This is a genomic window from Streptomyces sp. NPDC058051 (assembly GCF_042885475.1).
GTDB lineage: Bacteria > Actinomycetota > Actinomycetes > Streptomycetales > Streptomycetaceae > Streptomyces.
Genome location: NZ_JBHVRW010000009.1, coordinates 168,175 through 224,913 on the forward strand (window position 1 = coordinate 168,175; position 56,739 = coordinate 224,913).

A 56,739-nucleotide genomic window follows, 5' to 3' on the forward strand; every position below is an offset into this window, starting at 1 on the left:
CCCGGAGGCTGCGGCACGGACAGACCACCCATGCTCGGATCCGCAAACATCGTCGCCGCATGATGCACCCCACCACCCGGCGGCGGAGTCGAACCGGGCGGAACCGGCGGACCCGGAGGACCAGGAGGCTGCGGCGCACCCGGAACCCCCGGCGGACCCGGAGGCTGCGGCACGGACAGACCACCCATGCTCGGATCCGCAAACATCGTCGCCGCATGATGCACCCCACCACCCGGCGGCGGAGTCGAACCAGGCGGAACCGGCGGCCCCGGAGGACCAGGAGGCTGCGGCGCACCCGGAACCCCCGGCGGACCCTGCTGGGAAACAAGCTGCGTCGGCAGATACCCGCCCGCCGGGGCGCCGGGCGCACCCGGTCCCGACGGCGGCGGCACGGGCGGGCCCGGCCGGGCACCCGGGGTGCCGGGGGCGCCGGGCGGCGGCGGAGTCGTCGCACCGCCCCCGCGCGCACCCCTCGGGGACACCGCGGCCTTGCTGGTGGCGGCATCCGCGATGTCACCGGCACTGGGAGCACCGGGGGCGCCCGGTCCCCCCGGGGGGACCGGTGTTCCGGGCGCGGGCGCGCCGCCGCCCCTTCCCCGCTGGTCCAGCCCCGGAACCATCGCCGTCGCGGGCAGCCCGCTGCCCCCGGACATCAGGGCCGTAGGCGCATCGGCCGGTACGACCGGCGGCGGAGTTCCGTCGTCGTCGGAGCCCGACAACGGCGGCGCGAACACCGTGGCCGGCAGGGCCACCGCGCCGTCGTCGGAACCCCCGTTCGTGTCCGTCCCGGCCCAGGGCGTGGAACCGACGGGCACGTGCGGCGGGCCTGCCGGAACGCCGTCGTTGGCAGTCGGCTCGTACGCGACCGGTCCACCCCGCTCACCCACGGGAGCGGCAGGCCCGGCCGGCGCGACGGGAAGCGGAGCGGCCGACGGGGCCGCAGCCCCGTCCCGGTCCGCCCGGCGGTCCGGGATACCCAGCTTGTCCGCCGCCTCCTGGAGCCACTCCGGAGGGCTCAACAGGAACGACGTCTGATTCAGATCGATACGCTGCGGCGGCTCCGGAGCAGCCGACGCCGCATCCTGCGCTCCGTACTCCTCCTCGTACCGCCGGATCACCTCACCCACCGGCAGCCCGGGCCACAAGGTGGCCTCACCACTGTCCCTGGCGATCACCAGCCGCTGCCGGCCCCCGTCCGACACCGGACCCTCGGCACGGTCCTCGCCCCACACGACGAAACCCAGCTCGAACTCCCGCACCCGCACCTCACGGTGCTGGTACGCGGACACATCACCGTTGATCCACTCGTCCGCACGCTCCTGCGCCTGCGCAAACGTCACCATCGCGCTCACCCCTCCACCGGGACGACCCGCGCGAAGCCGCCGTCCACCATCAGGTTCGCCACGGTCTCCAGCTCCGGCGGATTGCCCGCCAGACGCTGCAGGAAGGCGTCGAAGTCGTTGCCGCACGGCAGCAGCAGCCGGCCCACCCGCTCCTGCACGCTCCAGCCGTCCCGGTCCCTGGCGTCGTCGTACGGGCAGAACCACACCGAGCCCACGGCATCGCCCCTCACCTTCACCGCGAGAAGACCGCCCTGGACGAAGCCGACACCCAGATAGTCCTTGGTGAGATGGTCCCGCAGGCACTTGTTGACGTACACCAGATCGTTCACGGCGGCCTCCTCGCGCACCGTGAAGAACGGCTGGTCGACCAGGAGCCCGAGCTCCGCATCGAGCGCCGCCCCCACCGGGGCCGAACCACCCGCCGCCTTCAGGAAGGAACGGTAGGCACCGGGCAGCCGGTAGCCGAGATCCTCCTCGACCCCCAGCACCTGCTGCTCGCTCACCGCCACAGCCCCCTTGGGCAGCCGGAAATGCGCGGGCCGGGTCTCCTGGAGCGGGCGCGTGCCACGCTTGTTCTGGTCGACCGGGGCGACCGCGAGGCCACCGTGGTGCCTCAGCAGCGCCTTCACCTCGACCGGGACCAGCTCCATGCGCCGACCGCCGGGGACGTGGTGCCAGGTCCAGCCGTGCGGGGTGGCGACCGCGGGAATCGTGTCCCACAGCTCATGACCGCTCGCCGCCAGCGCCGCGTTCGCCGAAACGTAGTCGGTGAGCCGCAGCTCATCGATACCGAAACCCTGCGGCGGCTCGGCGATCTCAGCGGCGGCGCGCGCATACGGCGCGAAGTCCGGGCTCCCGTTCCCGTCCATGCGCACGCCTCTCGGGTGGCGGGACGCCCGGACCGGGTCCGGGAAATGCACGAGCTGCCCGGCATAGGCCGCGTTCGGTGGCGCGGCTTGCTGCCCGAGCCGACCTGTCGTCATGGCGGTTGCCCCCTGCTGCGTCTGGCTGGTGAGGACCGACCTGCCCAAGGGGGCGGTCCGGGCACAGCCTATGCGGTGGCGCAAGAGCGGGTCTCGCCCCTGTACCACCCCTCTCCCCATCCGTCACGAAACGTCACAGCGACGTGACGCACAAGCGACCGGCATGCCCCCACCGAGCGACACAAAAGCGTGTTTCCCCGCCCCAGCTTCCACACCAGCCGGGACATTTGGCAGGCTGTCACCGCAACTCGGGGGCGTGCACATCACGCGGCTACCGCCGCGGGCACGGGAGGGAAAGCACCAATGCACAACGCACAGACAGCCACATCCGGGGATCCGCGCCTCAGCTGGAGCAGCACCGCAACCAGCGGCACACCCCGTCTCCAGCACCGCCGCGACGGCATCCTGCCCGCGGTGGCCGCAGCCCTGTCCGTACGCGGAGAAACACTCACCTGCACGGCCGGCAAGGGCGACCGGCCCCCCGTACTCCACCCCCTCGTCCAGGACTTCCTCGACACCCTCACCAGCGGCCAACGCGAACGCTTCACCGGCCGCTGCCCCGAAGCGATACTCCTCTCCCGGCAACTCACCGCAGCCGAAGCCGGCCGCTCCAAACGGGCCCAGCGCAAGCCGCTGACCAACGGCGAGGCCCGCCGCGCCCTGAAGCACGCGCGCCTCACCACACGGCGCATCCGTGAGGACGGCGACCCGATGCACGGCAGCTACGCACCCCCGTGCCGCTCCTGCGCCGCGCTGCTCGCCCACTTCGGCGTACGCCCCGTCGACCTCACGGCCACCGGGGCGACGACCACCGCCGAGAAGGGCTGACCACGCTGTGAAGCACGACCGAACCGACCTGCCCGGACAGGCGGGCCCCCCGGACAGCGACCACCGCACCCCGCCCCGCTTCCCCGCCGCCGTCGACGCCACCCTGCGCACCGCGGGCTGGCAGCCCGGCCGCTGGGACATCCGCCAGGCCGAGGAGTGGGCCGACGCACTGCGCTCGCACGCGTCGCCCGCCGGACATCAGCACGCGGTCTTCCCCGCGGCCGTGGAAGCCTGGGCGGAATTCGGCGGACTGCACATCACCGCGTCCACGCCCGGCCGGCAGATCGCACCGGCCCCCGTACGCATCGACCCGCTGCGCGGGCTGCACCTCGCCCGCACCCTCGGCGACCTCGGCCGGGCCCTGGACACCGAAGTCAGCCCGCTCGGCGAGGAGGGCGACGGACAGGCGGTCCTCGCGATCGACATACAGGGGCGCGTGTACAGCATCGACCACACCGGGGACTGGTACCTCGGCCCGGACATCGACCAGGCCCTGGCGACCCTGATCGGCGGCATCCAGCCGGAACGCCTCACCCCGGAAGGCTGAGCGGCCGGACACCGGGCCCGCCCGGCGGCCCACCCGCCCTCGCCGGACGGGCCGGCCCCCAGCCCGACGACCGGCCCCAAACGCCAAAACCGCCCGACCCGCCCCGTCAGGCCGCGCCCTGGTCCGGCAGCACCGCCGACACGCGCCCGACCCGCCCCGTCAGGCCGCGCCCTCGTCCGGCAGCACCGCCGACACCCGGAAGCCACCCACGTCCGTCGGCCCCGAGACGAACACACCGCCGAGCCCCAGCACCCGCTCCCGCATGCCGACCAGCCCGTTGCCGCCGCTCGGCAGACCGGCATCCGCCGTGGCCGCGTCCGACGGCCCGTTCTCCACCTGCATCGCGACCTCGGAGCCCCGGTGCGCGAGCCGCACCCACGTCCTCGCCCCCGCCGCGTGCTTGTGCACGTTCGTCAGAGCCTCCTGCACCACCCGGTACGCGGTCTGCTCGACCTCGGGCGCGTACGAACGGGCCTCGCCGTCCACCGACAGCTCCACCGTCATACCGGCCGCCCTCGACTCCCCGACCAGGGTCTCCACCTCGTCCAGCCGGGGCCCGTCCTCCGCACCCGCACCCGCACCCGCGTCCGCCACCGCCCGGCCGACCGAGGCGAGCGGCACCTGCGCGGACCCCGGCGGCCGGGACTCCCCGTTCCGCAGCACACCCAGCATCTCGCGGAGCTCCGTCAGCGCCTGCCGGCCCATGTCGCCGACCAGTGCGGCGTTCCGCACGGCCTTCGCCGGATCCTTCGGGGCGACCGCCTGAAGCGCGGCCGCGTGCACCACCATCAGACTGACCCGGTGCGCGACCACGTCGTGCATCTCACGGGCGATCCGGTGCCGCTCCTCCGTACGCGCCCACTCCGCCCGCTCCTCGGCCCGGTCGGCGAGCAGCGACAACTCCCGCTCCAGCGACTGCGCCCGCTCCCGAAGGCTCTCCATCAGCCTCCGCCGGGCCCCTATGTAGAGACCGAACAGCACCGGCGGCGCGGTCAGCCCGAGCGACATGAGAAGGGAGACCAGAGGGACGTACCAGTCGCCCGGCCCGAAGTCGGCCTGCTCGGAAACGCTCTGCCGCAACCGTACGTACGTGACGATGAACGCCCCCACGAAGGACATCCCCGTCAGCACCGCGGTGATCCTCCGCGGCACCTCGGACGCGGCCAGCGTGTAGAGGCCGACCAGGCCCATCAGAAAGCCCATCTCGGCGGGCGTCGTCGCGATCGACACCAGCACCACGGCGATCGGCCAACGCCGCCGCACCACCAGCACAGCCCCCGCGAGCAGCCCGAAAACCACACCGACGGGCACCGGCAGCCCGGTGTCCCCGGCGAACTCCACCCCCTCCAGCGCACACTCCAGCGCCGACAGGAGCGCGAGCCCCACATCCAGGGCGACACCCCGCCGCCGCTCCCACCACCCATAGCCACGGGTGGTCGTACCCGCGGCTTCCCGGTATGCCCCCGTTGCGGTCATGCCGTCCACCCTACGGGTGGACGCACCTCATTTTCGGGCGACCTGGACAGCACACCGTGCGTTCGAACAGCGATGAAACGAGCGACAGTCGCCCGAAATGGCGAATCGGGCACACCCCCGCCCCGGACGTCCGCATTCCGGACGACACTCACCGTATGACGGAAACCACAGGCAGGTACGCCGACTTCGAGGGCCTCCGCAGGCAGGCCGTCGCGCTGCGACGAGAGGGCCTGAGCCGCCGCCGGATCCGCGACCGCCTCCACGTCCACAACAACGACATCCTCAACCGCCTCCTGGAGGGCGAGCCCGCCCCGGAGTGGACGAAGCGCCCGAACGCCAAGGACGACCTGCGGGAGAAGGCGCGAGAGCTGCGGCGCCAGGGCATGACGTACGACCGGATCCAGGTGGAGCTGGGGTGCTCCAAGAGTTCGATCTCGCTGTGGGTGCGGGACCTTCCGAAGCCGGTGCCCGATCACAGTGCTGTCGAGCAGGCTCGACTTGCCGGGCGGATGCGCTGGGACCACGAGCTGGCGACACGGGACGCCGAACGGCAGCGGACGAAGGTCGCCGCCGAGGGCGAGGTGGGAACGATGAGTGACCGGGAACTCTTCTTCGCAGGTGTGGCCCTCTACTGGGCGGAGGGGAGCAAGGACAAGTCGTACAGCCGACGGGAGACAGTCGCCTTCATCAACAGCGACCCGGACGTCGTGCAGGTCTTTCTCGCATGGCTCGACCTGCTGGGCATCGAGCGGGAACGCCTGCGGTACCGAGTGATGATCCATGAGTCCGCCGACGTGACGGCCGCCGAGCTCTACTGGGCCGGCCTTGTCCACGCAGACGTCTCGGCCTTCCAGAAGACGACGCTGAAGAAGCACAACCCCAAGACGGTACGGAAGAACGTGGGCGCCGAGTACAGGGGATGTCTCGTCATCCGGGTGTCCAAAGGCGCCGACTTGTATCGTCGTATTGAGGGGTGGTGGCGCGGAATCACTGGCCAAGCCCAACTCCGGCTCGGGTAAGGTCTGACGCAGTGATCCGCCGTAGTGTAATCGGCAGCACGGCATCCTTTGGAGATGTTCGGTCTAGGTTCGAGTCCTAGCGGCGGAGCCCATGAGTACGGGCCCCGACCCTCGCGGTCGGGGCCCGTACTCATGTCCGCCTCATACGCCTTCGGTATCCTTCAGACGTCCCACCACCCGAAGCCGAAGGGCATTTCCGTGAGCTCCGAACGCCCGGCAGCCGTCGTCGTCCTCGCAGCGGGTGAGGGCACCCGCATGAAGTCGAAGACCCCCAAGGTCCTGCACGAGATCTCCGGGCGCTCGCTCGTCGGACATGTCGTCGCCACCGCCCGCGAACTGGAACCGGAGCACCTCGTCGTGGTCGTCGGCCATGCGAGCGAGCAGGTCACCGCGCATCTCGCCGCCGTCGACGACCGGCTGCGGACCGCCTACCAGGCCCAGCAGAAGGGCACCGGGAACGCGGTGCGCGTCGGGCTCGACGAGCTGGGTGGGACCGTCGAGGGCACCGTGATCGTCGTCTGCGGCGACACCCCGCTGCTCTCCGGCGCGACGCTCACCGCACTGGCCGCCACCCACGCGGCCGACGCCAACGCCGTGACCGTGCTGACCGCCGAGGTCCCGGACGCGACCGGCTACGGGCGGATCGTCCGCGACCCGGCCGACGGCGCGGTCACCGAGATCGTCGAGCACAAGGACGCCACCGACGCCCAGCGTGCGATCCAGGAGATCAACTCCGGGGTCTTCGCCTTCGACGGCCGGCTGCTGACGGACGCGCTCGGCAAGGTCCGAGCCGACAACAGCCAGGGCGAGGAGTACCTCACCGATGTGCTCTCCATCCTGCGCGAGGCCGGACACCGGGTCGGTGCCTCCGTCGCCGACGACCACCGCGAGATCCTCGGCATCAACAACCGGGTCCAGCTGTCCGAGGCCCGCCACCTGCTGAATCAGCGCCTGCTGGAGCGGGCCATGCTCGCCGGTGTGACCGTCGTGGATCCGGCGTCCACGCTGATCGACGCCACCGTCACCTACGAGCGCGACGCGCTCGTGCATCCGGGCACCCAGCTGCTCGGCACCACGCACCTCGCCGAGGACGCCGAGGTCGGCCCCAACACCCGGCTCACGGACACCGTCGTGGGCGCGGGCGCCCGCGTGGACAACACCGTCGCGGACCGGGCCGAGGTCGGCGCGGGGGCGACGGTCGGTCCGTACGCCTATCTGCGTCCCGGCACCAAGCTCGGCCCGAAGGCCAAGGCCGGTACGTACGTGGAGATGAAGAACGCCACGATCGGCGAGGGCACCAAGGTCCCGCACCTGAGCTATGTCGGCGACGCGACGATCGGCGACCACACCAACATCGGTGCCGCCAGCGTGTTCGTGAACTATGACGGCGTCTCCAAGCACCACACGACGATCGGCTCCCACTGCCGTACGGGCTCGGACAATATGTTTGTGGCGCCTGTCACGGTCGGGGACGGTGTCTACACCGCGGCCGGCTCGGTCATCACCAAGGACGTACCGCCCGGTTCACTGGCTGTCGCCCGTGGCCAGCAAAGGAATATTGAAGGTTGGGTGGCGCGCAAGCGGCCGGGAAGTGCCGCCGCCCAGGCGGCCCAGGCCGCCACCTCGGAGCGCGAAGGCGAAAGCTGACCGGAAACAGGTGCGCCGAGCACGGCGTACCGTGATAGATGCTCACCCCATTTCGGCTGGCTCGTCGCCCATCGGGACACATGCGTGCGGCGCCAGGAACACGTCCGAGGAGACTGTGCTGTGACCGGGATCAAGACGACCGGCGAGAAGAAACTGATGCTCTTCTCCGGCCGCGCCCACCCCGAGCTGGCCGAGGAGGTTGCGCACCAACTGGGTGTCGGCCTCGTGCCGACGAGGGCCTTCGATTTCGCCAACGGTGAGATCTACGTCCGCTTCCAGGAGTCCGCTCGTGGCGCCGACTGCTTCCTGATCCAGAGCCACACCGCTCCGATCAACAAGTGGATCATGGAGCAGCTCATCATGCTGGACGCGCTGAAGCGCGCCTCGGCCCGTTCCATCACGGTGATCGTGCCGTTCTACGGCTATGCCCGCCAGGACAAGAAGCACCGCGGCCGTGAGCCGATCTCGGCCCGTCTGGTCGCCGACCTGATGAAGACGGCGGGTGCCGACCGCATCCTCACCGTCGACCTGCACACCGATCAGATCCAGGGCTTCTTCGACGGCCCGGTCGACCACCTCTTCGCGCTGCCGATCCTGGCCGATTACGTCGGTGCCAAGGTCGACCGTTCGAAGCTGACGATCGTCTCCCCGGACGCGGGCCGGGTGCGCGTCGCCGACCGCTGGTGCGACCGTCTGGACGCCCCGCTGGCGATCGTGCACAAGCGTCGTGACAAGGACGTCGCCAACCAGGTGACCGTCCACGAGGTCGTCGGCAACGTCAAGGGCCGGGTCTGTGTACTGGTCGACGACATGATCGACACGGGTGGCACGATCTGTGCCGCCGCTGACGCCCTGTTCGCGCACGGCGCCGAGGACGTCATAGTGACGGCCACGCACGGTGTCCTCTCCGGTCCGGCCGCGGACCGCCTGAAGAACTCCAAGGTCAGCGAGTTCGTGTTCACGGACACGCTGCCGACCCCGGGTGAGCTGGAGCTCGACAAGATCACGGTGCTCTCGATCGCCCCGACGATCGCGCGCGCGGTGCGCGAGGTCTTCGAGGACGGCTCGGTCACCAGCCTCTTCGAGGAGCAGTAGGCAGGACCGCTCGGAAGATCCACTTTGGGCGCGGCCTCCCTTGCCGGGTAGACTCATCGAGTTGCTCGGCGAGGGAGGCCGTACTCGTATGTACGGCGGTCCGTTATCGACGCGCTCTTCGTAGCAGGCCTGTCGTGGGCCGGGTGACCGTCCGATTTTCGTCACCTTACGAGGAGTGCAGTCATGGCTGAGGTCAAGCTCGCCGCCCAGGCCCGTACCGAGTTCGGCAAGGGCGCCGCCCGTCGCACCCGCCGCGCCAACCTGGTTCCCGCGGTCATCTACGGCCACGGTGCCGAGCCGGTTCACATCACCCTGCCGGGCCACGACCTGATGATGGCGCTCAAGACCGCCAACGTCCTGATCAGCCTGGAGGTCAACGGCAAGGACGCCCTGGTCATCCCCAAGGCTGTGCAGCGCAACGCGATCAAGGGCCACGTGGAGCACGTCGACCTGCTGACCGTCAAGCGCGGCGAGAAGGTCAACGTCGAGATCGCCGTGCACGCCGAGGGCGACCTGGCTCCGGGCGGCAACCTGCTGGAGTACGTGCTGAACACCCTGCTCGTCGAGGCCGAGGCCACCCACATCCCGGAGTCCGTCACGGTCTCCGTCGCGGGCCTGGACGCCGGTGCGTCCGTCCTCGCCAAGGACATCCCGCTGCCCAAGGGCGCCGTGCTGGCCGGTGACGAGGACGCCGTCGTCCTGCAGGTCGTCGCCGCTCAGGCCGAGGAGCCGGCCGCCGAGGGCACCGAAGAGGGCGCCGAGGCCTGAGCCTCGCCCGTTCTGCTTCACTGACGGGGCGGCGGTTCCCCAGCCGGGGCCGCCGCCCCGTTCCCCTGCAACCGGGCCGGTCCGTGCAGACGGGCCAGTTCCCGCAACCGGGCCACCCGGAACCTTCCGTACGTGAGGAGACCGAGCGCAGATGTCCGACGTCACCGAGCCCTGGCTGATCGTGGGCCTCGGCAACCCCGGCCCCTCGTACGCGGCGAACCGGCACAACGTCGGTTTCATGGTCGCCGACCTTCTCGCCGAGCGGATCGGCGGGAAGTTCAAGCGCGCGCAGAAGGCCCAGGCGCAGGTCGTCGAGGGCCGCATGGGCCCGCCCGGCCCCGCGAACCGCCGGGTGATCCTGGCCAAGCCGATGTCGTACATGAATCTCTCCGGTGGTCCCGTCACCGCGCTGCGCGACTTCTACAAGGTGCCGACCGACCACATCGTGGCGATCCACGACGAGCTGGACATCGACTACGGGACGCTCCGGCTGAAGTTGGGCGGTGGGGACAACGGGCACAACGGGCTCAAGTCGATGACCAAGGCGATGGGTGCCGAGTACCACCGGATCCGGTTCGGGATCGGCCGGCCGCCGGGTCGGATGCAGGTCGCCGACTTCGTGCTGAAGGACTTCTCGTCCACCGAGCGCAAGGAGCTCGCCTACTTCGTGGACCGGGCCGCCGATTCGGTGGAGTGCCTGCTCGCGGAGGGGCTGGAGCGCGCGCAGAGCACGTACAACTCGTAGCTGGTACGGCTACGGTCCCGGCAGGTCGAGCAGGTTGGGCAGGTCGAGCAGGCAGGTCGGTCCGGGGTTGAGGCGTGGTGTCCGGGGTTGAGACGTGGTGTCCGCGCTGGACGGTGTGCGGTTGAAGCGCGCTGTCCGCGCCCGACGACGGCTACGGCGACAGCGCGCACAACTCTGACATTCCCGCCGGTACCCCGGCGATTTTCGGCCACAAGTTGACCGCGTGCGCTGCTCTGCCCAAGGATCGCTCCCCATGAAGCGGAGCTCCTCACACCGCGCCCTGGTCCACGCCCGCAAGGCCGCCATGGGCTGTGTCGTCCTGCTGCTGCTCGTCGCAGGCGTGCTGTCCTCGTGGGATTCGGCGCACCACATCGTTCTGGCCAAGGGCCGCGAGCACGGCACCATGACGGTGACGGGCTGTGGCGCCGATGTCTGTACCGGCCCGTTCGCACCGTCCGGACAGGCCACCGCGCGCCCGCGGGTGACGGTCGAGAAGTCCGTCGCGGCGCGCCGAGGAGACAGTTTCCCGGTCGTCGTGAAGCCGGGCACGGATGACGTCGTACGCACCGGGACTCCCGGGTTCCTGCATGCCTGGGTGCCGCTGGGCGGTGCGCTGGTGCTGGCCGCCCTGATCATCGGCGGCGGTCTGCGGCTGCCCCGGATCGCCTGGGGCACCGGGATCGCGGGCGCGACCCTGCTGGTGGCGACGTTCTTCGCCCTCTGAGCAGAGCCGCGCCCGTCGAGCGGGACGCATGTCCGGAGCCGAGCCGCGCCGTGCCGTGCCGTGCCGTGCCGAGCCGAGCCGAGCCGTGCCGTGCCGAGCCGAGCCGAGCCGTGCCGTGCCGAGCCGTGCCGTGCCGAGCCGTGCCGTGCCGTGCTGAGCCGAGCCGTGCCGTGCCGTGCCGTGCCCACTGTGCGGGACAGCACCTCCGGAGCGGGGCGGCGCCCGCCGGGGCGGGGCCGCGTCCGTGTCCCGGGTGGTTCAGCCGGTGTTGCGCAGGCCCGCGGCGACACCGTTCACGGTGAGCAGGAGGGCCCTGGCGAGCAGCGGGTCCGCTTCCTCGCCGCGTGCTGCCGCCTCGCGCTGGCGGGCCAGCAGCGAGACCTGGAGGTAGGAGATCGGGTCGAGGTAGGCGTCGCGGATGGCGAAGGTCTGCTGGAGCACCGGGCTGGTGCCGAGCAGTTCGGACTCGCCGGTGACCTTCAGGACTTCCTGGACGGTGAGCGTGTGTTCGGCCTCGATGTCGGCGAAGACGTGCTTCAGCTCGTCCGGGACGAGTGTGTCGACGTAGTGGCGGGCGATCCGCAGATCCGTCTTGGCGAGGGTCATCTCCACGTTCGAGATGAAGTTGCGGAAGAAGTGCCAGTGCTCGTGCATCTCGTTCAGAACGGTGTCCAGACCGGCCTCGCGCAGTGCCTTGAGCCCGGAGCCGACGCCGTACCAGCCGGGCACGATCTGCCGTGACTGGGTCCAGCCGAAGACCCACGGGATGGCTCGCAGGCCGTCCAGGCCGGCGCCGGAGTCCGGGCGCCGTGAGGGGCGGGAGCCGAGGTGCAGTTCGGCGAGCTGGTCGACGGGGGTGGAGGCGAAGAAGTACGACGGCAGGTCCGGGTCCTCGACCAGCCTGCGGTAGGCGGAGTGGGCGGCGTCGGAGACGGTGTCCATCGCCGCGTCCCAGCGGGCCAGGGCCTCGTCGGACTGGCGGGGGGCGGTGTGCAGCGCGGAGGCCTGGAGGGTGGCCGCGACCGTCAGCTCCAGGTTCTCCCGGGCGAGCGCCGGGATGAGGTACTTGTCGGAGATGACCTCGCCCTGCTCGGTCACCTTGATCTCGCCCTCCAGGGTGCCCCACGGCTGGGCGAGGATGGCGTCGTGCGAGGGGCCGCCGCCGCGGCCGACGGTGCCGCCGCGGCCGTGGAAGAGCCGCAGCCGTACGCCGTAGCGGTGTGCGACGTCGCGCAGTCGGCGCTGTGCCCGGTGGATCTCCCACTGCGAGGTGGTGATGCCGCCGAACTTGGAGGAGTCGGAGTACCCGAGCATGACCTCCTGCACGTCGCCGCGCAGGGAGACGAGCCGGCGGTACGAGGGGTCGGCGAGCATTTCGTCGAGGATGACGTCGGCGGCTCGCAGCTCGTCGGTGGTCTCCAGGAGCGGCACGATGCCGATCTTGGCCCAGCCGGCGTGCAGGTCGATCAGTCCGGCCTCGCGGGCCAGGACGGCGGCGGCGAAGACGTCGTCGGCGCCCTGGCACATCGAGATGATGTACGACTCGATGACTTCGGGGCCGAAACGCTCGAAGGCTTCCTTGACGGTGTGGAAGACGCCGAGGGTCTTCTCGCCCGCGGCGTCCAGCGGGGCCGGGGTCGGGGCGAGCGGGCGGCGCGAGCGGAGTTCCTTGGCGAGCAGCTTCTGGCGGTAGTCGCGGGGCATGTCGGCGTAGCGCCAGGATTCCTCGCCGAGCCGGTCGAAGAGCTGGCCGAGGGCGTGGTGGTGGGCGTCCGCGTGTTCGCGTACGTCCATGGTGGCGAGCTGGAGGCCGAACGCGGCGAGTGTGCGGATCGTGCGGTCCATGCGTCCGTCGGCGAACAGGCCGCCGCGGTGCTCGCGCAGTGAGGTCTGGATGAGTGCGAGGTCGGCGAGGAGTTCCGCGGTGCCGAGGTAGTCGCAGCCGGGGCGGTGCGGGGTGCCGGCGGCGAGGCGTTCGCGGGTGTTGACGAGCTTCTGCCGGATGCAGGTGGCCTTGAGGCGGTACGGTTCCTCGGCGTTCAGCCGCTTGTAGCGCGGGCTGATCTCGGGGAGGCGTTCCAGGTCGGCCTGGAGCGAGGTCAGCAGTTCGTCGGTGGCGCCGGTGTAGCGGATGGAGTTGGAGAGCTGGCCGCGCAGGTGGTCGACGAGTTCCAGTGCGTCGGTGATGCCGTGCTCGTGCTGGAGGATCAGCACTTCGCGGGTGACTGCGGGCGTCACGTTGGGGTTGCCGTCGCGGTCGCCGCCGATCCAGGTGCCGAACGTGAGGGGGCGGGTGCCCGGGGGCAGTTCGACGCCGACTCGTTCCAGTTCGGCGGCGAGGTCCTCCAGTACGTCTCCGACGGCGCCGGTGTGCAGTTCGTCGAGGTAGTAGATGGCGTTGCGGGCCTCGTCGGCGGGCTCGGGCCGGACGACGCGCAGTTCGTCGGTCTGCCAGATGAGGTCGATGTTCTCGGCGAGCCGGAGGTCCTGGCGGCGCCGGTCGGCGTCGATGACGGGTGTTTCCAGCAGTTCGGCGATGCGGCGGAGCTTGTTCAGTACGGAGCGCCGGGCGGCCTCGGTGGGGTGCGCGGTGAAGACGGGGCGCACGTTGAGGTTCTTGACGGTCTCGCGCAGGTGGGCGGGGTCGGCGTCCTTCAGGCGGTCGGCGGTGCGGGCGAGGAGGCCGCCTTCGGCGGCGCGCCGGTCCCGCATCTCGTGGGCGCGGTGGACCTGCTCGGTGACGTTGGCGAGGTGGAAGTAGGTGGAGAAGGCGCGCACGAGCTGCGCGGCGGTCTCCAGGTCGGTCTCGCCGAGGAGGGCGGCGGCGGCCTCGCCGTCGGTGCGGGTCAGGGCGCGGACTCGTTCGACGAGGTCGAGGAGTTCCTGGCTCTCCTGGCGTACGAGGGTTTCGCCCAGCAGGTCACCGAGGCGGCGGATGTCGGCGCGAAGCTCGGGGCTGGCGGCGGGGGTCTGGTCGGCACTGCTCACAGTGTGCGGCTCCTTGCAGTGAATGAGGAGGTGCGTCGCTCAGCGACTCCCAACAAGGGTGGTGGTGGGAGACGGGTGGGCGTGTTCTCCGGGGCCGCGGCCGGCTGTGGTGCCGGCAGCACCCCGGGGAAGGCAGAGTGCGGACCGCGCTGTCCGACCCCACCAGGATAGGTGTCCACTCCTTCGGCACCGCTCGCGCCCCGTTCGGGTTTCCCGTTCGTGGGCGGCCCGTCGTGCTCTCGTGCGGTGGGCCTGTGCGCTGCCATACTTACGTAGCCGTAGGTTACGGAACCGTAGCCAGGGCTGTCCGTCGTACTCCTCATCCCCAGGGGACTCCCCATGAATTCCAGTCCCGCCGTGATCGACGACGCCCAGCGATCGGCGGCCGACGGTCAGGTCCTTCCCCCCGCCACGCTCGGCGGGGACAACAAGCGGTCGATCGAGCAGATCGCCCTTCTGCTGTTCATCGTGGTGCCGTTCGTGGCGCTGGTCGCGGCGGTGCCGCTGGCCTGGGGCCGGGGTGTGAGCTGGCTCGATCTGGGTCTGCTCGTGGCGATGTACTTCATCGGCTGCCACGGCATCACGATCGGCTTCCACCGTTACTTCACGCATGGTTCGTTCAAGGCGAAGCGCCCGTTGCGCATCGCGCTGGCCGTCGCGGGTTCGCTGGCCGTGGAGGGCCCCGTGGTGCGCTGGGTGGCCGATCACCGCAAGCATCACCGGTTCTCCGACGCGGAGGGCGATCCGCATTCGCCGTGGCGGTTCGGCGAGACCTTTCCGGCTCTGCTGAAGGGCCTGTGGTGGGCTCACATCGGCTGGATGTTCGATGAGGAGCAGACGCCGCAGCAGAAGTACGCGCCGGACCTGATCAAGGACCCGGCGATCCGCGGGATCTCCCGCCACTTCCTCACGTTCACGGCCGTGTCGCTGCTGCTGCCGCCGCTGGTCGGTGGTCTGGTGACGATGTCGTGGTGGGGTGCGGCGACCGCTTTCTTCTGGGGCTCTCTCGTACGGGTCGCCCTGCTGCACCACGTCACCTGGTCGATCAACTCGATCTGCCACGCGGTCGGCAAGCGCCCGTTCAGGTCCCGTGACCGGTCCGGGAATGTGTGGTGGCTCGCGGTCCTGTCCTGCGGCGAGTCCTGGCACAACCTGCACCACGCGGACCCGACGAGTGCGCGCCACGGCGTGCTGAGGGGCCAGATCGATTCGAGCGCCCGGCTGATCCGCTGGTTCGAGATGCTGGGCTGGGCGTCCGATGTGCGCTGGCCGGACTCGGCCCGGGTCGACTCCCGCCGGATCGGCTCCCGGCGCGACCGCGCGCGTGCCGACGCGGCATGATTGTCGACGTGGCGACCGACTCCAGTACCAGCAGCGAGAACAACCGTCCTTCCTCCGCCCGGCGCACCCGCCGGGTGCGGATGACCGGCAAGGAACGCCGCGAGCAGTTGCTGGACATCGGCCGCACCCTCTTCGCCGACAAGGGCTTCGAGGGCACCTCGGTCGAGGAGATCGCGGCCCGGGCCGGTGTCTCCAAGCCGGTGGTGTACGAGCACTTCGGCGGCAAGGAGGGCCTCTACGCCGTGGTGGTCGACCGCGAGATGCGCCAGCTCCTCGACATGGTCACGGGTGCGCTGACCGCCGGTCATCCCCGTGAGCTGCTGGAGCAGGCCGCGTTCGCGCTGCTCGACTACATCGAGACGTACACGGACGGCTTCCGCATCCTGGTCCGTGATTCGCCCGTCGCCCAGTCGACGGGCACCTTCGCCTCTCTCATCAGCGATATCGCCACCCAGGTGGAGGACATTCTGGGGCTGGAGTTCAAGGCTCGCGGTTTCGACCCGAAGCTGGCTCCGCTGTATGCCCAGGCGCTGGTCGGGATGGTGGCGCTGACCGGGCAGTGGTGGGTCAACGCCCGCAGGCCGAAGAAGGCGGAGGTCGCGGCTCATCTGGTGAACCTGGCGTGGCACGGCCTGGAGAACCTGGAGTCGAAGCCGCGGCTGATAGGGCACCGCAAGAGCTGAACCGGGCGCGGTCACTCGTTGTGATGACGGGACGGGGAAACGGCCCGTACCGTGGTCGGTAGGGCCAAGAATCCCGTCCATGGGAGGAACCATGACCGCCGAGCCGATCACCGCGCACAGCTCCCGCTGGCCGGTGCCGCCCCAGGACGGATACACGGTGGACGACCTGTTCACCCTGCCCGATCTCCCGCCGCACACGGAACTGCTCGACGGGAGCCTGGTTTTTGTGAGTCCACAGCGGCGTTTCCACGCCAAGATGATCGATCTTCTGATGAACGGTCTGCGCGCCACTGTCCCGGTGAATCTGAAGGCGGAGCGCGAAATGACCGTGGTCCTCGACCGGCGCAACGGCCCCGAGCCGGACATCTCCGTCGTTCGCGCCGACGCCGTCACCGACCTTGACCAGACCCGCTTCCAGGCCGCCGATGTCCTCCTCGCTGTCGAGGTCGTCTCCCCCGACTCCGAGGCCCGTGACCGTGATGCCAAGCCGCAGAAGTACGCGGCGGCCGGTATCCCGAACTTCTGGCTGGTGGACATGGCGGGTACGGATCAGCACCCGGTGGTGCGGGTCTATGAGCTGGATCCGCTGTCCAAGGCGTACGCGCTGACCGGGATCCACCACGACCGGCTGAAGACCGGTGTCCCGTTCCCGATCGACATCGACATCACGCTGGACGCGCTCGACCGGCTCTGACGCCGGTCATTCCGCGCGGCTCCAGGACTCCACCGGTTCCAGGGACTCCAGCCGGTTGCCGACGGCGTCCGCGCAGACGCGCGCAGGGCGTCCTCCGGCCCTGCCGGGGCCGCCGGTCGGACGTGGTCGACAGCGGTGATCACCGCTCCTCCTTGCGGGCCACCGCGAAGATGCGGCGGAACGGGAGGACGGTGCCGTGCGGGCCTTCGGGGTAGGCGGTGCGGAGCAGGTCGCGGTATGCGGCGAGGAACACCTCGCGTGCCTCGGGATCGTCGGCCAGGGCGGTGAGGACGGGGCGCAGGCCGGTGCCCTTCACCCAGTCGAGTACCGGGTCCTCGCCGGGCAGGAGGTGCAGGTACGTGGTCTCCCAGACGTCCGCCGAGATGCCGGGAGCCGTCAGTGCGTCGAGGTAGGCGGCGGGACTGAGCACCGCGTCGGCGTGGCGCAGTGTGCCGGCCAGCCGGGACCGCCAGCGCGGGGACTCGGCGAGTTCCCGCATCAGGGCGTGGCTGGGCTGGTCGAAGTTGCCGGGGACCTGGAAGGCGAACGTGCCGCCGGGGGTGATCGCGTCCAGCCAGGCCGGGAAGCGGGCGGTGTGGCCCGGAACCCACTGGAGCAGGGCGTTGGAGACGATCAGGTCGTACGGCTCCGCGGGGGTCCAGGTCGCGGCGTCGGCCTCGGCGAAGTCGAGGAGCGGGCCGGCGTGGGCGCGGGCCCGCTCCAGCATCTGCGGGGAGTTGTCGTAGCCGGTGATCCGGGCCCGCGGCCAGCGGGCGGCGATCAGGGCGGTGACGTTTCCCGCCCCGCAGCCGAGGTCGGCGACACGGGGGGCGGGAGCGGCCGGGGGTTCGGCGACGCGGGCCAGGAGGTCGAGGAAGGGGCGGGTGCGATGGTCCGCGTGGCGCAGGTACTGCTGCGGATCCCAGGTGGGTGCGGTCATGGGTTCAGGATCACGTCATAATTATCTTGATGTCAAGACACTCGAATTCAAGAGACTTCATGTCGACAGACCCTCTACACTGATCCACATGGAGGACGAGGTCGACCGACTGGTCGCTGCATGGCGCCGCGAGCGCCCCGACCTCGACGTGGAACCGCTCGAGGTGCTCAGCCGCGTCTCCCGCCTGGCCCGCCACCTGGACCGGGCCCGCCGCATCGCCTTCGCCGAGCACCATCTGGAGCCGTGGGAGTTCGACGTACTGACGTCGCTGCGCCGCGCCGGCGCCCCGTACCAGCTCTCCCCGGGCCAGTTGCTCACCCAGACCCTGGTCACCTCGGGGACCATGACCAACCGCATCGACCGGCTGACCAAGAAGAACCTCGTCGAGCGGCTTCCCGACCCCAGCGACCGCCGGGGCGTCCTGGTCCGGCTCACCGCCGAGGGGCGCGACAAGGCCGACCAGTCGCTGGCCGGCCTGCTCGCCCAGGAGCGGGCCATTCTGAGCGAGCTCTCCGACCGGCAGCGCAGTGAACTGGCGGGCCTGCTACGCCAGTTGACCGCCCCGTTCGACAACATTCCCGGCTGAGCACCGGGGGCCGGGAAGCGCGCGGCGTCCGGCGCGGCGCGCCGGACGGCACAGGATCGCCTTCCTACGGGACGTAGCCGGGCGGGGCGACGCCGCGGCGAGGTGCCGTGCCGGGCGTCGCGAGCCGGTGGACTCTTCCGGTCACGGCACCAGCACCCGGCCCGGTTCCGCGTCCGCGGGCCCGACGCCCGCCCGCCGGGCCAGGGCGACCGCGGCCAGCGTCGAGTGCACCCCCAGCTTGCCCAGCACGTTCTGCATATGCGTACGCACCGTGTGCGGCGAGAGGTAGAGCCGCTCCGCCACCGCCTTGCGTCCCAGGCCGGCCACCATGCAGCGCAGCACCTCGCGCTCGCGCGGGGTCAGCGACTCGACCAGTTCCTCGCTCTCGGTGCGGTGCTTGCGGGCCGCCGTCAGCTCCCTGAGCACGCCCGTGAGCAGGGCCGGGGGCAGATGCGTCTCGCCCCGCAGCACTCCGCGGATGACCAGGAGCAGTCGTTGCAGCGAGCAGTCCTTGGCGACCCAGCCCGAGGCCCCGGCCTGGAGCGCCAGGGCGGCCCGGAGCGGATCGTCCTTCTCGGCGAGCACCACCGTGTGCACGGAGGGCCGGACCGAACGGACCCCGGCGACCAGCGAGATGCCGTCCATCGGGCCGCCCTCCCCGCTGCGGGGGGCCGGAACCGGAGCCTGGCGGCCTGCGGCAGCGGTCAGGACGCCCAGTTCGGCATCGACGAGTATGACGTCATAGCCTCGCCCCTCCGCGGCTGCCCGTTCCAGACACCGCAGCGCGGCGGGGCCGCTGCCCGCCGCCGCCACATCGACATCCGGCTCGGCCGCGAGCGCCGCTGCGAGAGACTCGGCGAAAATGCGATGGTCATCGACTACGAGAACCCGGATACGAACCACAGGCACCCCCATGCCGTGCTGTTGCTGGGCCACCCCAGGCCCGCGGAAGGGCCGCAACGGCGCGGGTACGGCCGCCCGGATCGGGGAGATGGACCGCGGTCCCACGGCCGCCGCCGTGTGTGGACCGCAACCCGCCCCGGGCGCCGTACCCGACTGTCTCGTACCCCTGAATCAGCACCGGCCCCCACCGGTGCTGTGCATCAGGGTAAGGCCGGGGCGCCGGTACCGAGGGCAATTCTCAGAACTGAAAGGCTGTGCTCCATAGGCTGTGGCACTTGTTCCGTCGTGCGACAGAAAGGGACAAAGAGCGGCACACCCTGGTGAGCCGGCGCCCGTGCGGCGGCAACCCGGCCGGTTCGCCCGCGCATCACGCGCCGCGCACCACCCACCGTGCGCCGCGCACCATCCCGCCGTGCGCCGCGCACCACGCATCACACGCCCTGCACCACACGCCCTGTGCCGCCCACCGCCCGGCCACCCGCCCGGTCAGGAGTCACCGGGTTCGTCCTGGCCCCGGGATCTCAGCCGATGCGGCGGGCGCCCGTCGACGGCACCGCGGGGAAGATCCGGGGCGTCGCGAAACCGGCCGAGGCGAACGCCTCCAGCACGGACTTGATGACCGTGTCCGCCTGCTCCTCGTCCACCAGCACGATCGCCGAGCCGCCGAAACCGCCGCCGGTCATCCGCGCACCGAGCGCACCGGCCTCGCCCGCCGCCGACACCACCAGGTCCAACTCCACGCAGGAGACCCGCAGATCGTCGCGGAGCGAAACATGGCCCGCGTCCAGCACGGGGCCCGCGGCCCGCACATCGCCCGCGTCGAGCAGCGCGATGACCTGCTCCACCCGCGCGTTGTCGCTGACCACATGGCGTACGTAACGGACCACGGACTCGTCGGCGCCGGACTCGGCCAGCGCGTCCAGGGCAGCGCCGAGACCCTCGTACGGCAGCTCGCGCAGCGTCCGCAGGCCGAGCGCGGCGGCCCCCGCCTCGCAGCCGGCCCGCCGCTCGGCGTACGCGCCGTCGCCGAGCGCGTGCTTGACCTGTGTGTCGACGACCAGCAGCCGCAGCCCGTGGGCGGCCAGGTCGAAGGGGACCTGGCGCTGGGTGAGGTCGCGGGTGTCGAGGTACAGGGCGTGGCCCTCGGTGCAGCAGGCGGAGGCCATCTGGTCCATGACCCCGCACGGAACGCCGACGAAGGCGTTCTCGGCGCGCTGCCCGATGACCGCCAGTTCCGGGGCGGAGAGCCCCAGTTCGAAGAGGTCGTTCAGAGCGAGTGCGGTGACGACCTCAAGGGCCGCGGAGGAGGAGAGCCCGGCGCCGGTGGGGACGGTGGAGGTGAGCTGGATGTCCGCCCCGGTGACCGGGTGGCCGGCCTCGCGCAGCGCCCAGACCACTCCGGCCGGATACGCGGCCCAGCCGTGCCCCTGGTGCGGCGCCAGCTCGTCGACCCGGAGCCGGACGACACCGCCCGGCACGTCGGTCGAGTGGAGCCGCAACTCGCCGTCCGTGCGCCGGGCGACGGCGGCCCGCGCGGTGTGCGGCAGCGCGAGCGGCATCACGAAGCCGTCGTTGAAGTCGGTGTACTCGCCGATCAGGTTGACCCGGCCGGGCGCCGCCCAGATCCCTTCGGGGGCACGCCCGTACAACTCGGTGAAGGAGGCGGTCAGCTCGGTGGAGGTGCCGGCCGGGTCGGTGGAGGTGGCGGTCGGATCGGTGGAGGTGGCGGTCGGGTCGGTGGAGGTGCCGGCCGGGTCGCTGTGCTCGGTCATGGCGCGGTGGGTTCCTCTCGGCGGGCGAACGTCCAGGCGTCGGAGACGATTCCGGTCAGGTCCGCGCGCGACGGGGCCCAGCCGAGCCGTTCCCTGGCGGTGGCGGCGGAGGCGACCAGCACGGCGGGGTCGCCGGCGCGGCGCGGGGCGGTGGTCTCGGGGACCGGGTGGCCGGTGACCTCGCGGACGGTCTCGATGACCTCGCGCACCGAGAAGCCGTTGCCGTTGCCGAGGTTGCAGATCAGGTGCTCGCCCGCGGTGGCCGCGTCCAGGGCCAGCAGGTGGGCCTCGGCGAGATCGGCGACGTGGATGTAGTCGCGGACGCAGGTGCCGTCGGGGGTCGGGTAGTCGTCGCCGTACACGGAGATCGACTCGCGCTGCCCGAGCGCGACCTGGAGCACCAGCGGGATGAGGTGCGACTCGGGGTTGTGCCGCTCACCGCAACTGCCGTACGCCCCGGCGACGTTGAAGTAGCGCAGCGAGACCGCGGCCAGTCCGTGCGCGGCCGCCTCGCCGGTGATCATGTGGTCGACGGCGAGTTTGGTGGCGCCGTAGGGGTTGGTGGGCGCGGTCGCGTCGGACTCCGTGATGGGGGTGGTGGCCGGTTCGCCGTAGGTCGCGGCGGTGGAGGAGAAGACCAGGGTCCGCACCCCGGCGTCCCGCATCGCGGCGAGCAGTGCCAGGGAGCCGCCGACGTTGTTCACCCAGTACTTCTCCGGGTCCGCGACGGACTCGCCGACCTGCGAGGAGGCGGCGAAGTGCAGGATCCCGTCGTAGGAGGCGTCCAGCCACTTCGCCGCGTCCTGGACGCGGCCCTCGATGAACTCGGCCCCGGCCGGGACGCCCTCCCGGAACCCGGTCGACAGGTCGTCGAGGACGGTGACCGCGTGACCGGACTCCAGCAGATGCTGGGCGACCACGCTGCCGACATATCCCGCGCCGCCTGTGACCAGGTACTTCTTCTGGGACTTGCTCACTCGCTCGCTACCTCTCGCAGTCGCTGGGCCGCGGCCTCCGGCGGCACGTCGTTGATGAACACGTTCATGCCGGATTCGGAACCCGCGAGGAACTTCAGCTTGCCGGAGGTGCGTCGAATGGTGAAAAGCTCCAGGTGGAGGCCGAAGTCCTCCCGTCCCGGGACACCGAACGGCGCCTGGTGCCAGGCCGAGATGTACGGGGTCGGCGGCTCTCCGGGGCCGAAGATCCGGTCGAATCGCCTCAAGAGTTCCAGATAGATCTGTGGGAACTCTGTGCGCGCCGCGTCGTCGAGCTCGCGCAGGTCGGGGACGCGGTGGCGGGGGTGGAGGTGGACCTCGTACGGCCAGTGCGCCGCGTACGGCACGAAGGCGATCCAGTGCTCGCCGCTGAGCACGATCCGCGAGCCGTCCTCCTCTTCGCGGGCCACCACGTCGTCGAAGAGGTTGCGGCCGGTCTCGGCCCGGTGGGCCGCCGTCGAGCGGAGCATCAGTTCGGTGCGCGGGGTGACGAAGGGGTAGCCGTAGATCTGCCCGTGCGGATGACCGAGCGTGACGCCGATTTCGGCGCCCCGGTTCTCGAAGCAGAAGACCTGTGTGACCTGCTTCAGCTCGGCGAGCTCGGCGGTGCGGTCGGTCCATGCCTCCAGGACCAGGGCGGCCTGGTCCTCGGTGAGGTCGGCGAACGACGCGTCGTGGTCGGAGGTGAAGCAGACGACCTCGCAGCGGCCGGAGTCACCGGCGAGCGACGGGAAGCGGTTCTCGAAGACGGCGACGTCGTAGTCCGCGTCGGGAATCTCGCTCAGTCGGCCGTCCTGCGAGGGGCAGAGCGGGCACTCGTCGACCGGGGGGTGGTAGATGCGGCCCTGCCGGTGCGAGGCGATGGCGACGCTGTCACCCAGGAACGGGTCGCGGCGGATCTCCGACGAGGTCGAGACGGCACCGAGGGGCCGCTGGTCGATCACGTCGCGCACGGTGTCGTCACGGCGGTCGTAGTAGATCAGCTCCCGACCGTCGGCAAGCCTCGTAACCGTCTTCTTCACCTGGTTCCTCCCAACATAAACAAACACAATGAATCACAAGTAAACATACGCGTCAATGACGTCCGTACAAGCAGGCGTGCCGGATCGGGGCGCGATCGCCCTCGCCGCCGGCCTGTCACCGGCGGTCGGTGACCAGTGGGACGTCGACGGCGGACCGTTCTACCTGGTGCTGGGAAGGGCACAGGTCCGGAACGTCGAACAAGCGTGCAGCTTGCCGGGTCAGCGCGGGCCGAACCATCGGCTGACGTGCCGGACGGTGAACGCGGGCCCGGCCGTCGGCTGACCCCGCCCCGGCCGTCGGGGCTGACCCTGACCGTCGGCTGACCCCGCCCCGGCCGTCGGGGCTGACCCTGACCGTCGGCTGACGTGCCGGACGGCAAGCGGGGCCCGACAGGGTCACCCGATGCCGTCGGCCCCCTGCTTGCCGTGCGGCGCCGCCCGGTCCAGCAGCCCCGTGCGGGCCGCGAGCGCCGCGGCCTCCAGCCGGGAGCCGACGCCCAGCTTCATCAGCACCCGCTGCACATGTGTACGCGCGGTGCTCGACGCGATCCGCATCCCGGCCGCGATCAGCCGGGTGTCCTCACCCTCGGCGACCCGCATCAGGACCTCGACCTCGCGCGGGGTGAGCATCCGGAGGAGCCGCTGCCCCTCGTCGTCCGGCGCCGCGGAGGGGTTGAGCAGTTCGGCGAAGGCGCCCTGAAGCAGCTGGGGCGCCACCGCGGCCTCTCCGGTGCGCGCCTTGACCATCGCCCGTTCGACGCCCTCCATGCGCTCGTCGTGCCGGACGTATCCCGCGGCGCCCGCGGCGAAGGCCGCCGCGATCCCGAGCGGGCTGGGCACGGGCCCGAGCACCACCACGGCCACCTGCGGGCGTTCTCGCCGGATCCGGACGATCGGGTCGAAGGCGCCGGGTTCGGCGGGTACCGCGGTGCCGAACAGGCAGACCTCCGGAGCCCTGCTGACCACCAGTTCCGCCGCGCCCGCGGTGGGCGCGGCTGCCGCGAGCACCCGGTGGCCCCGGAGTTTCAGCGCCGAGGCGAGCGCCTCGGCGAGCAGTCTGTGATCATCGACCACGATGAGCCGTACGCCCATCGAGCACACCCCCAAAGCAGCGGGGCCAGGCCCCCCGGCCCGCCCTGACCCGGCAAGCTACACGCTTGTTCGACGTTCCGGACCCCTTACCGGGCAGAAGACCCGCGGAGTGTCGGATTATGCGCCATTGAGGGCTGAACAGCAGACGGAAAACGATCGGCCCTGCCGGTCGATTGATCGACCGGCAGGGCCGTGTGGCCTGCGTCGGGTACGGCTCAGCTGGCGGAGAAGGCGACGACGAGGTAGTCCTTGTCGTCCAGCGAGCTCCCTCTCGGCTTGCTGACCGTCACCTGGGAGATGAACAGGTGGCCGGCGGAGTAGCGCATCTCCGAGTAGTCCGAGGAGAAGCTGTTCTCGGCGTCGCGGACGGACTCCTCGCCCGGGTTCTCCATCAGCACGGTCTGCTTGAAGGTGGCGCCGTCGATGGAGACGATCTGGCCGCCCTTGTCGTAGGGGGGCGTCTTGTACGCGATGATGTTGCCGCCGTCCATGCGGAGCGGGAACATCGTGTAGCGCTCGCCCGCGTCGGCCCGGTCGCTGGTCGGCTTGCCGGTGGTGAGGTCGAAGGAGACGATCTCGTTGGTGTCTCCGTACTCGCCGGTGCCCTCGTGGTCCTCGGTCGGCACGTAGATGCGGTTGTTGCCGACGGCCAGCTTCTGGCAGCTCTCGACCTCGGTGGTCCTGCAGCGCGCGGCGTACTTCTCGCCGTCGGCCGCGATCCTGGTGAGGAGCTTGCCCGTGGAGGCGTCGATCGAGAAGAAGTCGGAGATGCCGCTGCCGTCACCGGCGGTGTCGCCGACGTCGGCCGCGACGACGAGCGGCTTGGTGGAGACGATGCTCGCGTAGTCGACACCGGGCGGCATCTTGTACGAGGAGATCGGGGCTCCGGTGGTCGGGTTCAGCGCCTGGATGACGAGCTGCGGGTCGTCGTACGTACCGCACTTGCGGACGACGGCGAGCGCCTCGCCACCGGCGTATCCGGTGTCGTAGCAGCCGTCGGCGGAGACCTTGGGCTTCCAGCGCTCGGCGCCGGTGGCGAGGTCGAACGCCACGCCGCCCTCGGTGCCGGCCGCGGCGACCGTGGTGCCGCTGAGCGTGATCTCCTCGTACCTGAGCGGCTGGTCACCGCTGGTGGCGGCGGTCACCGACTTGCTCCACATCATCTTGCCGGTGTTCAGGTCTATCGCGCCGACCTGGTTGCACGGCTGGTACTTCTGGGCCTTGGTCGGCTTGCCGGCCTCGAAGGCGATCGCCGTCTTGTAGTCCTTGGACATGTGCCGGGAGGCCGCGCAGAGCTGGCCCGCCAGCGGGATGGACCACAGCTTGGTGCCCTTGGTCAGGTCGTAGCCGACGATCTCGTTCACGCCGGTCTTCACGTACGCCTTGTCGGTCAGCCAGGAACCGTCGACCGTGGTGATGTCGTCGACCTTCGGCTCGGGCAGTCGGAAGGCGAGCTTGGACTTGGTGTCCGCCGGCGCCTTCTCCGTGCCGCCGCCTCCGACGGCGCCGCCCTGGCCGCCGTCCTTGCCCTCGGTGGAGCCGCTGGACTGGGACGCCTCCTCCTTCTTCTTCCCGTCGTCACCGTCGCTGGAGGAGAACCAGATGCTGCCGGCGACGATCAGCACCACGGCGACGGACGCGGCGACGATGATCTGCATCTGGGTGGTGAACTTCTTGCCCCCGTTGCCGTTGCCGCTGCCGTTCTGCTGCGGCGGGTACGGCTGCTGCATCGGGGCGGTCGGGTAGCCGTACCCCTGTTGCGGCGGCTGGCCGGGCGGCAGGCCCTGCGGGAAGCCGTAACCCTGCTGCGGCTGACCGGGGACGGGCGGCTGCGGGTAGCCGTAACCGGGCTGCGTCGGCTGCCCCTGCGGGTAGCCGTAGCCCGGCTGTGTCGGCTGCCCCTGCGGATAGCCGTACCCCGGGGCCGGCTGCTGGGGCGGGCCCGCGGGGGGCGGGGTCTGCGGAACGCCCGCGGGGGGCGGGGTCTGCTGCTGGCCGAACGGGTCGGCGGGCGGCGGGGTCGGGGCACCGAACCCGCCCGGCGGCGGATCCTGCGGGGCACCGAACCCGCCCTGGGACGGGGTCTGCGGTGCGCCGAATCCGCCCTGGGGCGGCTCGTTGGACGGCTGGGGGGGCTGCGTCATGGCGTACGTACCTCTGGGGGAAAGGGAGTCGGTGGGGCGGTGAACCGTCAGTTGCCGAAGGCCATCATGGTCTTCGTCTCCAGCTCTTCCTTGTCGTTGCGCGCGCTGACCCGTCCGCTCGCGATGAAGGAACGGCCGTCCGCGTAGACGATCTTCTCGTTGTAGAAGGAGCTCTCGATCCCGGCCGTCGACGCGGGGTGCTTCAGCACCATCTGCACCGTGCCGCCGGTCGGTGCGAGGGTGGCGATCCCGCCGCCCTCGTTGTACCTGGCCTCCACATAGAGCAGCACGTTGCCGCCCTCCATACGCAGCGGCTTCACCGTGCGGTCGGCCGGAGCGGCGGCCTTCCACTTGGTCTTGCCGGTGTTCAGGCTGAACGCCACGACCTTGTTCGTACGGGCGGTGCCGCTGGAGTCGGGCGAGGTCGACATGTAGAACGTGTTGGCGTCGGCGGCGACACCGGTGCAACCGTCCAGCGGCTTGCCGAAGATGTTGAGGGTGCTGCCGCAGTCCGGCGCGAACGTGTCGCCCTTGTCACTGGTGATTCCGGTGCGGAGCGTGCCGTTCTCCTTGAGGGAGAGGATGCTCCACTCCTTGTCCTTCTTCAGGGAGACCACGAGCGGGCTCACCGAGTAGACCCGGTCGATCTCCCACCCGCGCTTCGGCTGGTACGTCCACCGGGGCTTTCCGGTGACGGGGTCGAGCTCCTGGATCTGATGCTGCGGATTGTCGACGTCGTCGGTGCGGCAGCTGGAGGCGGCGATCAGCTTGGCCCCGCCCGCGAAGGCGAACGGCTGGCAGTCGCCCGACTGCTTGCCGAACAGTTCCTTGCCGTCGCTGACCCGGTAGGCGTTGGAGTTGCCGGTGCGGCCGGCCGTCACGGTGTCGCCGCTGATGGCCAGCGATATGTCCGACATCATGTCCCAGACGCCGTTCTTCTTGATCGACTTCTTCCAGCCGGCCTTGCCGGTCTTGAGGTCGATCATCTGGAGGTCCGCGCAGTTCGCCTTGTCGGTGGTGCCGTTCTCGACCCCGATGACGATCTTGCCGTCGGTGGTGGGCTGCGAGGGCGCCGCGCACAGGTCGGCGGGCAGCTTCAGCGTCCACTTCTGCTTGCCGTCGGCCACGGAGTAGCCGGAGATCGAGCGGTACATGCCCTTGACGACGGTGTCACCGACGACCCAGGGGCCGTACACGTACGAGCCGTTGCGCGGCAGGTCGATGTCGTTCTTCTGCAGCCAGAGAACCTTCGCTTCGCCCTTCTGGCGACCGGCGTTGAGGTCGTCGTCGGCCTCGCGGCCGTCGCCGCTGCCGTCGCCCTCGTCGACGGAGGGCGAGACGCTGGGCTTGGCTTCCTCGCTCTTCCCCACGACGGGCTTCTTGTCGTCGTCGCCCCCGCTCGTGGCGAAGAAGATGCCGCCGCCGATCACCAGGAGTGCGGCTGCCGCGGCGCCGATGATCAGCGCGGGCTTGCGCTTGGCGGAGTTGCCGCCGCCCGGGCCTGCGGGCGCCGGTGCGCCGGGGTACTGCTGTTGCGGGAAGCCGAGACCGGGCTGCGTCGGCTGGTTGTACGGACCCGGCTGCTGGTTGTACGGACCCGGCTGCTGACCGTACGGCCCCGGCTGCTGGTTGTACGGTCCGGGCTGCTGGGGATAGCCGTAACCGGGGGCCTGGCCCGGCGCCTGACCGGGCGTCGGCGGGTAGCCGTAACCGGGCTGCGCGGGCGGCGGAGTCTGCGGCGGACCGGCCTGCGGCGGCGGAGTCTGCGGCGGTATGCCCGGCGGAGGGCCCGCCTGTGGCGGCACGTTCGGCGGCGGCCCCTGGGGCGGCAGCGGCGGCTGAGGACTCCCCTGCGGCGGCCCCTGCGGCGCGCCGAAGCCTCCCTGCGACGGTTGCTGGCTGGGTGGCTGGGTCATCAGCACGTCCCCCTTCGTGCGGTCCGGTGCCCGTTCCGATCTCCCCCGCGATTCCGCAGGACGGCGAGAGGTCCGGCAAGACCCCCTGAAATCCCCGGAAAGGAGCGAATCGGGCATGGTTCCCGCGGCATTACGACAGTCGAGCGGGGCTTCTTTGTACCACCCGCAACGCCTTGGGCAGCGGGGCGGTCCGCCCCCTGTTCCCAAGGGAGAACCGCCCCGTGATGCCGTCGTTACGCCGAAGCCGTCAGCTGCCGAAGACCGCTATCGACTTCATCGACTTCTCGGCCTCGTCGTCGATCCCGCTGATCCTCGCGTGCACGAGGAAGCAACGCCCGTTCAGATAGGCGACCCTGGAATCGAAGAAGCCGCGCTCGACCGTGGCCGCCGCCGCCGGGTGCCGCAGCACCATCTGCACCGTGCCGCCGGTCGTCGGGAGGGACGCGATGCCGCCGCCCTTGTTCTTCGCCGCGGACACGTACATCAGCAGCCGGCCGTTCTCCGTCCGCATCGGCATGACGGTCTGACCGGCCGGGGCCGCGGCCTTCCACTTCGCCTTGCCGGTGTTCAGGTCGAAGGCGACGACCTGGTTGGTGGGGCTGGCCTCGGACGGGTCGGGCCTGGTCGCCAGATAGACCGCCGAGTCGTCGGCCGCCACCCCGAGGCAGTTGTCGAGGTTCTTGCCCACGCTGACGAGATCGGAATCGCACTTCATCCGGTAGTCGTCGGTGCCGCCGACCAGTTGGGAGCGGTAGGTGCCGTTGTCATTGAGGACGACGACCGCCCACTTGTCCTCCTGTTTCAGGGAGACGACCAGGGGGCTGACCGAGTAGAACTGCCCGACCTGCCAGCCCTTCTTCACCTTGTACGTCCACTGGACCTTCCCGGTGACCGGGTCGATCCGCTGTACCTGCTGCTCCTTGTGGTCGTCGGCCGCCGTCTGGCAACTGGTGGCGGCGATCGCCACAGGGCCGCTGGCGAACCCGAACGGCTGGCAGTTGCCGGGAAGTTCGTCGAAGAGCGCTGTGCCGTCGCTGACCCGGAAGGCATTCGTCCTGGTGGTGCGCCCCACGGTCACGGTGTCACCGTTGATCGCCATCGCGACGTCGGAGAGCTCGTCCCAGGCGCCCCGGCGTTTGTACGTCTTGTGCCAGCCGGCCTTGCCGGTCGTGAGGTCGACCATCTGGAGCGCGTCGCAGTACGCCTCGTCCCCGCTGCCGGACTGGACGCCGAAGACGATCTTTCCGTCGGCGGTGGCCTGCGAGGGCGCCCCGCACAGGTTCGACGGCATGCGCAGGCTCCACTTCTGGCTGCCGTCGGTGACCGAGTAGCCGGAGACCGTGTGGAACATGGCCTTGACGACGGTGTCTCCGACGAACCAGGGGCCGTACACGTCCGAGCCGTTGCGCGGCAGGTCGACGCCGCCCTCCTGGAGCCAGGCGACCTTCGCCTCGCCCGACGTGCGCTGGGCGTTGAGCGCGTCGGCCTCGGCACGGAGGTCGTGCGCGCCCTCGTCCTGGTCCTCCGTCTTGCTGCCCGTGGGGGACGGCGCGGGGGCGCTGCTCCTCTTCGTCAGGGGCTTCGACGGGTCGTCGTCCCCGCTCGTGGCGAACCAGATGCCGCCGCCGGCCAGCAGCACCACCGCGAGCGCGGCCCCGATGACCGCCCCGCGCCTGCCCCGGAAGAACCCTCCGCCACCGGACTGCGGGGGCTGTTGCGGCTGGTGGCCGTATCCGGGCTGCGGCTGCCCCGGGGGGCCGTACGGGCCGGACTGCGTGGGGGCGTCGAACAGCCCCGGTCGCGTGGGAGCGTCGTGCGGGCCCGGCTGGACGGGCGTGCCGTACGGGCCGGCGGCCTGGGTGGGCGTGCCGTAAGGACCCGGCGGCTGGGGCGTGTTGTACGGGCCCGCCGCCGGAGCGGGTGTCCCGTACGGGCCGGCGGCCGGGGTGGGTGCCCCGTACGGGCCTGCCGACTGGGCGGGTGGCGGCGGCGACGGCTGGGCCGGTACCGGCGGCGGGTCGTACGGAGCCCCGAAGCCTCCCTGTGGCGGTTGCTGGCCGGGCGGCTGGGTCATCAGCACGTCCCCCTTCGTGCGGACCGGTCCGGCCTCCGCGCCTGCCCTGCGCCTGCGCCTGTGCCGGGCGGACTCTCTTTCTACCACCCGCCCCACAGGCCACTCTGGTCACACCCAGGGCACCTCGATGCTCAGGCGTCCTCGGCCAGTTCCAGCCAGCGCATCTCCAACTCATCGCGCTCCGCGACCAGTTCGCGCAGTTCCGCGTCCAGCTTGGCCACCTTCTCGAAGTCCGTGGCGTTGTCCGCGATCTGTGCGTGGAGCCCGGTCTCGCGTGTGGAGATCTTGTCGAGCTGCCGCTCCACCTTCTGCAGTTCCTTCTTGGCAGCGCGCGCGGCCTGCGGGGAGACGGCCGTCGCCGGCGCCGCCTTCTCCTTGGCCGCCGCGGGTGCGGCGGAGGGCGTGGCCTCCTCCTCCATCCGCTGCCTGCGCTCCAGGTACTCGTCGATTCCGCGCGGCAGCATCCGCAGCGTGCGGTCGCCGAGCAGCGCCATCACGCGGTCCGTGGTCCGCTCGACGAAGAACCGGTCGTGCGAGATCACGACCATCGATCCGGGCCAGCCGTCGAGGAGGTCCTCCAGCTGGGTCAGGGTCTCGATGTCGAGGTCGTTGGTGGGCTCGTCGAGGAAGAGGACGTTCGGCTCGTCCATCAGCAGGCGCAGGATCTGGAGCCGGCGCCGCTCACCGCCCGAGAGGTCGCCGACCGGGGTCCACTGCTTCTCCTTCGAGAAGCCGAACTGCTCGCAGAGCTGGCCCGCCGTCATCTCGCGGCCCTTGCCCAGATCCACCCGGTCCCGTACCTGCTGGACCGCTTCGAGCACCCGCAGGTTCGGGTTGAGCTCGTGCACCTCCTGGGAGAGGTAGGCCAGCCTGACGGTCTTGCCGACGACGATCCTCCCGGCGGCGGGCTGGGTGTCGCCCTGGGTGCGGGCCGCCTCGGCGAGCGCCCGCAGCAGCGAGGTCTTGCCCGCGCCGTTGACCCCGACCAGACCGATCCGGTCGCCGGGGCCGAGCTGCCAGGTGAGGTGGGTGAGCAGCGTCTTGGGGCCTGCCTGGACGGTCACGTCCTCCAGGTCGAAGACGGTCTTGCCGAGCCGGGCGTTGGCGAACTTCATCAGCTCGCTGGTGTCACGCGGCGGCGGCACGTCGGCGATCAGTTCGTTGGCGGCCTCGATGCGGTAGCGGGGCTTGGAGGTGCGGGCGGGGGCGCCGCGGCGCAGCCAGGCCAGCTCCTTGCGCATCAGGTTCTGCCGCTTGGACTCCTCGGTCGCGGCGATCCGCTCGCGTTCGGCCCGCGCGAAGACGTAGTCGCTGTAGCCGCCCTCGTACTCGTGGACCGTGCCGCGCTGGACGTCCCACATGCGTGTACAGACCTGGTCGAGGAACCAGCGGTCGTGGGTGACGCAGACGAGTGCCGAGCGGCGGGCCCGCAGGTGGCCGGCCAGCCAGGTGATGCCCTCGACGTCGAGGTGGTTGGTCGGCTCGTCGAGGACGATCAGGTCCTGCTCGGCGATGAGGAGCTTGGCCAGCGCGATCCGGCGCCGCTCACCGCCGGAGAGCGGGGCGATGACGGTGTCCAGGCCGTGCTCGAAGCCCGGCAGGGCGAGGCCGCCGAAGAGCCCGGTGAGCACATCGCGGATCTTCGCGCTGCCCGCCCACTCGTGGTCGGCGAGATCCCCGATGACCTCGTGACGGATGGTCGCTTCCGGGTCGAGCGAGTCGTGCTGGGTGAGGACGCCGAGGCGCAGCCCGCCACTGTGGGTGACGCGACCGCTGTCCGCCTCCTCCAGCCTGGCGAGCATCCGGATGAGGGTCGTCTTGCCGTCGCCGTTGCGGCCCACGACACCGATCCGGTCCCCTTCGGACACGCCGAGGGACACGCCATCGAGCAGGGCACGGGTGCCGTACACCTTGCTGACCTGCTCGACATTGACCAGATTGACGGCCATTTCACTCCTGCCCGGGGGTTCGATCGACTTCCCAGGGTACGGGGCCGCCGGTGGCGGGATGTCCGCTCGCCCTTGTCCCTCTTCTCTCCCCAGACGTACACTTTTCTGTACGTACAGAATTCTGTACGTACACCTGGGAGGCGCCCATGCGGACCATGACCTACACCGAATCGCGGGCGAAGTACGCCGAGACCCTCAACGCGGTCGTCGACGATCGCGAGGAGGTCATAGTGACGCGCGCCGGACACGACCCGGTGGTGATCGTCGCACTCGACGAGTACGAGTCCCTGAAGGAGACCGCCTACCTGCTCCGGAGCCCCGCGAACGCCCGCCGTCTGCTGGCCTCGATCGAGCGCCTGGAGTCCGGCGCGGGCATCGCGCGGGAGTTGGCTGAGTGAAATTCGTCTGGGACGAGTCGGCCTGGGAGGACTACGTCTGGTGGCAGGCGCAGGACCGGAAGATCCTCAAGCGGATCAATACGCTGCTGCGGGACGTCGCCCGCAACGGGAATGAGGGCATGGGCAAACCGGAGCCCCTCAAGCACGGTTTCCAGGGGTTCTGGTCCCGCCGGATCACCGATGAGCACCGGCTCATCCACAAAGTCGTGGACGAGGAGGTCCGCATCGCCGCTTGCCGTTACCACTACGGCCGGTAGCGGCGGGCGGCTGCGGCGTCAGACGACCGTGGCGCCCGGCGCCGGGGAGACCGTTGCCCGTGCGGTGCGGCACGTCCCTGACGTGATCAGCGCCTCGGCCACCTTTCGTGCCGACTCCTCGTCCGCCACCAGGAACGCGGTGGTGGGCCCGGAGCCCGAGACCAGGGCGGCCAGGGCACCGGCTCCGGAGCCCGCGGCGAGGGTGTCGGCCAGGGCGGGGCGCAGGGAGAGCGCGGCGGGCTGGAGGCCGTTGCTCAGGGCGTCCGCGAGGGCGGCGGTGTCACCGGTCCGCAGTGCGTCGAGGAGCGCGGCGGACGCGGCGGGTTCCGGGACGTCCGTACCGGCCGTGAGCCGGTCGAACTCTCCGTAGACGGCCGGGGTGGAGAGCCCGCCGTCGGCGACCGCGAAGACCCAGTGGAAGGTTCCGCCGACGTCGATCGGGGTCAGCTGCTCGCCGCGTCCGACGCCGAGGGCCGCGCCGCCGACCAGGCTGAACGGGACATCACTGCCCAGCTCCGCGCAGATGTCGAGGAGCTCCTGCCGGGTGGCGCCGGTGGACCAGAGGGCGTCGCAGGCCAGCAGGGCTGCCGCACCGTCGGCGCTGCCGCCGGCCATGCCTCCCGCGACGGGGATGTCCTTGGCGATGTGGAGGTGCACATCCGGCGCGATGCCGTGCCGCTCGGCCAGGGCCATCGCGGCACGGGCGGCGAGGTTGGTCGCGTCCAGGGGGACCTTCGCGGCGTCCGGCCCCGAGCAGGTGATGCGCAGCTCGTCGGCGGGGGTGGCGGTGACCTCGTCGTACAGGCCGACGGCGAGGAAGACATTGGCCAGGTCGTGGAAGCCGTCGGGGCGCGGGGCGCCGACCGCGAGCTGAACGTTGACCTTGGCGGGTACGCGGACGGTGATGCTCACGCGCCGCTCCCGGAGGGCTGGGTGTCGGTGGCCCCGGAGGCATCGCCCCCGGCGGAATCGGAGGCGGTGTCCCCGGAGGCGGTGTCCCGGGCGGACTCGGCGCCAGGGGCTCCGGACGGTTTGTGCTCGGCGATGGCGGCGAACTCCTCGACCGTCAGGGCCTCGCCGCGGGCCTGTGGCGAGATCCCGGCGGCGACCAGGGCCGCCTCGGCGGCGGGTGCGGAGCCCGCCCAGCCGGCCAGGGCCGCCCGCAGCGTCTTGCGTCGCTGGGCGAAGGCCGCGTCGACGACCGCGAAGACGTCGGTCCTGCTCGCGCGGGTGGCGATCGGCTCGGTGCGCCGGACCAGCGACACCAGACCGGAGTCGACGTTCGGGGCGGGCCAGAAGACGTTGCGGCCGATGGCCCCGGCCCGCTTGACGTCGGCGTACCAGTTGGCCTTCACCGACGGCACGCCGTAGACCTTGTTGCCCGGCTTCGCGGCCAGCCGGTCGGCGACCTCGGCCTGGACCATGACGAGGGTCCGCTCGATGGACGGAAAGCGCTCCAGCATGGTCAGCAGGACCGGCACGGCGACGTTGTACGGAAGGTTCGCGACCAGCGCGGTCGGAGCCGGGCCCGGCAGTTCCCGGACGAGCATCGCGTCGGAGTGCACCAGGGCGAACCGGTCGGCGCGCTCCGGCATGCGGGCGGCCACGGTGTCCGGCAGGGCGCCCGCCAGGACGTCGTCGATCTCGACGGCGACGACCCGGTCCGCCGCCTCCAGCAGCGCCAGGGTCAGCGAGCCGAGCCCCGGACCGACCTCGACGACGACGTCGTCCGGGCGGACCTCCGCCGTCCGCACGATCCTGCGGACCGTGTTGGCGTCGATGACGAAGTTCTGACCGCGCTGCTTGGTCGGGCGTACGCCCAGCCTGGCGGCCAGCTCGCGGATGTCTGCGGGGCCCAGGAGGGCGTCGGGCTCAGTGGTGCTCACCCGGTAAGCCTACGGCGGCGGCGCGGCCGGGGGCCCCGCCCCCGTCGTGCGTGCGGTGTCCCCGCCCGGCCGCCGGGGCGTGGCACCGTCAGTAGTCGAATGCGCGAGCGGTGTTGTCGAAGACGGCCGACGCCAGGGTGTCCTCGTCCACGCCCTTCACCTCCGCCATGGCACGCAGCGTGACCGGGATCAGGTACGGCGCGTTGGGGCGTCCGCGGTAGGGGGCGGGGGTGAGGAAGGGGGCGTCCGTCTCGACCAGGACCAGTTCCATCGGCGCGACGGCCAGCGCGTCGCGCAGCGGCTGGGCGTTCTTGAAGGTGACGTTGCCCGCGAAGGACATGAAGTACCCGGCGTCCGCGCAGGTTCGAGCCATGTCGGCGTCGCCGGAGTAGCAGTGGAACACGGTCCGCTCGGGCGCGCCCGCGTCGGCGAGGATGCGCAGCACGTCCGCGTGTGCCTCGCGGTCGTGGATGACGAGCGCCTTGCCGTGCCGTTTGGCGATCTCGATGTGGGCGCGGAAGGACTCCTCCTGCGCGGCCATGCCCTCGGGGCCGGTGCGGAAGCGGTCGAGCCCGGTCTCGCCGACACCGCGTACGTGGTCGAGTGCGGCCAGCGTGTCGATCTCCGCGAGTGCCTCGTGCAGTGCCGCCTGCCCGCCGCCCTCGCGCGCCCCTTGCCGCGACCAGCCGTCGGGGTCGCCGTGCACGAGGCGCGGCGCCTCGTTGGGGTGCAGCGCGACCGCCGCGTGCACGTTCGCGTGCGCGGCGGCGGTCTCGGCGGCCCACCGCGAACCGGCCACGTCGCAGCCCACTTGGATCACGGTGGTCACATTGACCGCCGCGGCCCTGGCCAGGCTCTCTTCGACGGTTGCGTCCTGCATGTCCAGGTGGGTGTGCGAATCGGCGACCGGTACCCGGAGGGGTTCGGGCAGCGGCGGGGCTTCGGTACGGCTCATGAGGACGATCGTACGAGCACCGGACCGGTGGCCCCCCGGTGGAAGCCGGTGCCCTACCTGCGGTGGAAGGGGTGCAGCAGATCGGACAGGTGCCAGGGGTGCCCCGCGCCACCGGGTGCGACGGCGGCGGCCTCGCCCTCGGGGGCGTCGGTGGCCGGGTTCGCCCGCCGCGTCCGCCGTGGGGTGCGGAGGAGTTCCTGGACCGTCGAGACGCGGCCGGGCCGCATGATGCGGACCACGTGTCCGCCACAGTTCGTGCAGGTCGGCGTGGAGAGGGGTGAGGGCACCCGTTCGCCGTCGGCCTTGTATATGACGAAGTGGTTGTTCGAGACGTCGACGTGGTGCTCTATCTCGTAGGCCTGTTCCCAGCCGTGTCCACACCTCATGCAGGCGAAGGCATACGCCTCGTGCACGGTGGTTGCTGCGCTCTCACTCATGCCTGCTCCTTTGGTCCGCTGGACAAGCACTCCGAAGAATGTGTCCGTGGTCCAGTGGACGCCCTCACCGGCGAGAGCGCATCAGGCCTGTCGAGTGTTGGAGCGGATTTGGCCTTCTCGTGGCAGAAAGCCCTGGTGCGCGGCTCCCGCTTTGCCTTTCAGGATAGTCCTTTGCCTTCCGCCGGGCCGGTTCTCGCCGCGTTCTTTGCGGCGACGACCGCATCGAAGACCTCACGCTTGGGCAGCCCCGCGTCCGCGGCGACGGCGGCGATGGCTTCCTTGCGCCGCTCCCCCGCCTCCTCGCGCACCCGCACCCTGCGTACCAGCTCCGCGGCGTCCAGTTCTTCGGGTCCGGAGTCGGCCGCGCCCTCGACGACGACGGTGATCTCGCCGCGTACTCCTTCGGCCGCCCACGCCGCCAGCTCGCCCAGCGGGCCGCGCTTCACTTCCTCGTACGTCTTCGTCAGTTCCCGGCACACGGCCGCCCTGCGGTCGCTGCCGAAGATCTCGGCCATCGCCGCGAGGGTGTCGTCGAGCCGGTGCGGGGCCTCGAAGAAGACCATGGTGCGGCGTTCGTCGGCGACCTCGCGGAGTCTGCCGAGCCGTTCGCCCGCCTTGCGCGGCAGGAAGCCCTCGAAGCAGAACCGGTCGACGGGCAGCGCGGACAGGGCGAGGGCGGTGAGCACGGCGGACGGGCCGGGGACCGCGGTGACCTTGATGTCCTGCTCGACGGCTGCGGCCACGAGCCGGTAGCCGGGGTCGGAGACGGACGGCATTCCGGCGTCCGTGACCAGCAGGACACGGGCGCCGCCGGTCAGTGCCTCGACGAGTTCGGGCGTACGGGCCGACTCGTTGCCCTCGAAGTAGGAGACGACCCGCCCCGTGGTGTGGATGCCCAGCGCCTGGGTGAGGCGGCGCAGCCGCCGGGTGTCCTCGGCGGCGACGACGTCGGCCGTCTCCAGTTCGGCGGCGAGGCGGGGCGGGGCGTCCGCCACGTCGCCGATGGGGGTTCCTGCGAGTACCAGCGTTCCAGTCGTTCCAGTCACATGAGTCATCCTCCCAGCACGGGCGACAGCACTCGCACAGACGCGTTCCCTACGATGGCGCGGTGACGAGTACTGCGCCCGAAGCCCTGCAGGGCCAAGACGCCGTGAGACCGCGCGGTGAAGAGCCGGCCTCCTGGCCACAGCGGCTGCGCCGCTTCGGCCATTGGCCCCGGCCCGGGATCGGGCTGCGAGAAAGGCTGGTGCCGCCGTACACCCGGCCCGGTCCGCAGGTGTGGGCGGTGCTCGGTGTCTCCCCGCCGATGGCCGGGCGCCTGGTGCGGTGGTCGGCCTGGGGCGGGCCGCTGCTGGTGGCGCTGGTCGCCGGGGTGCTGCGGTTCTGGAACCTGGGCAGCCCGCACGCGCTGATATTCGACGAGACGTACTACGCCAAGGATTCCTGGGCGCTGATCCACCAGGGGTACGAGGGCGACTGGCCCAAGGACGTCGACAAGCTGATCCTGGACGATCCGTCGAAGGTGCACATCCCGGTGGACCCGGGCTATGTGGTGCATCCGCCGGTCGGCAAGTGGGTCATCGGGCTCGGTGAGCAGCTCTTCGGTTTCACGCCGTTCGGCTGGCGGTTCATGGTGGCGGTGCTCGGCACGCTGTCGGTGCTGATGCTGTGCCGGATCGGGCGGCGGCTGTTCCGCTCGACGTTCCTGGGGTGCCTGGCGGGCACGCTGCTCGCCCTGGACGGCCTGCATTTCGTGATGAGCCGCACCGCGCTGCTCGACCTGGTGCTGATGTTCTTCGTGCTCGCGGCGTTCGGGGCTCTGCTGATCGACCGCGACTGGGCGCGGCGCCGCCTCGCCGCCGCGCTGCCGGTCGGCGAGGAGGGGGTGCTGCGCCCGGATGCCGGTGTCGCGGAGAACCTGCGCCTCGGGCTGCGTCCGTGGCGCCTCGTCGCCGGTCTGATGCTGGGGCTGGCCTTCGGCACCAAGTGGAACGGGCTGTACATCCTGGTCGGGTTCGGTCTGATGACGGTGCTGTGGGACGTGGGCGCGCGACGGACCGCGGGCGCGGTCCGCCCGTACGCGGCGGTCCTGAAGCGGGATCTGCTGCCGGCGTTCGTCTCGACGGTCCCGGTCGCGGTCCTCACGTATCTCGTCTCCTGGACCGGCTGGATCGCCACCGACAAGGGCTACTACCGGAACTGGGCGCAGACCGACGGCAGGGGCGGCAACTGGACGTGGTTGCCCGACTGGCTCCGCAGTCTGTGGCACTACGAGTACCAGGTCTACGAATTCCACGTGAACCTGACGTCCGGCCACACCTACCAGTCCAATCCGTGGAGCTGGATCGTGCTCGGCCGGCCCGTCTCGTACTTCTGGGCGGAGGAGCCCGGCTGTGCGGCGTCGGAGACGGGCAAGTGCTCCCGCGAGGTGCTGGCCATCGGGACGCCGCTGCTGTGGTGGGCGGCGTGCTTCGCCCTGGTGTACGTGCTGTGGCGGTGGATCTTCCGCCGCGACTGGCGGGCGGGGGCGATCGCCTGCGGCGTGGCGGCGGGCTGGCTGCCCTGGTTCCTGTACCAGGAGCGGACGATCTTCCTCTTCTACGCGGTCGTGTTCGTGCCGTTCCTGTGTCTGGCGGTGACGATGATGGTCGGCGCGATGCTGGGGCCGGCGGCGGGTACGGGGGCCAGACGCGAACTCGGCCTGGTGACCGGCGATCCGTCGGGAGAACGGCGGCGGGCGCTGGGGGCGGTCGCCGCGGGCGTGCTGGTGCTGCTGATCATCTGGAACTTCATCTATTTCTGGCCGATCTACACGGGAACACCGATTCCCGACGGTTCCTGGCGGGACCGGATGTGGCTGGACACCTGGATCTGACCGGCGCATGTCTGGACACCTGGATCTGACCGGCGCATGTGAGGAGATCACCGCTCCACGCCGCACATATCGCATTCCGATAACGACCGGCTCGGCTGTCCCGGCCGTCCCGTAGTGTGCCCCGCAGAATCCCCTTGAACATGTTCAAGGGGAGCTCCTGGGGAGGGGGACTACAGGAATGCGCAGTGGAGCGAAGGTTGCGATAGTCGGCGGAGTGTTCACGGTCGTGGTCGGCGGGGTGGGCTACGGGGCGTACAACATCTGGGACGGTCTGAACGGCGGGGGCGGCGGCACGGACAGCAAGTCCGCCTCCGCCGAGGTGAAGTCGGGGCCGGTCACCGAGTCGGAGATCGCCGACGTGTCGAAGAGGTTCCTCAAGGCCTGGGCCGACGGTGACTCGGCTGTCGCGTCCCAGCTCACCAACAACGCGACCGAGGCCGAACCGGCCCTGGCGGGCTACCGCGAGAGTGCCCATGTCTCCGAGGCGGTGATCACTCCGGGCCCGGCGGTCGGCACGAAGGTGCCGTACACGGTGAAGGCGACCGTGTCCTTCGAGGGGAAGTCCAAGCCCTGGTCGTACTCCTCCGAACTGACCGTGGTCCGCGGCCTGACCACCGGCAGGCCGCTGGTCGACTGGGCCCCCGCCGTGATCCACCCGGAGCTGACGGACGGCGCGTCACTCAAGACGGGCGAGGCGTCCGCGCCGTCGATCGAGGCCGTCGACCACAACGGCAAGGTGCTCACGAAGGAGAAGTACCCCTCGCTGGGGCCGATCCTGGACGCGCTGCGCAAGAAGTACGGGGAGAAGGTCGGCGGCACCGCGGGTATCGAGACCTGGATCGAGAGCGCGACCGAGGGCGGCTCGAACAAGACCCTGCTGACCCTCGCCCAGGGCCGGCCGGGCAAGCTGCAGACCACGCTGGACGCGGACGCGCAGGCGGCGGCCGAGACGGCCGTGAAGAAGTTCAGCCAGGCTTCGGTGGTCGCGGTCAGGCCCTCCACGGGCGCGATCCGCGCGGTCGCCAACAATCCGGCCACCGGGTTCAACACGGCGATGCAGGGCAAGCAGGCGCCCGGGTCGACGATGAAGATCGTGACGGCGGCGATGCTGATCGAGAAGGGCCTCACCTCCGCCAATCAGAAGGTCGAGTGCCCGCCCGACGTGATGTACCAGGGCCGCACCTTCCACAACCTGGACAACTTCTCCATCCCGGACGGCACTCTGACGACCAGCTTCGCGCGGTCCTGCAACACCGCCTTCATCAAGCTGATCGACGAAACGAAGGACGACACGGCACTCGCCAAGGAGGCCCGTGATGTCTTCGGGATCGGCCTGAACTGGCAGACCGGCGTCGTGTCCTGGGACGGCAGCGTGCCGGAGGCCGCCGGGGGCGAGGCCGCCGCGCAGTACATCGGTCAGGGAACGATCGAGATGAACGCGCTCAACGTGGCGTCCATCACCGCCACCGCGAAGAACGGCACCTTCCGCCAGCCGATCCTCGTGGACCGGGACCTGGACGGCCGGACGATCGCCACCGCCTCCCGGTCGTTGCCCGCGTCCGTCTCCCAGCAGCTCACCAACATGATGCGCCAGACCGCCAGTTGGGGCACCGGCAAGGCCGCCATGGCCTCCGTCGGCGGCGACAAGGGCGCCAAGACGGGTTCGGCGGAGGTCGACGGCCAGGCCACGTCCAACAGCTGGTTCACCGGCTTCAGCAACGACCTGGCCGCCGCGGCGGTCGTCCAGTCCGGCGGCCACGGCGGCGACGCGGCGGGACCGGTGGTGGCGGCGGTGCTGCGCGCGGGTTCGTGAGACCACGAAGGCGAACGGCCCGCCCTGAGCCCGGCAGACAAGGGATCATGACAAGGACAAAACTCGCCCTCGTAACGGCTGCTGCCACGGCGCTGGTCGCCGGTTGCTCCGCCGGGTCGGCGGACGGATATGCAACGCCCGGCAAGGTGTGCGGCATCGATGTTCCTTCAGCAGCCACCGGACCGCTCCTCCCCGCCGGCAAGAACATCGAGCAGTACCCCGAGGACTTCGACAAGAAGCCGGACTCGATCGGAAGTTGCCTCGTCAACGTCGACAAGAAGTTGGCTCTGAGGATCGCCGTGTACCGGGAATCCGGAAAGATTGACGTGCCCGAGCTCGCCCGGGAGGGTTCCCTCAGGCTCAAGAATCCCGAAGCGGCAGACATCGCCCATGTCTCCAGCGCACAAGTCGCCGAAGACGGAGCGCTCATGACCATTCCCTGTCAGGATCGCGGAAAGGACTACCTCGTCACCGAGTTCGCCGTCGGAGAGCGTTCGTGGGACAAGGTGAGCACGAAGAACCAGCGCAAGGAGATAGACGCGTTCGTCCGCCGCTACGTCCCCGAATTGATCAAGGTGACGTGCGGCGCATGACCACCCTGTGGCGTCCGCCCGACCAGTTCACTCCGCCAGGTGGGCCGATACCGGCTCCGCACGTGTGAACCCCGTCGCGTGCCCCGCGCCTTGTTCGCTAGCGTGCGGGGCATGAGCACTCCCGAGACCACCACCACAGAAGCCCATCCCCGATTCGCCGAAGCCCTGCGGGAGCTGGGGCTGCGGGTCGAGATCCGTCGGTTCCCGGAAGCGACGCGTACGGCCGCCGAGGCCGCTGCCGCGATCGGCTGCGGCCTCAGCGAGATCGTGAAGTCCCTGATCTTCGAGGCCGACGGCGTCCCGGTGCTGGTCCTGATGGACGGCTCCTCGCGTGTCGATGTCGAGCGCGTGCGAGCGGAGTTGGGGGCGGGGAAGGTCAAGCGGGCCGGGGCCGATCTGGTGCGGGAGACGACCGGGTACGCGATCGGGGGCGTGCCGCCCTTCGGGCACCGCACGAGGACGCGGGTGCTGGCCGACCGCGGCCTCCTGGACCACGCCGTGGTGTGGGCGGCGGCGGGCACCCCGCACACCGTCTTCCCCCTCGATCCCACCACGTTGATCGGGCACGCCGGCGGCACCGTGGTGGAGGTGCGTGAGCAGTCCCGGTGACGCCGCTGGTCGCCCTCGCCGTCCTGATCGCCGCGGTCACGCACGCCAGTTGGAACGCGATCGCGCACGCGATCAAGGACCAGCTCCTCTCCTTCACCCTGATCTCCGGGGGCGGGCTGCTGATCGGCGCGATCGCCGCCTGCTTCGTCCCGTTCCCGGCCACCGGGGCCTGGCCGTATCTGTTCGTCTCGGCCGCGCTGCACGTGGCGTACATGCTGCTGCTGATGCGTTCGTTCACCCTGGGCGACTTCGGCCAGATGTACCCGATCGCCCGGGGTACGGCCCCGCTGGTGGTGACGGTCCTCGCCGCTGTCTTCGTCGGTGAGCGTCCCGACGGCTGGGCCACGGCGGGCGTCGCGGTGGCCTCGGCGGGGCTCGTCGGGCTCGCTCTGTGGGGTGTCCGCGGCTCCGGCAAGCGTCCGCACTGGCCCGCGCTGCTGGCCGCCGTCGCGACGGGCCTGGCCATCGCCGGGTACACCACGGTGGACGGGGTCGGGGTGCGGGCCTCGGGCACCTCGCTCGGGTACATCGCCTGGCTGATGATCCTGGAGGGGCTGGCGATCCCGGTCTACGCCCTGTACCGGCGCCGGGGCGAACTCGTCGCCGAGATAAGGCCGTTCGCGGCCCGCGGCCTCCTGGGTGCGGCGCTGTCGGTGACGGCGTACGGACTGGTCCTCTGGGCCCAGACGCGAGCCGCACTGGCCCCGATCGCGGCGCTCCGCGAGTCGTCGATCATCGTCGGCGCGGCCATCGGAACGGTGTTCTTCAAGGAACGGTTCGGCGCGCCCCGCATCGCGGCGGCGGGGCTGATGGTCGCGGGCATCGGGCTGATGCTGCACTCGGCCTGAGGGCCTGATGCCGCACTCGGCCTGAGGGGTTGATGCCGCACTCGGCCCGAGGGGGTGATGCCGGTCTCGGCCCGAGGGCCTGATGCCGCACTTGGCCCCTTGCGCTGGGGCTGGTGCAATCCGACGCCGTTTTCTGGAACCGAGGTTGCTGAGACAGAACCCGGACATGCACAGGATCGTTTGAGGATCGACTCGGCCCTAATGTCATCGGTGTCAGCAGGAAACACCGCAATCGACAGCCGCTGGAGATCACGATGCGTTCGCGTCTCGCCGCCCGTTCCGCCCGTCTCGTCCTGGCCGCCGCGGCCGTCACGGCCCTCGCCGCCACCACCACCGCCTGTGACCCCGACGACCTCGCGGACGCCGGCAGCTCCGCGACCCCCTCCGCCGTCGCCTCAGCCGGCAGCGGCGGGAGCGACAGCCCTTCCACCGACAGCCCCTCCGCCGGCGGCTCGTCCACCGACAGCCCCTCCGCCGGCGGCTCGTCCACCGACAGCCCCTCCACCGGCGGCTCGTCCAACGGGAGTTCCGACTCCGGCGACGACGGGAAGAGCGGCTACGGGCAGTCCTGCGGCACCAACGACCTGGACTTCACGGTCACCGCGGAGACCCAGGCCGGCGGCTACTACCTCGTCACCGCCAGGGCCAAGTCCGGCATCACCTGCTACCTGGACGTCAACACCCCCAGCGTGTCCTTCGGCTCCGGCGCCGACGGCGTCGCCTCCCCCGTCGGACAGGGTGGCGAAGACCCCATCAAGCTCACCGGCTCCGCCGTCGCATACACCGGTATCAACCCCAAGACCACCGACAACAATGGCGGCAAGGAATTCGAGAACGTCATCATCGCCACCACCGAGGACGATCCCAACCCCGCCGAACTCAAGCTCCCCGACACGGCCACCGTCGACAAGCCCATCGTCACCAACTGGTCCACCAACCGCTCCGAGACCATCCCCGTCATCGTCTGACGAACCGGGAGCGCACGAACCGGGAGCGCACGAACCGGGAGCGCACGAACCAGGAGCGCACGAACCAGGAGCGCACGAACCAGGAGCGCCGGCCGCGGCACCGGTCCGGCGCACCTCCGCGACCGCCCCCGCTACTCCCCCGAAACCGCCCGGCGGAAGCCGTAGTCCACCGCCGTCAGTCCGCCGTCCACCCGCAGCGTCGTCCCCGTGATCCAGGCCGCGTCGCGCGAGGCGAGGAAGGCGACGGCGGACGCGATGTCGTCCGGTTCGCCGACCCTGCCGAGCGGGTAGAGGCCGCTGACCCGGGAGAGTTCCGCGTCGCGGCCCGCCCACGCGTCGGTGCGGATCGTGCCGGGCGCGACCATGTTGACGCGCACGCCGCGCGGTCCCCCGTGGCCGGCGAGGGTGCGGGTGAGGCTGCCCAGGCCCGCCTTGGCCGCGCTGTAGGCGTGGTTGCCGTAGTCCTGCTCGCCGTTGACCGATCCGATGTTGACGATCGCGCCCCGGCCGGAGGCCACCAGGTGCGGAAAAGCGGCGCGGGCGCAGCGGTACGGGCCGGACAGTGTGATGTCCAGGTCGCGTTCCCAGGCGGTGTCGGGCTCGTCCTCGAAGAGCGGGGTGTCAGCGGTGCAGGAGTACGCGTTGTTCACCAGCACGTCGAGGGATCCGAAGGCGGCGACGGCATGGGCGACCGCGGCCTCGACCGCCGCCCGGTCGCCCACGTCGCAGGCCAGCGCCTCGGCCGTCGCACCCGTCTCGCGTATCTCCGCGGCCGTGCGTCCGGCGCGCTCGCCGTCCAGGTCGGTGACCAGGACGCGCGCGCCCTCCGAGGCGAGTCGGCGAGCGGTGGCCGCGCCGATGCCGCGTCCCGCTCCGGTGATGAGTACGCCGTATCCGTCGAACCGTGAACCAGCAGAGGATGGAGGAGTCATAGCGCCGACCGTACTGCCCTGACCAGGGCTTGGGCACGGGGATCGGCGGTGACTCCCTTCTGCAGACCGTTCGTCACATAGCCGAGCGCGATGCCGGATTCGGGATCGGCGAAGCCGAGCGAGCCGCCCCGGCCGGGGTGGCCGAACGAGCCCGGGGCCAGCAGCGGGGCCGCCGGGCCGTGCAGCATGTAGCCGAGGCCGAAGCGGGTGTTGACGACCAGGACCCGGTCCGGGCCCGCCGACTCCTCGGTGCGGGCGAGGGTGAGCGTGGCCGGGGCGAACAGCCGGTGGCCGTCGACCGGGCCGATCATGGCGGCGTAGCAGCGGGCCAGCGCGCGGGCGGTGGCGATGCCGTTGGAGGCGGGGAGTTCGGCCGCCCGGTAGGCGGGGTCGTTCTCCTCGGGCTGCGGGTCGATGGCCCCGAAGGCGCGGCGGGTGAGGGAGTGCGGGTCGCGGTACGCCTCGGTGACGGAGCGTTTGGGCCGCATCCGCAGGGCGCCGCCGTTGTCCGCGACGGCCGGTGGTTCGACGGGGCCGATCCGGCCCACCCGGTGCGTCTCGTCCGCCGGAAGGCCGAACCAGAAGTCCAGGCCGAGCGGGCGGGCTATCTCCTCCGCGACCCAGCGGCCGACGGTGCGGCCGGTGACCCGGCGCACCAGTTCGCCTATGAGCCAGCTGTAGGTCTGGGCGTGGTACCCGTGGTCGGTGCCGGGCTCCCACTGGGGGCGCTGGGCGGCGACGGCCCGGGGGCCGGAGATGCCGTCGGCCGCCTCGGAGGGGGTCAGGGGGCGGTCGAGGGCGGGGAGGCCGGCCCGGTGGGCGAGGAGGTGGCGGACGAGGACGCGTTCCTTGCCGGCGGCCTTGAACTCCGGCCAGTACGTGCCGACCGGGGCGTCGAGGTCGACCTGGCCGCGCTGGTGCAGCATCAGCGGTACGGCGGCGGCGATGCCCTTGCCCGCCGAGCGGACGATCTGCACGGTGTCGACGGCCCACGGTTCGACGCCGTCCACGTCTCGCGTTCCGGCCCACAGATCGACGACCTTGCGGCCGTCCCGGTAGACCGTGACGGCCGCGCCGCGTTCGCCGCGCTGCTCGAAGTTACGGACGAAAGCGTCCCGGACCGGTTCGAATCCGGCCGCCACCGTGCCCCGTACGTCCACACCTGTTCCCGCGCTCCCGCTCATCCCCCCATGGTGCATCCCGCCGCAGGTCGAACGTGGGGCGGGTCACCCGGTGTTCACCGTCACGGAACGTGGATCGAATCCGAAGGGCAGCTCCAGACGGTGGGCGCGCATCAGTTCCTCGTCGCAGAGCAGGTCCTGGGTGCGGTCGTCGGCGGCGATGACGCCCTCGCTCAGGATGACCGCGCGCGGGCAGAGTTCCAGGGCGTAGGGCAGGTCGTGCGTGACCATGAGCACGGTGACGTCCAGGGACCTGAGGATGTCGGCGAGTTCGCGCCGCGAGGCGGGATCGAGGTTGGAGGACGGTTCGTCCAGGACGAGGATCTCCGGCCGCATCGCGAGGACGGTGGCGACGGCAACGCGGCGGCGCTGGCCGAAGGAGAGGTGGTGCGGCGGCCGGTTCGCATACGTCTCCATGCCGACCTGCCGCAGGGCCTCGTCGACGCGTTCCTCCAGTTCGGCGCCGCGGAGTCCGGACGCGGCGGGGCCGAAGGCGACGTCCTCGCGGACGGTGGGCATGAAGAGCTGGTCGTCGGGGTCCTGGAAGACGATGCCGACGCGGCGGCGGATCTCGGCGAGGTTGCGCTTCTCGACGGGGAGACCGGCGACCCGGACGGTGCCCGCACCGGCGTCGAGGATGCCGTTCAGGTGGAGGACGAGGGTGGTCTTGCCGGCCCCGTTGGGGCCGAGGAGGGCGACGCGTTCGCCTCGGGCGACTGTCAGGTTCACCCCGAAGAGCGCCTGATGGCCGTCAGGGTAGGCGTAGGCGAGGCCGCTGACCTCCAGGGACGGCACGGGGGCGGGGGGCTTGCTCATACGGTCCATCCCAGCAGACAGATGACGAGGGCGAGTACGGGGAGTGCCGAGGCGCGGGCCCACTGGGTCCGGGAGGCCGTCACCTCGTCGATGACCGGCATGGATCCGGCGTAGCCGCGGCTGACCATCGCGAGATGGACGCGTTCGCCGCGCTCGTACGACCGGATGAAGAGCGCGCCCGCCGACGTGGCCAGGACGCCCCACTGCCGTAGGCCGCGCGCCTCGAAGCCGCGGGAGCGGCGGGCGATCGACATCCGGCGCATCTCGTCGGTGATCACATCGCCGTACCGGATCATGAAGGAGGCGATCTGTACGAGCAGCGGCGGCAGCTTGAGCCTCTGGAGGCCGAGCAGCAGCGCGCGCAGTTCGGTGGTGGAGGCGAGGAGCACGGAGGCGGCGACGCCGAGGGTGCCCTTGGCGAGGACGTTCCAGGCGCCCCAGAGGCCGGGGACGCTGACGGAGAGGCCGAGGACGTGGGTCTGCTCGCCGGGCACCACGAACGGCATGAGCAGGGCGAACGCGACGAACGGCACCTCGATGAGCAGCCGCTTGAGCAGGAAGGCCGCGGGGATGCGGGCCAGGGCGGTGACGGCACCGATCAGCAGCGCGTACAGCGCGAACGCCCATACCGCCTCGCGCGGTGTCGAGACGACGATCACGACGAAGCAGAAGACGGCGGCGATCTTGCAGTGTGGCGGCAGGTCGTGGACGGGCGAGCGCCCGTGCCGGTAGAGGCGGTGAGCGTGCCCGGAGGCGCCCGGGTACGTGCCGGGGGCGGGCCGGGGGCGTGGGCGGTCGCTGTCCGTGGCGGGCTTCGCCGCGGCAGCCGTGGTGGATTGCCCTGAGGTGGCGGCGCCCATGTCAGACGGTTTCCCGGAGGTGCGAGGCGGCTGCGGGCGTGTCCGGTGTGCGACGGCGGCGGACGGCGTAGAAGACCAGGCTGCCGACGACGATCGTGGCCCCGACGCCGATCACTCCGGCGAGGCCGCCGGAGACGCGGGCGTCGGAGACGTCCTTGACGCCGTAGTCGGCGAGCGGGGAGTCCTTGGCGGCGTGTTCCTCGGTCCTCTTGTCGATGCCCTGGTCGGCGGCGACCTTCTCCAGGCCGTCGGGGCTGGCGGAGGCGTAGAAGGAGACGAAGCCCGCGAGGACCAGGGCGGTGACGAGGCCGGCGATCCGGATCCGGCGGGTGGAGCGGGCGACGGGCTGCTGGGCCGGGGCGACGGGCTGCCGGTCGGGGGCGTCGACGAGTTCGCCGTCGACGCGGAGCTTGAGCGGTGTGGTGAGTCCGCGGGCGCCGTGGACCAGATCGGGGCGTACGGCGACGACGGCGCCGACGGTCAGCGCGGTGATCACGGCCTCGCCGATACCGATCAGGACGTGGACGCCGACCATGGCGGTGAAGACCTTGCCGATCGGGATGTCGGTGGTGCCGCCGATCCAGTAGATCAGCGTGAAGGCGCAGGCCGCGGCCGGTACGGAGACCAGGGCGGCGACGAAGGACGCGGCCGTGACGGAGCGGCGGGTACGTGGCAGCACGCCGAGCAGCCCGCGGAAGAGCGCGTAGGAGACGACCGCGGTCACGACGCCCATGTCGAGCGTGTTCACGCCGAGCGCGGTGAGACCGCCGTCGGCGAAGAGGATGCCCTGCATGAGCAGGACGACGGATACGCAGAGCACCCCGGTGTACGGCCCGACCAGGATCGCGGCGAGTGCTCCGCCCAGCAGATGCCCGCTCGTGCCCGCCGCGACCGGGAAGTTCAGCATCTGCACGGCGAAGATGAACGCGGCGACGAGTCCGGCGAGCGGCGCGGTGCGCTCGTCGAGTTCGCGGCGGGCGCCCCGCAGGCTGACGGCCACGGCACCCGCGGCGACGACTCCGGTGACGGCGGAGACGGGTGCGTCGATGAATCCGTCGGGTACATGCATGAAAGGCTCCGCTTCCTGCGATCCGGTGCCGCGGACGGGGTCGTGAACCGTTCGATGATAGAGCCTTGTTGCAAACCCTTTGCAAGAGCGGGGACGTCACAGTTGGCCGCCCGATGTGCACATGAAGGAAAATATGGGACATTAGATGACGAAATAAAACACTGGAGGAGTCGGCCCATGCCCCCCGTGATCCATGAGCAGGCCGAGGCCTGGCTCGTCAACGACACCCCTGATCTGCCCGCGGTACCGGTCGACCTGCTGTACGACGCCGATGTCGACCCACGCACGGTCCACGTCGCCTTTCCGGGCGGCACCGACTGGGCGTTCGGCCGCGATCTGCTGGAACGCGGACTGCGTTCCCCCGCCGAGCGCGACGGTTTCCGGGTGTGGCCGTGCGGACGGACACAGCTGGTCGTGGAACTCCGCTCGAAGGAAGGCGTGGAGGTCGTGCAGTTCGACAGCGCGCCGCTGATCCGTTTCCTGCACCGCACACACGACGAGAACGCCGCCGGTCCCGCACCTGTGTGACACACGTCCCGCACCCGTGTGACGCACACCCGTACAAGACGGCACCCACGGCCGACCACCCGCGCCTGACAACCCACGCCGCCTCACACACATGGCGGAAGCCCCCGTGCCGCTCGCACGGGGGCTTCCTCGTTGCCCCGGTCCCCCGTCCCCACAGGTAACCGGCGCGTCCGGGGCCGCGCTCCGCTCAGACGCGGGCCCCGGAGACTCTGCTGTCCGGGCCTCCGCGGCTCCGCCCGGACAGGGTCCGACTCAGACGCGGATCAGCTCGCGCCCACCCTCGACGTCGCCGCCGCCCGCGCCTTCCTCGGGCGTCTCGCCGAGCTGCTTGCGCAGCCCCTCGCCCTCGACGTCCACGTTCGGCAGGAGCCGGTCCAGCCAGCGCGGCAGCCACCAGGCACGGTTGCCGAGCAGGGCGAGGACCGCGGGCACGATCGCCATCCGGACCACGAACGCGTCGAAGAAGACGGCGATGGCGAGCGAGAAGCCGATCATCTTGATCATCTGCTCGCTGGAGCCGATGAAGCCGGAGAAGACCGCCATCATGATCACGGCCGCGGCCGTGACGACCCGGGCGCCGTGGTTGAAGCCGGTGACGATCGCCTGGCCGGGCTTCTCGCCGTGGACGTACGCCTCACGCATCCGGGTCACGAGGAAGACCTCGTAGTCCATGGCCAGGCCGAAGACCACACCCACCATGAAGATCGGCATCATGGACATGATCGGGCCGGTCTGTTCCACGCCGAAGAGCGAGCCGAGCCAGCCCCACTGGAAGACCGCGACGACCGCGCCCAGGGCCGCGACGACCGAGAGCAGGAAGCCGAGGGCCGCCTTCAGCGGCACCAGCACCGACCGGAAGACCAGCATCAGCAGCAGGAAGGCCAGGCCGACGACGAGCGCCAGGTACGGCAGCAGCGCGTCGTTCATCTTCTGCGAGAAGTCGATGTTCATCGCCGTGGAGCCGGTGACCAGGACCTCGGCACCGGTGTCCGACGTGATGTCCTTGCCCGTGTCACGGATCGCGTGGACCACGTTCTCGGTGTCGGTGGAGCTCGGCCGGTCCTTCGGGACGACGGTGATCATCGCGGTGTCACCGGCCTTGTTGAACTGGGCCGGGGTGACGGCGACGACGCCCGGGATGCCCGAGATCTCGTCGGAGACCTGCTGGGCCGCGGTCTTGCCGTCGGAGCTGTTCCTGGTGTCGACGACGACCATCAGCGGGCCGTTGAAGCCGGGGCCGAAGCCGTCGGACAGCAGGTCGTAGGCGCGGCGCTGGGTGGTGCTGGTGGGCTGGGAGCCGTCGTCGGGCAGACCCAGCTCCAGGGACGCGGCCGGTACGGCGATCGCGCCGAGGCCGAGAACGCCGACCAGCAGCACCCACACCGGCTTGCGCAGCACGAAGCGTGCCCAGCGGGTGCCCATGTTCGGCTTCGCCTCGGGCGCGCTCGCCGCCTCGGCGGCCTTGCGCGCCTTGCGCCCGAAGACCCGCTTGCCTGCGAAGCCCATCATGGCCGGGACCAGGGTGAGCGCGATGAGGACGGCGATCGCGACCGTGCCGGCCGCGGCGACGCCCATCTTCGTCAGCATCGGGATGTTCACGACGGCGAGGCCGACCAGCGCGATGACGACGGTGAGACCGGCGAAGACGACCGCGGAACCGGCCGTGCCGACGGCCCGTCCGGCCGCTTCCTCGCGCTCCCGGCCCTCGGCCAGCTCGGCGCGGTAGCGGGAGACGATGAACAGCGCGTAGTCGATGCCGACCGCGAGGCCGATCATCATCGCGAGGGTGGAGGTGGTGGAGCCCAGGTCGAGCACGTTCGCCAGGGCCGTGATCAGCGAGACACCGATGCCGACCCCGATCAGCGCGGTGAGCAGCGGCAGTCCGGCGGCGATCAGCGAGCCGAAGGTGATGACCAGCACCACCGCGGCGATCGCGACGCCGATGATCTCGGTGGCCCCGGTCTCCGGAATCGCCTGGAGCGCGTCACCGCCGATCTCCACGGTCATCCCGCTCTTCTGCGCCGCGTGGCCCGCGTCCTCCAGGGCGTCCCGGGTCGCGTCGGTCAGCTCCATCGAGTTGACCTTGTAGGACACGGAGACGTACGCCGTGGAGCCGTTCTTGCTGACGGCGTCGCCGGTGTACGGGTCGGTGACCGAGGCGATCTGGTCCGAGCCGGACTTCAGCCGGTCGGCGATCTTGTTGACCTCGGCCTTGTTCGCCGGGTCGGTCATCTTCTGGCCGTCGGGGGCCTTGAAGACGACACGGGCGGTCGCGCCGTCGGCACTGGCGCCGGGGAAGCGCTGTTCCATCAGGTCGAAGGCCCGCTGGGCCTCCGTACCCGGGATCGAGAAGGAGCTGGAGGTGGCGGTGGACGCGGAGGCGGCACCGAATCCGGCGAGCGCCAGCAGTGCCACCCAGATCAGGGCGACATAGCGGCGGCGCCGGAAGGTGAGCCTTCCGAGCTTGTAGAGGAAAGTGGCCACGGAGGCGTACTCCCGGTCAGGTCGTGAGTGGAAAAGGGCGTGAGGAACCAGCCCGACGACGAGAGCGGCGTGTCAGGTGGGGCTTGGGGAGGGGGCCGTGCGGAGGGGACGTTCGCGCGAAGGGGACGTTCGTGCGAAGGGACCGCGGTCAGACGCCGAGAGCGGGGAGGATCACGGAGTCCACGTAGTCGAGAAGGAACGCCTGGTCGACGGAACGGTCCTCGACCAGCTGCCGGGCGGCGAAAGCGCCGATCAGCATGTGCGGTACGTACTTCAGCGCCGGGAGGTCCGGACGCAGTTCACCCCGGTCCACGGCTCGGCGCAGCATGGTTTCGAGGCCGGTCATCTCCGGCTCGACCAGCAGTCCGCGCAGGGCCTGGAGCAGATCGGGATTGTCGTGGACGGCATGGCTCAGACCCCGCAACAGCGCGGAGTCCTTCTCCATCTGGCAGTCGTCGGAACGGCTCACCACGGCGTGGAAGTCGCCGCGCAGCGACCCCGTGTCGACGTCCGCGAGGGACACCGGCTTGTTGTGCCGCAGGGCCGTGACGACCAGCTCGGGCTTGCTCCCCCACTGGCGGTAGAGGGTGGCCTTGCTGGAACGGGTGCGGGTGGCGACGGCGTCCATGGTCAGGGCGTCGTAACCGACCTCGCGCAGCAGGTCGAGAACGGCGGCGTACAGCTCGCTCTCGCGCTCGGGTGTGAGCCGGGTGCGTGCCATGTGCCGACCTCCTCTCCCTGCCTCGTTCCGGACTCCGGAACAGTCGTCGATCAGTCGATCAATAGTCCATCGAACGAAACCGTTTCGTACAGCTCGACCGTACCCCACCCACCCAGCGAAACGAAATCGTTTCGATGGTGTTCCACACCACAAGTTGCCGGGGCCCTCGTGCGCGGAAAGCATTGAGGCGTGAGTGACGATGTCGCGTATATCCGTTTCCCGCACCTCCATGAGAATCTGCTCTGCTTCGCGGCGGAGGACGACCTCTGGGTCGCTCCTCTCGCCGAGGAGGGGCAGCGGCCCGGCCGCGCGTGGCGGCTGACCGTCGACCGGACCAGGGTCAGTCACCCGCGGTTCTCCCCCGACGGAAGCCGTATCGCCTATACGACCTGGCGCAGCCTGGATCCCGAGATCCATCTCGCGCCGGTCGAGGGCGGCCCGGCCCGCCGGCTCACCTACTGGGGGTCGACGGACGCCCGGGTCTGCGGCTGGACCCCCGACCCGCCGGACACCTCCCAGATCCTCGCCGTGTCCTCGCACGGCCAGCCGTTCCCGCACGTCTCCTGGGCGTACACGGTGTCCACGGACGGCAGCCCCGGCAGCAAGCTGCCGTGGGGGCCGGTCTCCGACATCGCCGTCGCCGACATCGACGGCGAGCGGCGCACGCTGCTGCTGACCGGCAAACCGCCGCACGAACCGGCCTCCTGGAAGCGGTACCGGGGCGGTGCCATGGGGCGGCTGTGGCTGCACGGCGAGCGGCTGCTCCCGGGCATCGGCGGGCACCTCGACTCGCCCATGTTCATCGGCGGCCGGATCGCGTTCCTCTCCGACCACGAGGGCGTCGGCAACCTGTACTCCTGCCTGCCCGACGGCAGCGACCTGCGCCGCCACACGGACCACGACGCCTTCTACGCCCGGCACGCGTCCAGCGACGGCCGCCGCGTCGTGTACCAGTGCGCGGGCGAGGTGTGGCTGGTGGACGACCTGGAGTCGCCGGACGCGGTGCCGAGGAAGCTGGAGGTGCGGCTGGGCGGCCCGCGCACCGGACGGCGTACGCACCAGGTGCCGGCCGCCAGCAACGTCGACGCGCTGTCCGTGGACGAGACGGGCCGGGCGAGTGCCGTCTCCGTACGCGGCAGCCTGTACTGGCTCACCCACCGCGACGGCCCGGCCCGGACGATCGCCGACACCCCGGGGGTCCGGGTCCGGCTGCCGGAGATGCTCGGCAGCGGCGGCCAGGTCGCCTACGTCACGGACGCGGACGGCGAGGACGCGATCGAGATCGCCTATCTGCCGCGCGCCAGCGGCGACCGCGAGCCCCGACGACTGGCCTCGGGGCAGGTCGGCAGGGTCCACGAGCTGATCTCCGACCCGGACGGCGAACGGCTGGCGATCGCCACGAACGACGGGCGGCTGCTGCTCCTGGACACGGACGAGGAGACCTCCACCGGCGAACCCACCGAACTGATCCGGTCCGTCAACGGACCGGTCCGCGACCTGGCGTTCTCACCGGACGGCGCCTGGCTGGCCTGGTCGCACCCCGGGATCGGCCGTTCGCTGCGCCAGATCAAACTGGCCCGCATCCTGGGAACCGGCTCCCCGGTGATCGTCGATGTCACCAATGGCCGCTTCGAGGACGAGAATCCCGTCTTCACCGGCGACGGACGCTATCTCGCCTTCCTCTCCTGGCGCGGCTTCGACCCGGTGTACGACGTCCACACCGGGGACCTCTCCTTCCCGCTGGGCTGCCGCCCCTACCTGGTGCCGCTCTCCTCGGCCACCCCCTCCCCGTTCGCCCTGTCCCCGGAGGGGCGCCCGGCGGCGGGCGGCCTCGACCCGGCGGACGACGTCGTGGTCGACGCCGGTACCGGCGAGGGGCCGTCAACGGTCACGGTCGAGTTCGAGGGCCTGGAGAGCCGGGTGACTCCGTTCCCGGTCTCCGCGTCGAAGTACTCGGCCCTGCACCCGGTGAGCGGCGGCGGCCTCGTCTGGCTGCGCTGGCCGATCTCGGGCGCGCTCGGCGAGACGTTCGCCAACCCGGCGGACATGTCGGGCCGCCCCACGCTGGAACACTTCAACATCTCCAAGGCCAGGAAGACCGAACTCGTCGGCCATCTGGACTGGTTCGCGGTCAGCGGCGACGCCACGCGCCTGGTCGTCATGGACGAGGGCGAGCTGCGCGCCGTCCCCGCCACCGAGATCGGCGACAGCGACTCGACGGTCTACATCGACCTGCGCCGCATCCTGCACGACGTCGACCCGGCGGCGGAGTGGCGCCAGGCGTACGGCGAGGCGGGCCGCATCATCCGCTCCTACTTCTGGGAGCCGGACATGTGCGGCATCGACTGGGACGGCGTGCTCGACCAGTACCGCCCCCTCGTCGAACGGGTCGCGTCCCCCGACGAGTTCGCCGATCTGATGCGCGAGGTCCTGGGCGAACTGGGCACCTCGCACGCCTACGCGGCACCGGCCCGCCGCAACGAGGGACCGCCGCACTACCAGCGGGCGATCGGACTGCTCGGCGCGAACCTGGTGTGCCGGGACGGCGACTGGACGATCCGGCGCATCCTGCCCGGCGACTCCTCCGACTCCAAGGCCCGTTCCCCACTGGCCGGTACGGGCATCCGGGAGGGCGCGGTCCTCACCCATGTCGACGGCCGCCCCGTCGACCCGGTGGCGGGCCCCTATCCGCTGCTCTCCGCGGCGGGCGGCACCACGGTCGAGCTGACCTTCCGGCCCGCGGAGGGCGAGGGCCGCTCCCGTCGCGTCGCCGTCGTCCCCCTGATCGACGAACGGCCGCTGCGCTACCAGGACTGGGTGGCCAAACGCCGTGAGGTCGTACGCGAGCTGAGCGGCGGCAAGTGCGGGTACCTGCACATCCCCGACATGGGCGGCTCGGGCTGGGCCCAGTTCAACCGGGACCTGCGCATGGAGGTCTCCCGCCCCGCCCTGATCGTCGACGTACGCGGCAACGCGGGCGGCCACATCAGCGAGTTGGTCGTCGAGAAACTCACCCGCACGATCCTCGGCTGGGACCTCACCCGCAACGCCCAGCCGGTCAGTTACGCCTCCAACGCCCCCCGCGGCCCGGTGGTCGCCCTGGCCGATGAGGCGACCTCCTCCGACGGCGACATGATCACCGCCGTGTTCCGCCTGCTGAAACTGGGCCCCGTGGTGGGCCAGCGGACATGGGGCGGCGTGGTCGGCATGACCGGCCGCCACCGGCTGGGCGACGGAACGGTGATCACGGTGCCGATGAACGCCGCCTGGTTCGACGCCTACGGCTGGTCCGTGGAGAACTACGGAGTCGAACCGGACCTGGAGGCCCTGCGCACCCCGCTCGACTGGGCCGAGGGCCGGTACGCGGTACTGGACGACGCGGTCCGGGTGGCCCTGGACCTCCTGGCCGCACACCCGGCGGCGACCCCGCCGACGTACGAATCGGTCCCGGACCGGCGGCGTCCCCCCTTGCCGCCGCGGTAGGACCGCCGCGACGGCACCGCCGTACTCAGTGCGAAGGGCCGGGGCCGGGGCTGCTGAGCCCTGCCCCGGTCCCGCCGGAACCCGCCGGTTCGTACACGGGCAGACCCCACCGGGCGGGCGCCCGCAGTTCGCACCAGACCGTCTTCCCGTACGGCCCCTGCTCCACGCCCCACCGCAGCGCCAGCGCGTCCACGAGCAGCAGTCCCCGCCCCGACTCGTCGCCGCCTCCCGCGCTCCGCACGGCCGGCCAGGCGCGCGGCTCGGGATCGCTCAGCTCGACGCGGATACGGCCGGAGCACGTGCCGCTGACCCGGAGCGTGACCGGTGTCCCCTCACCGAGATGCACGATCACATTGGTCAGCAACTCACTGACGCAGAGCAGCAGATCGGGTACGTCGGCACCCCCGCACCGCTCCCGCAGTATGCGCCGCGTCTCAGGTACGGCCTTCGGCACGGCGAACAGGGTCACGGCGAGCGGCAGCGGGGTCATCCACCGGCCGCCGCACGCAGCACCTCGGCCAGCCGACGCGCGGTCACCACACTGCAGTTGCCGAGTGCCACCAGCGGCGGCCGGGCCGTATCCCCGGCCAGGGTCAGCGGATCGACGCCGAGCGACGGCAAAACGACGCCGTGCGCGGCGAGAGCGGCGCGGAGGGCGCCGATGTCCGTGCGGATGTCGTAGGCGGGAGTGTCCTGTGTGTGGTCCATGAGGAGCCGTACACCTTTCGTTGCGCACTGTGACGAACACCTCA

Annotated in this window: 49 protein-coding genes, 1 tRNA gene and 1 pseudogene; 23 read left to right on the forward strand and 28 right to left on the reverse strand. The window is 70.9% G+C overall.

Annotation, left to right across the window (positions count from 1 at the left end):
- Together ACFVUT_RS16950 and ACFVUT_RS16955 are read right to left on the reverse strand one after the other, a co-directional pair.
- A pseudogene (locus ACFVUT_RS16950) lies at window positions 1–1,343 on the reverse strand (hypothetical protein); the annotation flags it as partial.
- A 5-nt stretch (window positions 1,344–1,348) separates the two neighbouring features.
- Entirely contained in the window at window positions 1,349–2,326 is a 978-nt protein-coding gene (locus ACFVUT_RS16955; RefSeq protein WP_389648896.1) for an SMI1/KNR4 family protein, read from the reverse strand.
- A gap of 303 nt (window positions 2,327–2,629) precedes the next feature.
- On the opposite strand from ACFVUT_RS16955, the gene ACFVUT_RS16960 reads away from it, so the two are divergent.
- Both ACFVUT_RS16960 and ACFVUT_RS16965 read left to right on the forward strand, forming a co-directional pair.
- The gene (locus ACFVUT_RS16960) at window positions 2,630–3,154 is read left to right on the forward strand and encodes a YwqJ-related putative deaminase (RefSeq protein WP_389648893.1); all 525 of its coding nucleotides are present in this window, start codon (window positions 2,630–2,632) and stop codon (window positions 3,152–3,154) included.
- 7 nt (window positions 3,155–3,161) lie between these two features.
- Window positions 3,162–3,701, forward strand: a complete 540-nt coding sequence (locus ACFVUT_RS16965) for an SUKH-3 domain-containing protein (RefSeq protein ID WP_389648890.1) — start codon at window positions 3,162–3,164, stop codon at window positions 3,699–3,701.
- Window positions 3,702–3,860: 159 nt separating this feature from the next.
- Here ACFVUT_RS16965 and ACFVUT_RS16970 read toward each other — a convergent pair whose 3' ends face one another.
- Window positions 3,861–5,177, reverse strand: coding sequence for a sensor histidine kinase (locus ACFVUT_RS16970; RefSeq protein ID WP_389648887.1), 1,317 nt, complete (start codon window positions 5,175–5,177; stop codon window positions 3,861–3,863).
- Between the two features lie 155 nt (window positions 5,178–5,332).
- Between ACFVUT_RS16970 and ACFVUT_RS16975 the strand changes: the two genes are divergently transcribed.
- The 7 genes from ACFVUT_RS16975 to ACFVUT_RS17005 all read left to right on the forward strand — a co-directional run bounded on the left by ACFVUT_RS16975 (window position 5,333) and on the right by ACFVUT_RS17005 (window position 11,175).
- Complete coding sequence (locus ACFVUT_RS16975; RefSeq protein ID WP_389648884.1) at window positions 5,333–6,196, forward strand: hypothetical protein; 864 nt, start codon at window positions 5,333–5,335, stop codon at window positions 6,194–6,196.
- Between the two features lie 15 nt (window positions 6,197–6,211).
- Window positions 6,212–6,284, forward strand: a tRNA-Gln gene (locus ACFVUT_RS16980).
- A 110-nt stretch (window positions 6,285–6,394) separates the two neighbouring features.
- Window positions 6,395–7,843, forward strand: a complete 1,449-nt coding sequence (gene glmU, locus ACFVUT_RS16985; RefSeq protein WP_389648881.1) for a bifunctional UDP-N-acetylglucosamine diphosphorylase/glucosamine-1-phosphate N-acetyltransferase GlmU — start codon at window positions 6,395–6,397, stop codon at window positions 7,841–7,843.
- A 120-nt stretch (window positions 7,844–7,963) separates the two neighbouring features.
- Window positions 7,964–8,938: a ribose-phosphate diphosphokinase gene (locus ACFVUT_RS16990; RefSeq protein ID WP_389648879.1), complete on the forward strand. Its 975-nt coding sequence runs from the start codon at window positions 7,964–7,966 to the stop codon at window positions 8,936–8,938.
- 183 nt (window positions 8,939–9,121) lie between these two features.
- Window positions 9,122–9,706, forward strand: a complete 585-nt coding sequence (locus tag ACFVUT_RS16995; protein ID WP_389648876.1) for a 50S ribosomal protein L25/general stress protein Ctc — start codon at window positions 9,122–9,124, stop codon at window positions 9,704–9,706.
- Between the two features lie 151 nt (window positions 9,707–9,857).
- Entirely contained in the window at window positions 9,858–10,451 is a 594-nt protein-coding gene (pth, locus tag ACFVUT_RS17000) for an aminoacyl-tRNA hydrolase (protein ID WP_389648873.1), read from the forward strand.
- Between the two features lie 253 nt (window positions 10,452–10,704).
- The gene (locus tag ACFVUT_RS17005; protein ID WP_389648870.1) at window positions 10,705–11,175 is read left to right on the forward strand and encodes a hypothetical protein; all 471 of its coding nucleotides are present in this window, start codon (window positions 10,705–10,707) and stop codon (window positions 11,173–11,175) included.
- 258 nt (window positions 11,176–11,433) lie between these two features.
- Here ACFVUT_RS17005 and ppc read toward each other — a convergent pair whose 3' ends face one another.
- On the reverse strand, window positions 11,434–14,163 hold the full coding sequence (ppc, locus tag ACFVUT_RS17010) for a phosphoenolpyruvate carboxylase (RefSeq protein WP_389648867.1): 2,730 nt from the start codon (window positions 14,161–14,163) through the stop codon (window positions 11,434–11,436).
- A gap of 339 nt (window positions 14,164–14,502) precedes the next feature.
- Here ppc and ACFVUT_RS17015 point away from each other — a divergent pair, with 339 nt between their 5' ends.
- From ACFVUT_RS17015 to ACFVUT_RS17025, 3 genes are all read left to right on the forward strand, one after another.
- Complete coding sequence (locus ACFVUT_RS17015) at window positions 14,503–15,504, forward strand: acyl-CoA desaturase (protein ID WP_389648864.1); 1,002 nt, start codon at window positions 14,503–14,505, stop codon at window positions 15,502–15,504.
- Window positions 15,501–16,187 carry a TetR family transcriptional regulator gene (locus ACFVUT_RS17020; protein WP_389648861.1) on the forward strand — a complete coding sequence of 229 codons (687 nt, stop codon included), beginning with the start codon at window positions 15,501–15,503 and terminating at the stop codon, window positions 16,185–16,187. The genes ACFVUT_RS17015 and ACFVUT_RS17020 overlap by 4 nt, the downstream gene beginning before the upstream one ends.
- A 91-nt stretch (window positions 16,188–16,278) precedes the next feature.
- Complete coding sequence (locus ACFVUT_RS17025; protein WP_389649282.1) at window positions 16,279–16,881, forward strand: Uma2 family endonuclease; 603 nt, start codon at window positions 16,279–16,281, stop codon at window positions 16,879–16,881.
- A 139-nt stretch (window positions 16,882–17,020) separates the two neighbouring features.
- Here ACFVUT_RS17025 and ACFVUT_RS17030 read toward each other — a convergent pair whose 3' ends face one another.
- Window positions 17,021–17,821 (reverse strand): trans-aconitate 2-methyltransferase, encoded by an 801-nt coding sequence (locus tag ACFVUT_RS17030; protein WP_389648858.1) that lies wholly within the window; start codon window positions 17,819–17,821, stop codon window positions 17,021–17,023.
- A gap of 88 nt (window positions 17,822–17,909) precedes the next feature.
- On the opposite strand from ACFVUT_RS17030, the gene ACFVUT_RS17035 reads away from it, so the two are divergent.
- Window positions 17,910–18,407, forward strand: a complete 498-nt coding sequence (locus ACFVUT_RS17035; RefSeq protein WP_389648855.1) for a MarR family winged helix-turn-helix transcriptional regulator — start codon at window positions 17,910–17,912, stop codon at window positions 18,405–18,407.
- 141 nt (window positions 18,408–18,548) lie between these two features.
- Here ACFVUT_RS17035 and ACFVUT_RS17040 read toward each other — a convergent pair whose 3' ends face one another.
- From ACFVUT_RS17040 to ACFVUT_RS17080, 9 genes are all read right to left on the reverse strand, one after another.
- Window positions 18,549–19,322: a LuxR C-terminal-related transcriptional regulator gene (locus ACFVUT_RS17040; RefSeq protein WP_389648852.1), complete on the reverse strand. Its 774-nt coding sequence runs from the start codon at window positions 19,320–19,322 to the stop codon at window positions 18,549–18,551.
- Window positions 19,323–19,831: 509 nt separating this feature from the next.
- Window positions 19,832–21,082, reverse strand: a complete 1,251-nt coding sequence (galK, locus tag ACFVUT_RS17045) for a galactokinase (RefSeq protein ID WP_389648849.1) — start codon at window positions 21,080–21,082, stop codon at window positions 19,832–19,834.
- Window positions 21,079–22,059: a UDP-glucose 4-epimerase GalE gene (galE, locus tag ACFVUT_RS17050; protein ID WP_389648846.1), complete on the reverse strand. Its 981-nt coding sequence runs from the start codon at window positions 22,057–22,059 to the stop codon at window positions 21,079–21,081. Before galE ends, galK begins: the two co-directional genes overlap by 4 nt.
- Window positions 22,056–23,099: a galactose-1-phosphate uridylyltransferase gene (gene galT, locus ACFVUT_RS17055; protein WP_389648843.1), complete on the reverse strand. Its 1,044-nt coding sequence runs from the start codon at window positions 23,097–23,099 to the stop codon at window positions 22,056–22,058. Before galT ends, galE begins: the two co-directional genes overlap by 4 nt.
- A gap of 396 nt (window positions 23,100–23,495) precedes the next feature.
- On the reverse strand, window positions 23,496–24,191 hold the full coding sequence (locus tag ACFVUT_RS17060) for a response regulator transcription factor (protein ID WP_389648840.1): 696 nt from the start codon (window positions 24,189–24,191) through the stop codon (window positions 23,496–23,498).
- A gap of 215 nt (window positions 24,192–24,406) precedes the next feature.
- Window positions 24,407–26,335 (reverse strand): PQQ-binding-like beta-propeller repeat protein, encoded by a 1,929-nt coding sequence (locus ACFVUT_RS17065; RefSeq protein ID WP_389648837.1) that lies wholly within the window; start codon window positions 26,333–26,335, stop codon window positions 24,407–24,409.
- Window positions 26,336–26,382: 47 nt separating this feature from the next.
- A complete protein-coding gene (locus tag ACFVUT_RS17070; RefSeq protein WP_389648834.1) occupies window positions 26,383–28,251 on the reverse strand; it encodes a PQQ-binding-like beta-propeller repeat protein in 1,869 nt (622 codons plus the stop codon).
- 247 nt (window positions 28,252–28,498) lie between these two features.
- On the reverse strand, window positions 28,499–30,325 hold the full coding sequence (locus ACFVUT_RS17075; protein WP_389648831.1) for a PQQ-binding-like beta-propeller repeat protein: 1,827 nt from the start codon (window positions 30,323–30,325) through the stop codon (window positions 28,499–28,501).
- A gap of 131 nt (window positions 30,326–30,456) precedes the next feature.
- Window positions 30,457–32,274, reverse strand: coding sequence for an ABC-F family ATP-binding cassette domain-containing protein (locus tag ACFVUT_RS17080; protein WP_389648828.1), 1,818 nt, complete (start codon window positions 32,272–32,274; stop codon window positions 30,457–30,459).
- Window positions 32,275–32,420: 146 nt separating this feature from the next.
- On the opposite strand from ACFVUT_RS17080, the gene ACFVUT_RS17085 reads away from it, so the two are divergent.
- Both ACFVUT_RS17085 and ACFVUT_RS17090 read left to right on the forward strand, forming a co-directional pair.
- Window positions 32,421–32,672, forward strand: coding sequence for a type II toxin-antitoxin system Phd/YefM family antitoxin (locus ACFVUT_RS17085; RefSeq protein ID WP_389648825.1), 252 nt, complete (start codon window positions 32,421–32,423; stop codon window positions 32,670–32,672).
- The gene (locus ACFVUT_RS17090; protein ID WP_389648822.1) at window positions 32,669–32,929 is read left to right on the forward strand and encodes a Txe/YoeB family addiction module toxin; all 261 of its coding nucleotides are present in this window, start codon (window positions 32,669–32,671) and stop codon (window positions 32,927–32,929) included. The genes ACFVUT_RS17085 and ACFVUT_RS17090 overlap by 4 nt, the downstream gene beginning before the upstream one ends.
- Before the next feature lie 18 nt (window positions 32,930–32,947).
- On the opposite strand, the gene ACFVUT_RS17095 is transcribed toward ACFVUT_RS17090, so the two are convergent.
- The 5 genes from ACFVUT_RS17095 to rsmI form a co-directional block, all read right to left on the reverse strand.
- A complete protein-coding gene (locus tag ACFVUT_RS17095) occupies window positions 32,948–33,841 on the reverse strand; it encodes a 4-(cytidine 5'-diphospho)-2-C-methyl-D-erythritol kinase (RefSeq protein WP_389648819.1) in 894 nt (297 codons plus the stop codon).
- Complete coding sequence (gene rsmA, locus ACFVUT_RS17100; protein ID WP_389648816.1) at window positions 33,838–34,815, reverse strand: 16S rRNA (adenine(1518)-N(6)/adenine(1519)-N(6))-dimethyltransferase RsmA; 978 nt, start codon at window positions 34,813–34,815, stop codon at window positions 33,838–33,840. Before rsmA ends, ACFVUT_RS17095 begins: the two co-directional genes overlap by 4 nt.
- Before the next feature lie 88 nt (window positions 34,816–34,903).
- Window positions 34,904–35,770 (reverse strand): TatD family hydrolase, encoded by an 867-nt coding sequence (locus tag ACFVUT_RS17105; protein WP_389648813.1) that lies wholly within the window; start codon window positions 35,768–35,770, stop codon window positions 34,904–34,906.
- 53 nt (window positions 35,771–35,823) lie between these two features.
- Window positions 35,824–36,207, reverse strand: coding sequence for a hypothetical protein (locus tag ACFVUT_RS17110; RefSeq protein WP_389648810.1), 384 nt, complete (start codon window positions 36,205–36,207; stop codon window positions 35,824–35,826).
- Window positions 36,208–36,365: 158 nt separating this feature from the next.
- Window positions 36,366–37,262, reverse strand: a complete 897-nt coding sequence (rsmI, locus tag ACFVUT_RS17115; protein ID WP_389648807.1) for a 16S rRNA (cytidine(1402)-2'-O)-methyltransferase — start codon at window positions 37,260–37,262, stop codon at window positions 36,366–36,368.
- Window positions 37,263–37,315: 53 nt separating this feature from the next.
- On the opposite strand from rsmI, the gene ACFVUT_RS17120 reads away from it, so the two are divergent.
- The 6 genes from ACFVUT_RS17120 (at window position 37,316) to ACFVUT_RS17145 (ending at window position 43,913) form a co-directional block, all read left to right on the forward strand.
- Window positions 37,316–39,082 (forward strand): dolichyl-phosphate-mannose--protein mannosyltransferase, encoded by a 1,767-nt coding sequence (locus tag ACFVUT_RS17120; protein WP_389648804.1) that lies wholly within the window; start codon window positions 37,316–37,318, stop codon window positions 39,080–39,082.
- A 178-nt stretch (window positions 39,083–39,260) separates the two neighbouring features.
- Window positions 39,261–40,895 carry a penicillin-binding transpeptidase domain-containing protein gene (locus ACFVUT_RS17125; protein ID WP_389648801.1) on the forward strand — a complete coding sequence of 545 codons (1,635 nt, stop codon included), beginning with the start codon at window positions 39,261–39,263 and terminating at the stop codon, window positions 40,893–40,895.
- 47 nt (window positions 40,896–40,942) lie between these two features.
- Entirely contained in the window at window positions 40,943–41,488 is a 546-nt protein-coding gene (locus ACFVUT_RS17130) for a hypothetical protein (protein ID WP_389648798.1), read from the forward strand.
- Window positions 41,489–41,599: 111 nt separating this feature from the next.
- On the forward strand, window positions 41,600–42,097 hold the full coding sequence (locus tag ACFVUT_RS17135; RefSeq protein ID WP_389648795.1) for a YbaK/EbsC family protein: 498 nt from the start codon (window positions 41,600–41,602) through the stop codon (window positions 42,095–42,097).
- Window positions 42,094–42,945: an EamA family transporter gene (locus tag ACFVUT_RS17140; RefSeq protein WP_389648792.1), complete on the forward strand. Its 852-nt coding sequence runs from the start codon at window positions 42,094–42,096 to the stop codon at window positions 42,943–42,945. Before ACFVUT_RS17135 ends, ACFVUT_RS17140 begins: the two co-directional genes overlap by 4 nt.
- A gap of 254 nt (window positions 42,946–43,199) precedes the next feature.
- Entirely contained in the window at window positions 43,200–43,913 is a 714-nt protein-coding gene (locus ACFVUT_RS17145; RefSeq protein ID WP_389648789.1) for a hypothetical protein, read from the forward strand.
- Between the two features lie 131 nt (window positions 43,914–44,044).
- On the opposite strand, the gene ACFVUT_RS17150 is transcribed toward ACFVUT_RS17145, so the two are convergent.
- From ACFVUT_RS17150 to ACFVUT_RS17170, 5 genes are all read right to left on the reverse strand, one after another.
- Window positions 44,045–44,845 (reverse strand): SDR family NAD(P)-dependent oxidoreductase, encoded by an 801-nt coding sequence (locus tag ACFVUT_RS17150; RefSeq protein WP_389648786.1) that lies wholly within the window; start codon window positions 44,843–44,845, stop codon window positions 44,045–44,047.
- Window positions 44,842–46,005 carry a serine hydrolase domain-containing protein gene (locus ACFVUT_RS17155; protein WP_389649279.1) on the reverse strand — a complete coding sequence of 388 codons (1,164 nt, stop codon included), beginning with the start codon at window positions 46,003–46,005 and terminating at the stop codon, window positions 44,842–44,844. Before ACFVUT_RS17155 ends, ACFVUT_RS17150 begins: the two co-directional genes overlap by 4 nt.
- A gap of 66 nt (window positions 46,006–46,071) precedes the next feature.
- Window positions 46,072–46,842 carry an energy-coupling factor ABC transporter ATP-binding protein gene (locus ACFVUT_RS17160; protein WP_389648784.1) on the reverse strand — a complete coding sequence of 257 codons (771 nt, stop codon included), beginning with the start codon at window positions 46,840–46,842 and terminating at the stop codon, window positions 46,072–46,074.
- A complete protein-coding gene (gene cbiQ, locus ACFVUT_RS17165) occupies window positions 46,839–47,702 on the reverse strand; it encodes a cobalt ECF transporter T component CbiQ (RefSeq protein ID WP_389648781.1) in 864 nt (287 codons plus the stop codon). Before cbiQ ends, ACFVUT_RS17160 begins: the two co-directional genes overlap by 4 nt.
- 1 nt (window position 47,703) lies before the next feature.
- A complete protein-coding gene (locus ACFVUT_RS17170; protein ID WP_389648779.1) occupies window positions 47,704–48,771 on the reverse strand; it encodes an energy-coupling factor ABC transporter permease in 1,068 nt (355 codons plus the stop codon).
- Between the two features lie 177 nt (window positions 48,772–48,948).
- Here ACFVUT_RS17170 and ACFVUT_RS17175 point away from each other — a divergent pair, with 177 nt between their 5' ends.
- Complete coding sequence (locus ACFVUT_RS17175; RefSeq protein WP_389648777.1) at window positions 48,949–49,299, forward strand: SsgA family sporulation/cell division regulator; 351 nt, start codon at window positions 48,949–48,951, stop codon at window positions 49,297–49,299.
- A gap of 252 nt (window positions 49,300–49,551) precedes the next feature.
- Here the strand turns inward: ACFVUT_RS17175 and ACFVUT_RS17180 are convergent, their stop codons facing one another.
- A complete protein-coding gene (locus ACFVUT_RS17180; protein ID WP_389648775.1) occupies window positions 49,552–51,783 on the reverse strand; it encodes an MMPL family transporter in 2,232 nt (743 codons plus the stop codon).
- A 148-nt stretch (window positions 51,784–51,931) separates the two neighbouring features.
- On the reverse strand, window positions 51,932–52,504 hold the full coding sequence (locus tag ACFVUT_RS17185) for a TetR/AcrR family transcriptional regulator (RefSeq protein WP_389648772.1): 573 nt from the start codon (window positions 52,502–52,504) through the stop codon (window positions 51,932–51,934).
- 189 nt (window positions 52,505–52,693) lie between these two features.
- Between ACFVUT_RS17185 and ACFVUT_RS17190 the strand changes: the two genes are divergently transcribed.
- A complete protein-coding gene (locus ACFVUT_RS17190; RefSeq protein WP_389648770.1) occupies window positions 52,694–55,987 on the forward strand; it encodes a S41 family peptidase in 3,294 nt (1,097 codons plus the stop codon).
- A 25-nt stretch (window positions 55,988–56,012) separates the two neighbouring features.
- Here the strand turns inward: ACFVUT_RS17190 and ACFVUT_RS17195 are convergent, their stop codons facing one another.
- Window positions 56,013–56,477 (reverse strand): ATP-binding protein, encoded by a 465-nt coding sequence (locus ACFVUT_RS17195; protein WP_389648767.1) that lies wholly within the window; start codon window positions 56,475–56,477, stop codon window positions 56,013–56,015.
- Window positions 56,474–56,695: a hypothetical protein gene (locus tag ACFVUT_RS17200; protein ID WP_389648765.1), complete on the reverse strand. Its 222-nt coding sequence runs from the start codon at window positions 56,693–56,695 to the stop codon at window positions 56,474–56,476. Before ACFVUT_RS17200 ends, ACFVUT_RS17195 begins: the two co-directional genes overlap by 4 nt.
- Window positions 56,696–56,739: the final 44 nt, after the last annotated feature.

Coding starts and splice junctions, on each gene's coding strand:
- ACFVUT_RS16955 (WP_389648896.1), bottom strand. CDS start 2,326: ATGACGACAGGTCGGCTCGGGCAGCAAGCCGCGCCACCGAACGCGGCC.
- ACFVUT_RS16960 (WP_389648893.1), top strand. CDS start 2,630: ATGCACAACGCACAGACAGCCACATCCGGGGATCCGCGCCTCAGCTGG.
- ACFVUT_RS16970 (WP_389648887.1), bottom strand. CDS start 5,177: ATGACCGCAACGGGGGCATACCGGGAAGCCGCGGGTACGACCACCCGT.
- ACFVUT_RS16975 (WP_389648884.1), top strand. CDS start 5,333: ATGACGGAAACCACAGGCAGGTACGCCGACTTCGAGGGCCTCCGCAGG.
- ACFVUT_RS16995 (WP_389648876.1), top strand. CDS start 9,122: ATGGCTGAGGTCAAGCTCGCCGCCCAGGCCCGTACCGAGTTCGGCAAG.
- pth (WP_389648873.1), top strand. CDS start 9,858: ATGTCCGACGTCACCGAGCCCTGGCTGATCGTGGGCCTCGGCAACCCC.
- ACFVUT_RS17005 (WP_389648870.1), top strand. CDS start 10,705: ATGAAGCGGAGCTCCTCACACCGCGCCCTGGTCCACGCCCGCAAGGCC.
- ACFVUT_RS17015 (WP_389648864.1), top strand. CDS start 14,503: ATGAATTCCAGTCCCGCCGTGATCGACGACGCCCAGCGATCGGCGGCC.
- ACFVUT_RS17020 (WP_389648861.1), top strand. CDS start 15,501: ATGATTGTCGACGTGGCGACCGACTCCAGTACCAGCAGCGAGAACAAC.
- ACFVUT_RS17025 (WP_389649282.1), top strand. CDS start 16,279: ATGACCGCCGAGCCGATCACCGCGCACAGCTCCCGCTGGCCGGTGCCG.
- ACFVUT_RS17030 (WP_389648858.1), bottom strand. CDS start 17,821: ATGACCGCACCCACCTGGGATCCGCAGCAGTACCTGCGCCACGCGGAC.
- ACFVUT_RS17035 (WP_389648855.1), top strand. CDS start 17,910: ATGGAGGACGAGGTCGACCGACTGGTCGCTGCATGGCGCCGCGAGCGC.
- ACFVUT_RS17040 (WP_389648852.1), bottom strand. CDS start 19,322: ATGGGGGTGCCTGTGGTTCGTATCCGGGTTCTCGTAGTCGATGACCAT.
- galK (WP_389648849.1), bottom strand. CDS start 21,082: ATGACCGAGCACAGCGACCCGGCCGGCACCTCCACCGACCCGACCGCC.
- ACFVUT_RS17060 (WP_389648840.1), bottom strand. CDS start 24,191: ATGGGCGTACGGCTCATCGTGGTCGATGATCACAGACTGCTCGCCGAG.
- ACFVUT_RS17065 (WP_389648837.1), bottom strand. CDS start 26,335: ATGACGCAGCCCCCCCAGCCGTCCAACGAGCCGCCCCAGGGCGGATTC.
- ACFVUT_RS17070 (WP_389648834.1), bottom strand. CDS start 28,251: ATGACCCAGCCACCCAGCCAGCAACCGTCGCAGGGAGGCTTCGGCGCG.
- ACFVUT_RS17075 (WP_389648831.1), bottom strand. CDS start 30,325: ATGACCCAGCCGCCCGGCCAGCAACCGCCACAGGGAGGCTTCGGGGCT.
- ACFVUT_RS17080 (WP_389648828.1), bottom strand. CDS start 32,274: ATGGCCGTCAATCTGGTCAATGTCGAGCAGGTCAGCAAGGTGTACGGC.
- ACFVUT_RS17085 (WP_389648825.1), top strand. CDS start 32,421: ATGCGGACCATGACCTACACCGAATCGCGGGCGAAGTACGCCGAGACC.
- ACFVUT_RS17105 (WP_389648813.1), bottom strand. CDS start 35,770: ATGAGCCGTACCGAAGCCCCGCCGCTGCCCGAACCCCTCCGGGTACCG.
- ACFVUT_RS17110 (WP_389648810.1), bottom strand. CDS start 36,207: ATGAGTGAGAGCGCAGCAACCACCGTGCACGAGGCGTATGCCTTCGCC.
- rsmI (WP_389648807.1), bottom strand. CDS start 37,262: ATGACTCATGTGACTGGAACGACTGGAACGCTGGTACTCGCAGGAACC.
- ACFVUT_RS17125 (WP_389648801.1), top strand. CDS start 39,261: ATGCGCAGTGGAGCGAAGGTTGCGATAGTCGGCGGAGTGTTCACGGTC.
- ACFVUT_RS17130 (WP_389648798.1), top strand. CDS start 40,943: ATGACAAGGACAAAACTCGCCCTCGTAACGGCTGCTGCCACGGCGCTG.
- ACFVUT_RS17135 (WP_389648795.1), top strand. CDS start 41,600: ATGAGCACTCCCGAGACCACCACCACAGAAGCCCATCCCCGATTCGCC.
- ACFVUT_RS17145 (WP_389648789.1), top strand. CDS start 43,200: ATGCGTTCGCGTCTCGCCGCCCGTTCCGCCCGTCTCGTCCTGGCCGCC.
- ACFVUT_RS17150 (WP_389648786.1), bottom strand. CDS start 44,845: ATGACTCCTCCATCCTCTGCTGGTTCACGGTTCGACGGATACGGCGTA.
- ACFVUT_RS17160 (WP_389648784.1), bottom strand. CDS start 46,842: ATGAGCAAGCCCCCCGCCCCCGTGCCGTCCCTGGAGGTCAGCGGCCTC.
- cbiQ (WP_389648781.1), bottom strand. CDS start 47,702: ATGGGCGCCGCCACCTCAGGGCAATCCACCACGGCTGCCGCGGCGAAG.
- ACFVUT_RS17170 (WP_389648779.1), bottom strand. CDS start 48,771: ATGCATGTACCCGACGGATTCATCGACGCACCCGTCTCCGCCGTCACC.
- ACFVUT_RS17175 (WP_389648777.1), top strand. CDS start 48,949: ATGCCCCCCGTGATCCATGAGCAGGCCGAGGCCTGGCTCGTCAACGAC.
- ACFVUT_RS17185 (WP_389648772.1), bottom strand. CDS start 52,504: ATGGCACGCACCCGGCTCACACCCGAGCGCGAGAGCGAGCTGTACGCC.
- ACFVUT_RS17195 (WP_389648767.1), bottom strand. CDS start 56,477: ATGACCCCGCTGCCGCTCGCCGTGACCCTGTTCGCCGTGCCGAAGGCC.
- ACFVUT_RS17200 (WP_389648765.1), bottom strand. CDS start 56,695: ATGGACCACACACAGGACACTCCCGCCTACGACATCCGCACGGACATC.